The following is a 56837-nucleotide window of genomic DNA, read 5'->3' as shown; positions in this document are numbered from 1 at the left end:
GTCGGGGTCAGCACCAGCCGGTCACGCACCGACTCCGGATCCAGCCCGAGCATGTCGAGCCACCGCCGCGCGGTCTCCACGACCTGCGCGTCGGAGGGGTACGTCGTGGGGTCGGTCGCCGGCACCACCCCGAGGGCGACGGCCTCACCGTCCTCGAGGGCCGCCGCCAGGACGTCGTGGCCGGCCGGTGAGAGGAGCGCCAGGTCGGCCGACAGGCCGCGCGCACCGGCGCCCCGCACCAGCTCCCACGGCACGTCGGCCGCGCAGCTGTGGACCCACGGCTCGGCTCCCGCCGCCGCGGCGGCCTCGAGCACGGCCGCCAGCGTGGCGGAGAGCTCGGGGCGGTCCACGGATCGGTGCCGGCCGTACCCCGAGGCGGTGGGCACCCTCCCGTCGAGGACGGCCGCCAGGGCCGGCTCGTCGACCTGCACCACCAGCCGGTCGGCGCCCCCGACCCGCCGGCGTACGTCGGCCACGTGGGCGCCGAGGCCCTCGGCCAACGCCTGCGCCACCTCCCGGCGGGCGCCGTGGTCGGCCAGCAGCCGGTCGCCGCGCGGTCGCTCGACCGTCGCCGCCACCGTCCACGGCCCGGCGACCTGGATCTTGAACGGTCCGGTGTAGCCCTGGGCAGCCTCCTCGAGCCGATCGAGGTCCTGAGCCAGCAGCGACCGGGCTCTCCGGTGGTCGACGCCGGGAGCGTCGGTGAGCCGCCAGCCGGCCGGCTGCAGGTCGAAGCCCAGGTCGGCGACCACCGCGAGCGCCCGCCCGGTCATCGACGCCGCCGGGCCACGGCCGGGCACCTCCGGCAGGTGCGGCACCCCACGGTCGCCGACGAGCGCGTCCAGCACCAGCCGGATCGCGTCGTCGAAGTCGGCCGCGTCGAGCCCGGGCATCGAGCCCACTCCGGTCGCCAGCACCCGTCCATCCTGCCCGTTGCGGGCCGCATCACCACCGGCGGGCGACTCTGCGGGATGGCGACGTGGTGGGAATCACCCCTCCGGGCGGAAACATCACGGCGCTCCCAGACGTCCAACCACCTGTGCCCCCCGCCTCACCTGACCGACCTGCACCCGACCGCACGAGCGAGACCCCGATGACCGGCCCCACCCCGACGACCAGCCCGACAACCAGCCCGACAACGAGCCCGACGACCAGCCCGAGCGCCGGAGCGACCCGCGGCCCGGTGACCGGCGACACCCCCGTGACCTCCGTTCCGGTCGGCCTCGGCCTGAGTGCCGCCCAGGTGGCGGGCTCGGCGCTGGCCGCCGTGTCCGGCGCGTTCCTGGCCTCCTGGATGGGCGTGACCGGGACCCTCGTCGGGGTCGCCGTGGGCAGTGTCGTCGGGACCGTCGGCAGCGCGTCGTACACCTACTCGCTGCGACGTGGTCACGCACTCGTCCTCGCCCGCCCCGGACAGCCCACCGCCCCGACGGAGGCAGCCTCGGCGCCGCCCCGGCGAGCGCCCCGAGCGACCCGAGCGGCCCGGGTCCGACCGGCACTCCCCTGGCGCCGGCTGGCGCTGGCCACCGTGGTCGTGGCGCTGCTCGGGCTGGGCACCGTGACCGCGATCGAGGCCGTCACCGGGCGCCCGGTCGCCTCGATGGCTGGTGACGGCAGCGGCTCGGGCACCACGATCGGCACGGTCTTCGGTCAGACCTCCTCCGGCTCGACCGACGTCTCCGGCACCGGTGACGAGGACTCCGGCTCGACCGGGAGCACCGGTTCGACGACCGAGCCGACCGACCAGCCCACCGACCAGCCGACCGTGGACCCGTCCGCGGACCCGTCGGCCGACCCGTCCGCCGACCCCAGCGACCAGGCCACGGAGCCCACCGAGAGCGCCTCGCCGAGCCAGACCACGTCCCCGACCCCCACTCCGTGACGGGGACCGCCGGGCGCGGGCGTCACCCGCGAGCGGTGGCGCTGATGGTCGCCGATCCCACGACGCGGGTGCCGTCGTAGATCACCGCGGCCTGGCCGGGGGCGATCCCTTCGGCCGGGTCGAGCAGCTCGATCTCCACCCTGCCACCCGCGACGGGCTCGGCCTCCGCCGCCGGGCCCGCGTGGACGACCACCCGTGCCCGGTGCTCGGCACCGTGGGCACGCAGCTGGACGGTGGCGTCGAGCCGCCCCGAGGGCGGGTTCCCGCACCAGCGTGGCCGGACACCGGTGAGCCGGTCGACCGCGAGCAGGTCGCGCGACCCCACCGTGACGGTGCCCGACACCGGCTCGATGTCGAGCACGAACCGAGGTCGACCGTCGGCAGCCGGTCGGCCGAGCCGCAGCCCGCGCCGCTGACCGACGGTGAACCCATAGCTCCCCTGATGCCGTCCCAGCAGCTCGCCGCTCTCGGCATCGACGATGGCGCCGTCGTGGCGGACCCGGTCGCCGAGCTTCTCGCGCAGCCAGCCCGCGGTGTCTCCGTCGGCGACGAAGCAGATGTCGTGGCTGTCGGGCTTGTCGGCCACCAGCAGGCCGCGCGACGCCGCCTCGCGGCGTACGTCGTCCTTGCACGAACCGCCGAGCGGGAACAACGAGTGGCGCAGCTGGTCCTGGGTGAGCACACCGAGCACGTAGGACTGGTCCTTGGCGGCGTCGACCGAGCGGTGCAGCTCGATGCCGTCGGCGCCGTCGCGCAGCACGGCGTAGTGCCCGGTCGCCACGGCGTCGAAGCCGAGGCCGAGGGCGCGGTCGAGGACGGCGGCGAACTTGATCCGCTCGTTGCAGCGCAGGCAGGGGTTGGGGGTGCGGCCGGCGGCGTACTCCGCCATGAAGTCCTCGACGACGTCCTCGTGGAACCGCTCGGAGAGGTCCCAGACGTAGAACGGGATGCCGATCACGTCGGCGGCCCGGCGGGCGTCGTTGGCATCCTCGATGGTGCAGCAGCCGCGCGCACCGGACCGGTACGACGCCGGGTTGCGCGAGAGCGCCAGGTGGATGCCGGTGACGTCGTGACCGGCGTCGACGGCGCGGGCCGCCGCGACCGCGGAGTCGACCCCGCCGGACATCGCGGCGAGCACCTTCATCCGGTGGCCCCGGCGGAGGGCCCGGCGAGCTCGGTCGCGACCAGGGAGCCTCCGGCCCGATCCGCCGGCTCGCGCCCGTCGGCCTTCCTCGGCGACCCGGCGCCCCGGGCCCGCTCCACCACCGGCCCGATCGCCTCCACCAGCGCCGCGACGTCGGCGGTGGTGCTGGTGTGGCCGAGGGAGAACCGCAGCGAGGAGCGGGCGAACTCGTCGCTGCAGCCCATCGCCAGCAGCACGTGGGACGGCTGCGCCACTCCGGCCGAGCAGGCCGAGCCCGTCGAGCACTCGATCCCCCGGGCGTCGAGCAGCATCAGCAGCGAGTCGCCCTGGCAGCCCGGGAACTTGAGGTGGGCGTTGCCGGGCAGCCGGTGCACGGGGTCGCCGTTGTAGATCGCGTCGGGCACCGCGGCCCGGACGCCGCGGACCAGCTCGTCGCGCAGCTCGCTGATCCGGGCGGCCTGCTCGACCTGGTGCTTGACGGAGTGCTCCACGGCGGCCGCGAAGCCGGCGATGGCCGGGGTGTCGAGGGTGCCGCTGCGCACGTCGCGCTCATGGCCACCGCCGTGCAGCAGCGGGGTGACGTCGAGCTCGCGTCGCGCCACCAGCGCCCCGACACCGAACGGCCCTCCCACCTTGTGCCCCGCCACGGCGAGCGCGTCCACCCCGAGCGCAGCGAAGTCGACGGGGATCTTGCCGACGGCCTGCACGGCGTCGGTGTGCACCGGGATGCCGTGCGGCGCCGCGACCGCCACGACCTCCTCCACCGGCTGGATGGTGCCCACCTCGTTGTTGGCGCGCATCACCGAGATCAGCGCGACCGACCCCGGGTCGCGCTCGACCGAGGCACGGAGCGCATCGAGGTCGAGGCGGCCCAGCCGGTCGACGGGAAGCAGCTCCACCTCGGCGCCCTGCTGCTCGGCGAGCCACTCGAGCGGGTCGAGCACGCCGTGGTGCTCCACGGCGCTGGACAGGATCCGGGTGCGGGCCGGGTCGGCCGCCCGCCGCGACCAGAAGATGCCCTTGAGCGCCAGGTTGTCGGACTCGGTGCCGCCCGAGGTGAACACGATCTCACTGGGACGGCAGTTGAGGGCCTGGGCGATCCGCTCTCGCGACTCCTCGACGACCCGCCGGGCGCGGCGGCCGGACGCGTGCAGGGAGCTCGGGTTGCCGACGTCGCCGAGGTGTGCGGTGATCGCCTCGATCGCCACCGGCAGCATCGGCGTCGTGGCGGCGTGGTCGAGGTAGACGGGAGTCGGACGGTCGGACATGTCTGGACAAGCGTACGACGCGCGCCCCGCGCCGGCTCCGCAGCCGGCCCTGTTCAGCCCGATCCGGCGTTCGCGGCCGTCGCGACGTCGGCCACCACTCCGAGGTGGTCGCTCCCGTCCAGCACCACCGTCTCGGTCCGCGTCGCGACGAGGCCGGGCCGCAGCAGCACGTGGTCGATCTGCACCAGCGGCGGCACCGGCAACCCGAGCAGCCGGTAGGCGCCGGTCCTCGGCCAGGTCGGCTGCCACCCGGCGTTCGTCATCTCCGCGGCGTCCCGGAAGCCCGCGTCGGCGAGCCGCTGCAGCGGCCGGTGGTCGGCCGTGGCGTTGAGGTCGCCGACGACCAGGTCGGCCTCGCCGGCGGCCGTCAGGATGGTCGCGTGGTCGTCGGCCCAGGCCGTCGGGTCGACCGGGGAGCTCGCGTGCACCGCCAGCAGCCGCCACGGGCCGTCAGGCGTGTCGACGGTGACCCGCCAACAGCCCAGCCGGGTGGGCAGCTGCTCGATGTCGCGCAGCGGGTAGCGCGAGAACACCATCGTCCCGCTGAGCTCGACGCTGGTCGTCCCCGCGCGATAGGGCCAGGTGTCCGCGATGCCGAAGTTGTCCATCACCCCGAGCTCCTTGGGCCGCACCTCCTCGAGCACCAGGACGTCGGCCTCCTCGACCCGGCCGGCCCGGACCACGCGGCCGCCACCCACCTGACCGTGCCAGACGTTCGCGGTGAGGACCCGGACCGGCGTGGCGTCGGCAGCGGCGGTCGGTCGGTCGCCGACGAGCTGCGGCGCCAGCCACGATGCATGCAGCGCGAGGAGACCGAGCACCGCCGCGACGGCCACCCAGCTCGCGGCGCGCCGGGTGCGGACGGCGTACCCGACGAGCAGCGCGAGGGCCACGGCGTACATCGGGAGGGCGTACGGCGTGAACGCGACCGCCCACACCGCGGGCCCCCAGCCCGGCTGCCACAGCCGGAGCGTGGTGAGCGTGAGCGCCGGCACCAGGAGCGCCGCCGTGACCAGCATCAGAACGGCGGACCGCACGGAGGTCCGCACCGAGGTCCGCAGCCGCACGCGAGAAGGCTAGAGCAGCACTCCTAGAGGAGGACCAGGTCGTCGCGGTGGATGACCTCCCGCTCGTAGGCGGCGCCCAGCTCCCGCTTGAGGTCGCGTGAGGATCGGCCCAGCAGTGCGGGCAGCTCGGCCGCGTCGAAGTTGACCAGCCCGCGGGCCACCGGGGCCCCCTGCGGGTCGACGAGGTCGACCGGGTCGCCGGCGACGAAGCTCCCCTCGACGCCGGTGATCCCGGCGGCCAGCAACGAGGCGCGACGCTCGACCACGGCGCGCACGGCGCCGTCATCGAGCACCCGCCGGCCCCGCGGCTCGGTCGCGTGGGCGAGCCAGAGCAGGCGGGTGGGACGACGGCGCCCGGTGGCGTGGAACAGCGTTCCGACGGCCGCCCCCTCCAGTGCCTCGGCGGCCCGGTCGGCCGAGGTGAGCACCACCGGGATGCCGGCGCCGGTGGCGATCCGGGCGGCGTCGATCTTGGTGTGCATCCCGCCGGTGCCGACGCCGGCGGCCCCGGACTTGCCGACCCGGACATGCGACAGGTCGGCGTCGGAGGCGACGTCGGAGACCAGGGTGGCGGCACCCCGGCCCGGGTCACCGTCGTAGAGACCGTCGACGTCGCTGAGCAGCACCAGCAGGTCGGCACGCACCAGGTGGGCGACCAGGGCGGCGAGCCGGTCGTTGTCGCCGAAGCGGATCTCGGTGGTGGCCACGGTGTCGTTCTCGTTGACGATCGGCAGCACGCCCAGCTCGAGCAGCTTGGCGAAGGTCTGGAACGCGTTGCGGTAGTGCGAGCGCCGGGTGACGTCGTCGACGGTGAGCAGCACCTGGCCGGCGATGATGTCGTGCCGGGCCAGCTCCTCGGTGTAGCGGTGCACCAGCAGCCCCTGACCGACCGACGCGGCCGCCTGCTGGGCCGGCAGCGCGCGGGGACGCCGTGGCATCCGCAGGGGTGCCAGCCCCGCGGCGATGGCGCCCGAGGACACCAGCACCACCTCGGCACCCCGCGCGCGGCAGCCGGCCAGGACGTCGACGAGCCGGCTCACCCGGGCCGGGTCGATGCCGCCCGCCGCGGTGGTGAGCGAGGACGAGCCGACCTTGACCACGACCCGCCTCGCCTCGGCGACGTCACGGCGGGGCATCAGCGGTCCTCGGTGGGGAGGCCGGGGTCGTCCTCGGCCCAGTCCTGCGCGTCGGGGTCGTCGGCCGAGCCGATCTCGTAGGCCATCGGTCCGGACGCGCGGTCCACCCGCCGCGCGACATCGGCCCGGGCCTCGCCCTCCGCCCGGTCCGGCATCGCCTCGTCGATCGCCCGCCGCCGGCGCGCGGCGGGACGGGACTCGTCGAAGCGCACGTCGGACCCGCGGCGCCCGAGCGCCTCCGCGCCGGCCATCGTGCCCGGCTTGAAGTCGAAGACCACCGCGTCGTCGGGGCTGCCGATCAGCACGGTGTCGCCCTCGGCGGCGCCCAGCTCGAGCAGCCGCTCCTCGACGCCGAGCCGGTTGAGCCGGTCGGCGAGGAAGCCGACGGCCTCGTCGTTGGAGAAGTCGGTCTGCCGGACCCAGCGCTCGGGCTTCTCACCGCGCACCCGCCAGCCCTCGCCGGTCTCGGCCACGCTGAACTCGTCGGCACCGTCGACCGAGGGCGGCCGGATCACGATCCGCTGCGGCTCCACGACCGGGCGCGCCCGGCGCGCCTCCTCGACGACGGCGGCCATCGCGAAGGTCAGCTCCCGCAGCCCGCGGCCGGACGCCGCGGAGACGGGGTAGACACGCAGCCCGCGCTCCTCGATCTCCTCGGTCACCATCGCCGCGATCTCGGCCCCGTCCGGTACGTCGACCTTGTTGAGGGCCACCAGCCGGGGACGGTCCTCGAGCCCGCCGTAGCGGGACAGCTCGCCCTCGATCACGTCGAGGTCGTCGACGGGGTTGCGGCCCGGCTCCATGGTCGCGGTGTCGACGACGTGGACCAGGGCCGCGCAGCGCTCGATGTGGCGCAGGAAGTCGTGACCCAGCCCGCGGCCCTCGGCCGCCCCCTCGATCAGGCCGGGCACGTCGGCCACCGTGAAGGTGGTGTCGCCGGCCGTGACGACGCCGAGGTTGGGCACCAGCGTCGTGAACGGGTAGTCCGCGATCTTGGGCCGGGCGCGCGACATCGCGGCGATCAGCGAGGACTTGCCCGCCGACGGGAAGCCGACCAGCCCGATGTCGGCGACCACCTTGAGCTCGAGGTGGATCTCCAGCTCGTCACCGGGCTCGCCGAGCAGCGCGAAGCCCGGCGCCTTGCGCTTGGAGCTCGCCAACGCGGCGTTGCCCAGGCCGCCGCGACCCCCCTGGGCCACGACCAGCTCGGTGCCCGGGCCGACCAGGTCGGCCAGCAGCCCGCCCCGGCCGTCGGTGACGACGGTGCCGTCGGGCACGGGCAGCACCAGGTCGGCGCCGTGGGCGCCGTTGCGATGGCCGCCGGCGCCGTGGCCACCGTGCTCGGCACGCCGGCGCGGGCTGTGGTGGTAGTCGAGCAGGGTGGTGACGTCGGGGTCGACGCGCAGGATCACCGAGCCGCCGGGACCGCCGTTGCCGCCGTCGGGGCCACCCAGCGGCTTGAACTTCTCACGGTGCACCGACGCCACGCCGTTGCCGCCGCGACCGGCGCCGACGTGCAGCGTCACCCGGTCGACGAACGTGGGGACGGCCATCGGTGCTCCCGGGGCTGCGAGGGTGGACGGGTTCGGGAATGACGAAGGGCGCTCCTGGTCAGGAGCGCCCCACGTGCTGGATCAGGTGTGCCGATCGGGTGGAGTGCTCACTCCCCGGCCGGGACGATGTTGACGACCCGACGGCCGCGCTTGACGCCGAACTCGACGTTGCCGGGCACCAGCGCGAACAGGGTGTCGTCGCCGCCACGGCCGACTCCGGTGCCGGGGTGGAAGTGCGTGCCGCGCTGCCGGACGATGATCTCACCGGCGTTGACCAGCTGGCCGCCGTAGCGCTTGACGCCGAGGCGCTGGGAGTTGGAGTCGCGACCGTTCTTGGTCGACGCCGCGCCCTTCTTGTGTGCCATGACTCAGTCCTTCGTGGTGCGCTGGAGCGGAGGCTCGCTCACAGGGGGTGGCCGGTGAGCGGTGCTCACAGGGAGATGTCGGTGACCTTGACCTGGGTGTACTTCTGGCGGTGACCCTGGCGCTTCTTGTAGCCGGTCTTGTTCTTGTACTTCTGGATCACGATCTTGGGGCCCTTGGTGCCACCGAGGACCTCGGCGGTCACGGCGGCCTTGTCGAGGCCCGAGGCGGTGACCTTCTCGCCGTCGACGACCATGACCACGGGCAGGGTCAGCGTGTCGCCGACGGCCGCGGCGACCTGGTCGATCTCGATGACGTCGCCGACGGCCACCTTCTGCTGCTTGCTGCCACTGCGCACGATGGCGTACACCGCGACTCACTCTCCTCGAACGTCAGGTCGAAAGCTTCGGGTTCGGCCCGGTCGCGCACGCCGGACCCGGGTGGGGGAACGACGGGGGCTGCGCAGACGCGCCGAAGGGTGTGCGGACACACCGACGGACCATGGTACGCGGCGGGCGGCCCCCCGGGCAAAACGACGGCCCCGCGGCGCTGCCGGAGCGGGTCGGCGTACCCGGGCGGTGGCAGAAGAAGGTGGGCGGCGCCGCCGTGACGGCGGGCCGCCCACCCCTTCCTACCCCCCACGGTGGGGTGTCAGGAGGCGGTGATCGTCCAGGAGAACGGCTTCATCGGGTTGCCGTACTGGTCGGTGATGTCGGACGTCAGCCGCAGCACGTACTTCTTGCCCTTCACCAGGTTGGCGTCGGGGTTCAGGGTCGCGACCTTCTTGGTGGAGTCCAGCCACACGTTCGTGGCGAGCGGGTTGCTGCCGCCGGACGCGGTGATGGTGAACGACGCCTCGTCGACGTTCATGACCTGCTCGTTGAACGTCACCTTGAAGCTGGCGCTCTTCGACACCGTGCCGCGCGGTGAGTAGCCGCTGACCTTGGGGCCGGTCGAGTCGGTCCGGAACCCGCGCCAGGCGGAGTAGCCGAGCGGCTTGCCGGCCGTGTCGAGGGCGACCGCACGCCACTCCCAGCTGCCGGTCGGCAGCTTCGAGGTCGGGGCGTAGGCCGTGGCCACGGTCACCGCGCGCTGCGCCACCAGCTTGGTGTTGGCGTTGCGACGGTCCCAGCGGTACTTCGCGGCGCCGGCGACGCCGGTCCAGGTGAAGACCGCCTCGTCGGCCTGCAGGAACGCGTCGTCGGCGGGGCTGACCAGGTCGGGGGCGTCGCCGACCACGGTGAACTCGCCACCGGTGTTGAGCAGCGTCCACCGGCCGACGTTGCCCGCGGCGTCGATCGGGCGCACCCGCCAGACGTAGGGCTTGCTCGACATCTCGAGCGGGTAGGACGGCACCAGCGTCGGCACCGTGGACCGCAGCTTGCTGATCCGCACCGGAGAGTCGGCGTTCTTGTAGAGCTCGACGTCGTAGGACACGACCGCCGGCTGCGCGGCCCAGACCAGCGGCGCGGTGCCGGGCACCGAGGCGCCGTCGACGGGCGAGAGCAGCGACACGCGCGGCATCTGCTTGGTGAACGACTGGGTGGCGCTCCAGGGCAGGGAGTTGCCGGCGGTGTCGATCGCCCGCACCCGCCAGTAGTAGGTGCCGGGCGCGTAGAGCTCGGTCGGCGAGGTGAACTGCGTCTGGCTCACCGTGTCGTCGCTCAGCCTGGAGGTGGAGGTGAAGCTGCTGTCCGTGGCCACCTGCACGCGGTACTGCCTGGCCTCGACGCCCGGCGGCACGGACTGGACACCGGTGCTCTCCACGATCGGGAAGGCGGTCGGGTCCTGGCTCGTGTCGGCGTAGTCACGCCAGGTCAGGGTGACGGTGTTGTCGGTCACCGTGTCACCGTCGGCGGGCGTCAGCGGCTCGACGGGCTTGGACGTCTTCGTGAACGCCTGGGTGGCGCCGGAGAGCGAGGTGCAGTCGTTGCTGGCCCGGCAGGCGCGCACCGCCCAGTAGTAGGACCCGCTGCCGGTGGTGTCGGCCAACGCCAGCGTCGGGGCGTCGAGGGTGCCGTCGACCAGCTTGGGGTAGCCGCTCATCAGGTTGCTCAGGGCGGCGTCCTTGGCCAGGTAGACCTGGTAGTAGACCGCGTCCGCGTCCGGGCGCCAGTTCAGCACCGGGGTCTGCCGCAGGTCGGGGCAGTCCTGGGGCAGCGACTTGCCGCACGAGGTGCTGCTGGAGCCGGCCGCCTCACCGGTCATCGCGACCCGCTGGCCGGTGGGCTGGCTCAGCGAGGTGATCGAGAAGGAGCCGTAGGACGACGAGGTGCCCAGCGAGTTGCTGTCGACGTCGTACGCCGTCACCCGCCACTGGTAGCTGCCCGGCGACCAGGTGGACGAGTCGTCCTCACCGGCCGGGTAGGTGAACGTGTCGGGCAGGACGCTCCAGCTCGAGCCGCCGGTCGGGCGGACCGCCACCCGGTAGGACGTGGCGTCCACGACCGGGGTCCAGGTGAGCGTCGGGAAGCGCGGGCCGGTCTGGGCGCCGACCGTGGGGTCGGGGGTCGACCCGGTCGCCGTGGCCTGCGTGGTGACCGCGAAGGTGGGCTGCTCGCCCGAGGAGTACGACGACCCGACCTGGCCGCCGCGGCTGACCGTCTGGACCTGCCAGCGATAGCTGCCGGTCGCCAGCTCGCTGCGCGGGGTGTAGGAGGTGGCGCGCGTGGTGGCCGTGGTGGTGCCCTGGCCGCTGAGCCCGGTGATCGTGACGCGGTACTGCGCGGCGCCCGGCACCTGCTCCCACCGGAAGGTCGGCACCGACGTCGAGCCGGACAGCGGCGAGCTCATCACGGGCCGGGTCGGACGGTAGCTGAACGACCGCACCGTGGCACCGGTCGAGGACTGGGCACCCGAGCCGCCGACGGGCGAGGGGCCGTCGGAGCCGAGGACCCGCCAGTAGTAGGTGCCGCTGGCGTTGGGCATGCAGTCACCGGCGCCGGACGGCGTGTAGGTGGTGTGCGTGGTCGTGCAGGTGTCGTAGATCGACGAGAACGACGAGCTGGTGCTCAGCTGCAGCGTGTAGGAGTCAGCCAGGTGGGCCGGAGTCCACTGGAAGAACAGCGGCTCGGTCACAGTGGAGCCGTTGGCGGGCAGCTGCTGGCCGGCCTGGGCGGTGAAGGTCCGGGTGAAGCGCCACACGTCGAGCGACTGCCAGATCGGGCCGGTGCCCGTGACGTCGTAGGGACGGACCCGCCAGTAGTAGGTCCCCTTGGCGAAGCCGGCCGGCGGCGCATAGCTGTTGGCCCGGAGCCTCGTCGCCGAGACCAGGGTCGTGGAGAACGTGCTGCTGGTCGAGACCTGCAGGTCGTAGTACGCCGCACCGGGCACCGGCTCCCAGGTGAGCACCGGGTCGTCCACCGAGGAGTTGTTCGCCGGGGCGACCAGCTGCGCCTTGGGGAGCAGGCCGAAGAAGAAGGTGCGGTCGGAGGACCACGCGGAGAAGACCGTGTTGGTGTACTGCGCGCGCACCCGCCAGTGGTACGTCGTGTGCAGCAGGTTGCGGGCGATCACCGAGGTGTTGCGGGTCGTCAGCGAGCGCACGACCTGGGTGAAGCCGGCGTCGTTCGCGATCTGCACGTCATAGGACTTGGCCCCGTCGGCAGAGGCCCACGAGAGAGTGGCGGCCTCGGTCGGCTGCGGGTAGACGGTGCCGTTGGCGGGCGAGAGACCCGTGGGTGCCGGCAGGGCGGCGCGGGTGAGGCTCGCCTGGGACCAGGGGCCGGTCGTCGTCCCGGCCTTGGCCGCGACCCGCCAGTAGACCGGGCCGGGCGGCAGCGCCACCGAGGGGACCGCGGCGTGGTTCACCGTGGTCACCGACCAGACCAGGCTGCTGAAGTCGCTGGCGGAGGAGACCTGCACGGAGTACTTGTCGGCGCCGTCGACCTTGTCCCACGACAGCGTCGGGTTCGCCGAGACGGTCCCCCCGGTCGGCGAGAGGTTGCTCGGTGCCGGCAAGGTCACGGCCGAGGCAGGGGTGCCGAGACCCACCACCGTCAGGACCAGCGCGAGCAGCGCGGCGACGGGGAAGCCGAGACGGGTGGATCGGGAGACGACGGACACGAGGTTCCTCCAGCAGGCGACGTGGATTGCTACGCCACCGTAAGAAACGCTCGACCACCCGCGAGGCCGAACTAGTCCCTAACCCCCCGTTCGGGCCATCAGATCGGTCCGGTCGGGACGCGAGGGGGTCTGATCGGGCCCCCTCGGGTCACCTGACGGCCCGACCGTCCGGGCTCAGCGCTTGCGGCCGCCCTTGCGCTTGATCGGCACGTGCTCGACCGTCAGCGGCTCCTCGGCGTCCGGGTCCTCGGGGTCGACGGCGGCGGGCTCCAGGTCGGCGGTGCCGGGCTCGACCACGCCGTCGATCGCGGGGGACCCCACGTCGCCGGCCGGGGAGAGCGGCGGCGGGCCGGCCGGGCGGCTCGCGCTGCGGCGGCGGGACCGGGTCACCACGACCGGTGCCGCGGGCTCCTCCGGAGCGCTGTCCGGGGTGTCCTCGGCGGGCGACGGCTCCTCGGGAGCGGTCTGCGCGGTCGCCGGCTCCGGTACGTCGCCCGGTCCGCCGGTCTCCTCGGCGCCGGTCTCCTCGGCGCCGGTCTCCTCGGCGCCCGTCTCCTCGGCGCCCGACTCCGGCGACTCGTCCGGGGACGCGGCGGCGGGCTCGGCCGCCGGCTCCGTCGGCTCCCTCGACTCCGTCGACTCCGCGGTCGGGTCGGTGGCCGGCTCCTGGGCGGGTGCGGCCCCCTCGCCACTCTCGGTCGTCGGCTCGGTCTCGTCCGCGGGGCGAGCGTGCGCGGCCACGTCGGCCGGCGACGGCACCGCCTTCGCGGTCGACTCGCCGCCACCGGAGCGGTTGCGCCCCCGGCTGCGGCGGCCTCGGCGCGGCTCGTCGTCGCCACTCCTCGGCTCGACCGGGAGGGTGTGCACGACGAGACCGCGGCCGTGGCAGTGGTCGCAGGTCTGGCTGAAGGCCTCCAGCAGCCCGGTGCCGATGCGCTTGCGGGTCATCTGCACCAGCCCGAGCGAGGTCACCTCGGCGACCTGGTGTCGGGTGCGGTCGCGACCCAGGCACTCCACCAGCCGGCGCAGCACCAGGTCGCGGTTGGACTCCAGCACCATGTCGATGAAGTCGATGACGATGATGCCGCCGATGTCGCGCAGCCGGAGCTGCCGGACGATCTCCTCGGCCGCCTCCAGGTTGTTCTTGGTGACCGTCTCCTCGAGGTTGCCCCCGGAGCCGGTGAACTTGCCGGTGTTGACGTCGACCACCGTCATCGCCTCGGTGCGGTCGATGATCAGCGACCCTCCCGAGGGCAGCCAGACCTTGCGGTCGAGACCCTTGGAGATCTGCTCGTCGATCCGGTAGGCCGCGAACACGTCGCCGCCGTTCTCGGTGCGGTGGTAGCGCTCGAGCCGCGTCTCGAGGTCGGGCGCGACATGGGCGACGTAGCCCTGGACGGTGTCCCAGGCGTCGTCGCCCTCGATGACCAGCTTGGCGAAGTCCTCGGTGAACAGGTCGCGGACGACCTTCAGGGTCAGGTCGGGCTCGCCGTAGAGAAGCTGCGGGGCGCTGCCCTTGGCCTTCTTCTCGATGTCCTCCCAGCGCGCCTTGAGGCGCTCCACGTCGCGGGTGAGCTCCTCCTCGGAGGCGCCCTCGGCGGCGGTGCGCACGATGACGCCGGCGGTGTCGGGGACGATCTCCTTGAGCAGCGACTTGAGCCGGTTGCGCTCGGTGTCGGGAAGCTTGCGCGAGATGCCGCTGGTGGTGCCGTCCGGGACGTAGACCAGGAACCGGCCCGCCAGGCTCACCTGGCTGGTCAACCGAGCACCCTTGTGGCCGACCGGGTCCTTCGTCACCTGGACCAGCACGCTCTGACCGGAGGACAGCACCGACTCGATCTTGCGCGGCTGGCCCTCCGGGTGGCCGAGAGCGCTCCAGTTGACCTCGCCGGCGTAGAGCACGGCGTTGCGGCCCTTGCCGATGTCGATGAACGCCGCCTCCATCGAGGGAAGCACGTTCTGGACCCGGCCGAGGTAGACGTTGCCGATCAGCGAGGTCTGCGACTCGCGGGCGACGTAGTGCTCGACGAGCACCTTGTCCTCGAGGACCGCGATCTGGGTCAGGTCCTCGCGCTGCCGGATGACCATCACCCGCTCGACCGACTCGCGGCGGGCCAGGAACTCCGCCTCGCTGACGATCGGCGCACGACGGCGGCCGGCCTCTCGGCCCTCGCGCCGCCGCTGCTTCTTGGCCTCCAGGCGGGTCGACCCGGAGACCGCGGTGATCTGGTCCTCGGCGCTGCGGGTCTTGCGGACCCGGGTGACGGTGTTGGCGGGGTCGTCGGCGGACTCGCCGGGGTCCTCACCGGCCCGGCGGCGCCGTCGCCGCCGGCGGGTCGCCCCGTCGGACTCGCCCTCGTCGTCAGCCGCGGCCTCGCCGGCCCCGGTCTCGCCGCCGGTCTCGGCGGTGTCCGACGCCTCGCCGCTCTTGCGGCGCCGGCGGCCACCCCGACGGCGCCGGCGACGGCCACCGCCGCCTTCCTCGGCCTCGCCCTCGGAGTCGGTGGGACGCGCGTCGGTGCTGGCCTGGGCCGCGCTGTCGGAGGCAGCGGCGTCGGTCTCGGCGGCGGCCGCGGCCTTCTTGGCCGACGTACGCCGGCGCGACGGGGTCTCCGGTGCCTGGAACAGCGGCACGACCGCGTCGCCCGAGCCGTCCTGGGCGTCTGCCGACGCCGCGGTTGCCTGGTCGTCCGCGGCGGCGGCCTTCTTCTTGGTCGCCTGCTTCTTCTTGGCGGACTTCTTGGCGGCGGACTTCTTCGGCCCCGACCCGGCGGCGTCCGCCTCGGCGCCACTCGCCGAGTCTGCGGCCTTCTCGGCACCGGTCTTCTCGGCACCGGCCTTCTCGGGAGATGCCTTCTTCGCGGCCTTCTTGCTGGCCTTCTTGGCCGGGGCGGCCGCCGGCTCGTCGGCCGCCGGCTCGTCGGCCGCGGGGGCCGAGGCGGCAGTCGCCTTGGCAGCGCGCTTGCGGGCGGGCTTGGCCGCCGGCTCGTCGGCGGCGCCGGCCTCCGTGGACCGCGGGGCGCCGTCCTGCTCGGCCGACGCGGCCTTCTTGGCCCGCGAGGGGCGTCGCCGTGCGGCGGGCTTCTCCTCGCCCGAGGACGTCGCGTCCTGCGCGGTCTCCTGCTGCTGAGTGTCGTTGCCCTGGTCGTCGACCATGGTGCTCCTCTGACCCGGACGCCCAGCGTCGGGTCGTGTCGGCGCGACCGCCCGGGAAGGGTGTCACGCAAAGCCTTCGGTGGACGACGACACCCTCCGCGATGCGTCACCGAGCGCAGAGCCCTCACCTGCCGCGGTCGCTGGGCCCGGCGTTCCGAGGAACGCCAGCCGGGTCGCTGTCACCGACTCCGAACTGGGCCGCGTCGCGGTCTGGTGACGACCTGTGCCCGCCGTGCCCACCCGTGCGAGCACGGATGTGGCGAGAACGTCGTCGAGCTGGCCCCCTGAGGGAGATGTGACCGAAGCCGCACACCAGCCGACGTGAGTATGGCACACCGCGACTCCCCCGGCGCCATCGCCGCTCCCGGCCGACCGGTGCGCGGGCTCAGCCGAGCGGGTCGCCGATCGATCCGGTGGCGTCGTCCCAGGTGCCCTGCTCCAGCCTGGTCAGGCGCGGCGGAGCACTGTCGGGAAGGTCTCCGACGCGCCGCAGCCCGCTGAGCACGTCGTCGGGGCGGACCGCCGGCTCCTGATGACGCAGCCAGACCTCCAGGATCAGTCCCTCGCCGCGCCCCGGCGCGTCATCGGCAGGCTCGTCGGCAGGCCCTGCCTCGACCAGGCGCAGCACCGCCCCTCGAGCGTCGAACTCGCGGATCCCCTTCTTGGTCATCCGGGACACCTGCACCTCCGGAGCCGCCAGGAACGCCTCCACGGCCCGGCGGCCGGCGTCGGCGTCGACCCCGAGCTCCACGCGCCAGCGGCTGGCCTGGAGCCGGTCGGCCAGGGCGCCGCCGGGCGACTCGACCACGAGGAGCGGGTCGAAGCCGTCGGGCAGCACCGCCCGCAGTCGGTCGAGCGCCTCGGCCGGGTCGACCCGCTCGGCCAGCCCGATCTCGAGGTACTCGGCCTCGCTGGCCGCCCCGGTCGGCGCGGCGCCGGCGTAGGAGATCCGGGGGTGCGGGTTGAAGCCCGAGGAGTAGGCCATCGGCAGTCGGGCACGCACCAGGGCCCGCTCGAAGGCCCGGGAGAAGTCGCGGTGGCTGGCGAACCGCAGCCGGCCGCGCTTGGCGTAGCGCAACCGGAGGCGCTGCACCGGCGGCGCCTGCTGCTCGGGCTGCGGACGGCTCACCGGGCTGCTCCTGACGCCCTCTGGGCGTGGTCTCGGGCGATCTTCATGGCAGGGGAAGGGTAGACGGTGCTGATCCGCACGCCATCGAGCCAGGCGGTGAGCCGCCTCGCCTCGGTCGCGAGCGCGGCCCGTCCCTCGGCGGGGACGTCCTCCAGCAGCTCGACGATGACGACACCGTCGGGGTCCTGCACCCAACAGCCGACGACCCGTCCGTCCCACCAGGCGGTGGTGCCGGCGTTGCCGTTGCGGTCGAAGAGCGCCGGCGCGTGCGGGCCCAGGAAGAAGTCTCGCGTCTTCCAGCCCATCACCGTCGGGTCGAGCACGGGGAGCAGCGCTGCCCAGGGCTCCGCAGGCCGCAGCTCGTCGTGGTGCTCGGGCAGCAGCCAGCCGGTCGCGCCGTCGCCGAGGGCGACCTCCTCCGCACCGACATCGGCCAGGGCGTGGTCGACCGCCGTGACCGTGGAGCCGAGCCACCACTGGAGGTCGGTGCGGGTCCCGGGACCGAAGGTCGTCAGCCAGCGGCGCACCAGCTCGGCATAGCCCTCCCGGGCGGGTAGCGGCTCGGTCTCCTCACCGAGCCAGACCTCGGCCCGGGTCCACCGCGGCCGGGACGCCCGCCAGTGGCCCTCGTTGCGACCGCGCACGATGGCTCCCTCGACGCCGAGCTGGGTGAGCACCCGGGGGCCGACCGGCGTCGGGCCGCCGTAGGGCTTGCCGGGCGAGACGACCAGGGTGCCCTGCAGCTCGGGCAGGCGCTCTCGGAGCGCCTGCGCCGCGAGACCCTCGGCCTCGCGATCGAGCTCGGCCAGCACCGCCCGGCGCGCCGCGTCGAGCCAGGCGTGCCCGTCGGCCGCGATCCCGGCCGCCTCGACCTCCTTGACCAGTCGCGCGGACAGCTGCCCGGCCACCCGGGCACTGGCGCTGCCCCGGGCCGCGGCCAGGAGGTCGCGCGGGAAGACGAAGAGGGTGCGGCGCATCGCGAGCTGCTTGACCAGCGAGCGGTCGTCGTAGAGTGCCCGGTCGACGTCGTCGGCGGCGAGCCCCGGCACCCGGGCCCACAGCGCCAGGTGCACCGTGGCCGGCTCGGTCGCGTGCAGCACCGTCATCGCTCGGGTGGCGGCCACCGGGTCGGTCGCCTGGTGGCCGGGCAGCAGCGCGTGCCGACGAGCCAACCGACCCCGGCGTTCGGCCTCATCCACGCTGCGCACCGGCCTATCATGACCGCCACGGCCGACAGCGGCCGTGGACGGCCGGGTCAGCGCCGGTCGAGAACGAGGGAGCCGAGGGTGACCGAGGGCGAGCACACCGGGCCCGAGCCGGGCGCGCCCCCGTCGGCCTACCCTCCGCCCGGCTCCCCGCCGGCCGGCGTCACGCCGCCCGGCTACTCCCACCCGGGTCCGGCCGCGCCCCCTCCCGGCGGGCCCTATCCCGCGCCGTACGCCGGCTACCCGGCCCCTCCCCAGCCGCCGCGGCGCGGCTGGTCCACCGGCGCGATCGTCGGCCTGGTGCTCGGCCTGGTCCTCGGCATCCCCGCGCTGGTCGTCGCGGTCACCTTCGTCTTCGGTGCGCAGATCCGGAGCGTGTTCGAGGACACCGCAACGCCCGAGCGAGGGCCCGACGGCCAGGTCACCGGCGCCCGGCAGATCCCGACGACCGACGTCCGCCCCGGCGACTGCCTCGTCGACTCCGGCTTCGGCTCCCCCGACGCCGGCGCCACGGCCGCCGCCGACGGCACCGACCCGGTGGTCAAGGTCACCGTCGTGCCCTGCTCGGAGCCCCACGAGGTCGAGACCTACTACACCAGCGAGCTCACCGAGGACTCCTATCCCGGCGTCCAGCAGATCACCCGCGAGATCGAGGCGATCTGTCGCGACCAGTTCCAGCCCTTCGTCGGGGTCGCCCTGGACGACTCCGAGCTCTACGCGTCGTACTACTACCCGCTCGAGAAGACGTGGGTCAACGACAAGGGCTACGCCTGTGTGGTCTCCGAGGCCAGCATGGACACCACGGGCTCCCTGGAGGACGCCCGCCGGTGACCGGGTCCGCCCTCACACCACGCTGAGCGGCAGCAGCTTCTTGCCGGTGGGGCCGATCTGGATCTCGGTGCCCATCTCGGGGCAGACGCCGCAGTCGTAGCACGGCGTCCACCGGCAGTCCTCGACCTCGGCGTCGGGGTCGAGGGCGTCCTCCCAGTCCGACCAGAGCCAGTCCTTGTCGAGACCGGAGTCGAGGTGGTCCCAGGGGAGCACCTCGTCGTAGTCGCGCTCGCGGGTGGTGAACCAGTCGAGGTCGACGCCGTCGAGGGCGGCCTCGCAGGCCGCCGCCCAGCGGTCGTAGGAGAAGTGCTCGCTCCAGCCGTCGAAGCGGCCGCCGTCGCGCCAGACCCGCTCGATCACGGCGCCGACCCGTCGGTCGCCGCGGGAGAGCAGGCCCTCGATGATGCCGGGCCTGCCGTCGTGGTAGCGGAAGCCGATCGCGCGGCCGTAGCGCTTGTCGGCGCGGACCGTCTCGCGCAGCTTGCGGAGCCGCTCGTCGGTGGTCTCGTGGTCCAGCTGGGCGGCCCACTGGAACGGCGTGTGCGGCTTGGGCACGAAGCCGCCGATCGAGACCGTGCAGCGGATGTCGTTGCGTCCGGACACCTCGCGGCCGGTCGCGATCACCTTGGTCGCCAGGTCGGCGATCGCCAGCACGTCGTCGTCGGTCTCGGTGGGGAGCCCGCACATGAAGTAGAGCTTCACCTGCCGCCACCCGTGGGAGTACGCCGCCGCGACGGTGCGGATCAGGTCCTCCTCCGACACCATCTTGTTGATCACCTTGCGCATCCGCTCCGACCCGCCCTCGGGTGCGAACGTCAGTCCGGAGCGCCGGCCGTTGCGGGAGAACTCGTTGGCCAGGGTGATGTTGAACGCGTCGACCCGGGTCGACGGCAGCGAGAGCGACACGTTGCTGCCGTCGTAGCGGTCGGCCAGGCCGGTGGCGATGTCGCCGATCTCGGTGTGGTCGGCCGACGAGAGCGACAGCAGCCCGACCTCCTCGAAGCCGCTGCGCCGCAGGCCGGTCTCGACCATGTCGCCGATGGTCTCGATCGACCTCTCGCGGACCGGCCGGGTGATCATCCCGGCCTGGCAGAAGCGGCAGCCGCGGGTGCAGCCGCGGAAGATCTCGACGGAGAACCGCTCGTGGACGGTCTCGGCGAGCGGCACCAGCGGGTTCTTCGGGTAGGGCCACGCGTCGAGGTCCATCAGCGTGTGCTTGCGGACCCGGAACGGGATGCCCGGCCGGTTGGGCACCACGGCCTCGAGCTGGCCGTCGGCGGCGTAGGTGACGTCGTAGAACTGCGGGACGTAGACGCCGCCGCTGACCGCCAGCCGGCGCAGAAGCTCCAGCCGTCCGCCCGGGCGGTCCTCGGCCTTCCACTCGCGGATCACCTCGGAGACCGCGAGCACGACCTCCTCGCCGTCACCGAGGACGGCCGCGTCGAGGAAGTCCGCGATCGGCTCGGGGTTGAACGCCGAGTGACCGCCGGCGAGCACGATCGGGTCGTCGTCGCCACGGTCGACCGCGCGCAGCGGGATGCCGGCCAGGTCGAGCGCGGTCAGCAGGTTGGTGTAGCCCAGCTCGGTGGAGAAGCTGACGCCCAGCACGTCGAACGCGCCGACCGGCCGGTGCCCGTCGACGGTGAACTGCGGGACCCCGGCCTCCCGCATGGTGCGCTCCATGTCCGGCCACACGGCATAGGTCCGCTCGGCGACGATCCAGTCGCGCTCGTTGAGCACCTCGTAGAGGATCTGCACGCCCTGGTTGGGCAGCCCGACCTCGTAGGCGTCGGGGTACATCAGCGCCCAGCGCACCGTCGGCCCGTCGGGCGCGGCGTCCCAGTCCTACACGGTGGCGTTGAGCTCGCCGCCGACGTACTGGATCGGCTTCTGGACCGTCGGGAGCAGAGGCTCCAGCAACGGGAAGACCGACGCGACCGACTCCGACACACCACACCTCAGACCGGGGAAGACAACGCCGACCAGCGTACGACGACTCGTGCCTCCCCGGCGATTCCCGCCGGACCGACGGCCCTCAGCCGACCGGTCCGGCCGCCTCCGCGGCTCGCTCGGCCGACGCGGACCGGGCGCGCAGCTCGACCTTCGGCATCAGCAGGAGCACCAGGAAGGCCAACACCGAGACGCCGGCGGCGAACAGGAACACCGTGTCCATGGAGTCGGAGAAGCCGGCCTGGAACGGATGGGCGAAGACCGGGTTCATCTGGGTGATCACGGAGGAGTCGTTCTGCACCTGGGCGAGGATCCCGCCGCTGCTCGTCGGGTCGCTGACCGCCGCCACGACGGCCTGGTTGACCGGGTCGGCCATCACCGTGGGGTCGTGGGCGGCCTGCTGCCACGCCGGGGTCTGCACCGCCTCCTGCAGGCGCGCCGCGATGTCACCGCCGAGGTTGTTGAACAGGATCGACAGGAACACCGCCACCCCGAGGGTGCCGCCGATCTGCCGGAAGAACGTGGCGGCGCTGGTGGCGACCCCGATCTCCCGCGGCGGCACGGCGTTCTGCACGATGACGGTGAGCGGCTGCATGGTGTTGCCCAGGCCGTAGCCGAACACGAACATGAACGTCATCACGACCAGGTTCGAGGTGTCGGCGGTGACCCGCGACAACAGGAACAGCCCGATGGTGGCGAAGGCGGAGCCGATGATCGGGAAGATCCGGATCTTGCCGGTGCGCGAGGTGACGATGCCCGAGCTGGTGGCGGCGATCATGATGCCCAGCACCATCGGCAGCATCATGAAGCCCGACCTCATCGGCGAGGCGCCGTGGACGATCTGCATGTACTGCGGCAGCACGGTGATGCCGCCGAACATCGCCGCGCCGATCACCACGCTGGCCGCCACCACGACCGCGGCACTGCGGATCCGGAACAGCCGCAGCGGGATCAGCGCGTCGTCGCCCATCCATCGCTCGACGAGGACGAAGGCCAGCAGCCCCACGAGGCCGACGGCGTAGAGCGTGAGCGACCGGCCCGACGTCCAGCCCCAGTCGCGACCCTGCTCGGCCACGGTGAGCAGCGGCACCAGCCCGACCACGAGCGCCGAGGCGCCCCACCAGTCGATCCGCGACTCCTGCCGCTGGTGGCGCAGGTGCAGGGTGCGCGAGACCACGAGCAGGGCGGCGATGCCGATGGGCACGTTGACGAGGAACACCCAGCGCCAGCCGGTGATGCCGAGGATCGAGTCGGCCTGGGCGAACAGGCCGCCGATGACCGGCCCCAGCACGCTGGAGGTGGCGAAGACGGCCATGAAGTAGCCGGTGTACTTCGCTCGCTCCCGCGGCGAGACGATGTCGCCGATGATCGCGAGCACCAGGGTGAACAGGCCGCCGGCGCCCAGCCCCTGGAAGGCACGGAAGGCCGCCAGCATGTACATCGACGTCGCGAACGAACAGGCGGCCGAGCCGACGATGAACACCGCGATCGCGAACGTGAACAGCTTCTTGCGGCCGTAGATGTCGCCGAGCTTGCCGTAGATCGGCGTCGTGATCGTCGAGGTGATGAGGTAGGCCGTGGTGGCCCACGCCTGGATCGACAGGCCGTTGAGGTCGTCGGCGATGGTCCGGATCGCCGTGCCCACGATCGACTGGTCGAGCGCGGCCAGGAACATGCCGAGCATCAGTCCGGACAGGATGGTGAGGATCTGGCGGTGGGTGTACTCCCCCGTGTCCGGGGCGTCCGTGGCCGGCCCCGGCGTCGCTTCTGCGGTCACGCCGGAAGCGTAGTCCGGGGTTCGCGGGTGGGACCCTGGCCGGGCCTGCGGTGGACTGTGCTGCCGGCGTGGCCGGCGTCAGCCGAGGAGACGTGCCGCCGCGGTGGACCGCAGGTGGATGTTCTGCAGCAGTCCCACGGCCAGCAGGCAGGCGAACAGCGACGAGCCGCCGTAGGACACGAACGGCAGCGGCACCCCGGTGACCGGCATGATGCCCAGGCACATCCCGATGTTCTGGAACGCCTGGAATCCGAACCAGCTGGCGATCCCCGTCGCCGCGACCCGGCCGAACACGTCGTCGGAGGCCGCTGCGATGGCGAGCGCCCGCCAGACCACGACACCGAGCAGCAGCACCAGCACGCCGGCGCCGACCAGGCCCAGCACCTCCCCGGCAACCGTGAACACGAAGTCGGTGTGCTGCTCCGGCACGAAGCCGGACCGGGTCTGCGACCCCGAGAACAGTCCCTGGCCGAAGAGCCCGCCGTTGCCGATGGCGATCCGCGCCTGCTCGGTGTTGTAGCCCGCTCCGCGCGGGTCCAGGCTGGGGTCGGTGAAGGCCAGGAACCGGTCGACCTGGTAGGGCTGCAGCACCCCGGACAGCGCGGCGAACAAGACCGCCGCCAGGCCACCACCCGCCACCAGGGCCAGCCACCGGCGCCCCGCGCCCGCGGCGGTCAGCACCCCGAGCACCGTGACGGCGAGCACCAGCAACGTGCCGAGGTCGGGCTGCAGCAGGATCAACCCGGCGGGTACGCCGGCCACGGCGAGCATCGCCGCCACCTCCCACGCGCCCGCGCGGTGGCGCCGCCCCGCGCGGGCCACCTCGCTGGCGACCAGCGCCATCGCCACCACGACGGTGAGCTTGGCCAGCTCCGAGGGCTGCAGGGACAGCGGCCCGACCGACAGCCACGACCGGGAGCCGTTGATGGTGTCGCCCGCCACCAGCACCCACACCAGCCCGCCGAGCGAGGCGAGGTAGGCGACCGGGGTCAGCCGGCGCACCCAGCGATGGTCGACGGCCGCCACCACGACCATCAGGGCCAGGCCCAGGGCGACGTTGACCAGCTGTCGGGAGAGGAAGGCCCGCGGGTCGCCCCCGGTGAGCGCCTCGCGCGCGGAGGTGGCCGACCAGACCAGCACGACTCCGGAGGTGAGCAGCGCGGTCACCGCGCCGAGCAGCACCCAGTCGAGGCCGGCCTCCCGGGTGCGTGCCCAGCTCGAGGGCGCCCTCGACGCCGGCCTGGGGTGGCCGGTGCGGTCGGTGGCCGACGCAGCGGGCGGCGGGAGCAGGGAGAGGGTCATCGCGACCTCCTGGGGGGTAGCACTGCGCCGTCGCGGGTGAAGGTCGGCAGCCGACGCGGCGGGACCACGCCGGGGATCGCCGCGTCGGCGGCGTCGACGGTGTCGCCGCGGACGCCGTACAACGACTCCCAGATCTTGCGGACGGCCGGGCCGGAGGTGCCCGAGCCGGTGCCGCCCTGGCTGACCATCATGACGACGACGTAGTTCTCGTCGTAGGACGCGACCCACGAGGTCGACTGCTTGCCGTGCACCTCCGCGGAGCCGGTCTTGGAGCGGATGTGCACCTGGTCGAGGGGGAAGCCGGTCATCCGCCAGGCCATGGTGCCGACCTTGGCGGTGCCCAGCAGCGCCTGGTCGACATAGCGCATCGTGGCCTTGGTGGCGGGCACGTGACCGGCGACCTTCGGAGCGATCCGGCGGACCAGATGACCCTGGGGGTCGACGATGGCCTTGCCGACCCGGGGCTCGTAGAGGGTGCCGCCGTTGCTGAGCGCGGCGTAGGCGCGGGCGAGCTGCAGCGGCGTGACGAGCGTGTCGCCCTGGCCGATGGAGAAGTTCACCGCGTCACCGGCCCGGTAGTACCACCCCTCGAGGCAGAACTCGTGGGCGAACAGCCGCAGGTAGGCCGACGCGTCACCGGGGTCCTTGTCGATCCCGCAGTAGTAGTCCTTCATCGCGCGGTAGTAGCGCTTCTTCCAGTGCCGGTCGGCGATCCGCCCGGCCGCCTCACCCGGCAGGTCGATGCCGGTCTTCTCGCCGAACCCGAACGCCTTGGCGCCGTCGACCAGCGGGTCGGGCGCGTTGACGTCCGTCGCATCGGCGCCGCCGGCCTGCCAGTAGTGCAGCCCGACGCGGTAGAAGAACGTGTCGCACGAGAGCTGCAGCGCCTGGTCGAAGCCGAGCGAGCCGTAGGAGGCGGACTCGTAGTTCTTGAACCACCGGTTGCCGACCTGCAGCCCCGAGGAGCAGTTGAGCCGGCTGGCCGGCGTGTAGCCGTGGTCGAGCGCGGCCACGCTCATGATCGGCTTCCAGGTGGAGCCCGGGGCGAACTGGCCCTGGGTCGCCCGGCCGAGCAGCGGGTTGCCGCTGTCGGCGGCGTAGAGCCGGTGCAGCTGGTCGTTGCTGATGCCACCGACCCACTCGGCCGGGTCGTACGTCGGCTGGCTGGCCATCGCGACGACCCGCCCGGTGTCGGCCTCCATCACCACGACCGCGCCGGAGTCGGCGACGTAGTTGCGGCCGGTCACCGGATCGTGGGTCTGGCGGGCGGTGCGGATGGTGCGGGCGAGCTGGCGCTCGGCGACCGCCTGCACCTTGGCATCCAGCGAGGTGACCAGGGTGTCGCCCGGCCGGGCGTCGACGACACCGGCGTCGCTGAGCACCCGGCCCTGGGCGTCCACCGCGACGCTGCGGTGCCCCGGGACGCCGCGCAGCCACCGGTCATAGCTCTGCTCGACACCCGCGCGGCCCACGACCGAGGCGCCGTTGAGGGTGTCGTCGTCGCGCTCGGTCGCGGCGGCGAGCTCGTCGGCCGTCACCGGGCTGAGGTAGCCGAGCACGTGGGCGAGGTTGACGCCGTAGGGCCCGGGATAGGCACGCAGGCTCTGCTGCTCGGCCAGCACCGACGGGTAGTCCTCGGGCTGCTCGAGCACCCGCAGCGCGACGTCCTGCGGCACGTCCTCGGCCACCGGCACCGGCTGGTAGGGCGAGCCGTTCCAGCACAGCCGCGCCCGCGCTCCGTCGCTGCCGCAGTCGACCAGACGCGCCTGGATCCTCCGCTCCGGTACGCCGACCGCGGCGGCGACCCGGCGCAGCACCAGCTGCTGCCCCCGCGGCGAGAGCTGGCCGAGCGTGGTGCGGTCGACCGAGACCACCCACGCGGTGCGGTTGGCGACCAGCGGCCGGCCCTGGGAGTCGACGATCAGCCCGCGCTCGGGCTGTTGCACGATGTCACGCACGGACTGCGAGGCGGCCCGGGCCTGGTAGGAGCCGCCCTCGACCACCTGGAGGTAGTAGAGCCGGCCGAGCAGCGTGGCCACCAGCGAGAACGCGAGGGCCTGGATCACCAGGACGCGCAGCCGGGTCCGCCGGGCGGCGGTCGCGGGGGTCGGTGGCTCCGGGCGCGGCCCGGTCATCGGGCGCCGCCCAGCACCGCGACCGGGACCGGGTGCACGACCAGCGGTCGGAGCAGCAGCGGCACCAGCAGGAGCCCGGCGACGGCGTCCAGGCCGACGGCGACACCGACACCGCGCAGCAGCTCGGGGACGGCCCAGCCGAGGTCGCCGTACAGCAGCCCGGTGAGGGCGAAGACCGAGGTCGCCACGAACGATGCCGCGGCGGTCACCAGGAGGACTCGGAGCAGCGCCTCGGCACGCGCGCGTCGGGTGGGGCGGGACGGTGCCGCGTGCTCGGGCTGGTGTGCCGCGAACAGGCCGGCCAGGAAGCCCGCGACCGCCAGCGCCAGTGCCCAGCGGCCCGCCAGGTGGTCGGCGGGCGGCGTCAGGTCGAGCGCCAGGCCGACCGCGAAGCCGGTCATCGATCCCGCGGTCTCCCCCGCGGACAGCCCGACGGCAACGACGACCAGCAGGCACAGGTTGGGCAGCGTGGTGCCGCCGCTCAACAGCGGCAGCACGGTGGTCTGCAGGACCAGGGCAGCCACGGCCATCAGCGCGGCCACCACACCACGAGCAGCCGTCATCGCAGACCTCCGGCCCGCACCAGCGCGCGGTCGCTCTGCGTGTCGGGGGCGACCACGACCCCGACCAGGTCGAGGGAGCTGAAGTCGACGAACGGCCGGATCACCGCGCGGCGAGACGTCTCGCGCAGACTGTCGTAGACCTTGGTGACCTGGCCGACCGGCACGCCGGAGACGTACGGCGCCCCGCCGCTGCTGCCCCAGGTGACGACCACGTCACCCCGGCGCGGGAGGGTCGAGGCATCGACGAGCTCGAGGTCGAGGCGACCGCTCTCCCCCACCACACCACGACCGCGCAGGAACCCCAGCTCCATGCTGTCCCCGATCCGGCCGCCCACGACGGAGTCGGCATCCATCACCAGCAGCACCGTCGCGGTCGTCGGCGTCACCCGGGTCACCCGGCCCACCAGACCGTCGCCGCTGACCACGGTGAGGTCCGTCGTCACGCCGGCGCGCGAACCCGCGTCGATCGTGATCGTCCGGGCGAACGACTGCTGGGGGCCCCAGCCGATCACCCGCGCCGGCACCAGCACCCGTGCCGTCTCACCGGCCAGCGCCGTCAGCCGGTCGTACTCCGCGAGCCGGTTGCGGTCGTAGCCGCTGGTCTCCAGCCGACCGCGCAGGTCGGAGTTCTCGGCCTGGAGGGTGGCGACATCGTGCTGGAGCTCGGCCCGGGCGCGGAACCACTCGGGAACCGCGGCGACCGGGCGGGTCGCCGTGGCGGCGCCGTCCTGCAGCGGCCCGAGGGCCTCGCCGGCGACCGTGCGCACCGGGTCGAGCAGGCCGGACTGGTGGTCCAGGGTCATCAGGGTGACCGCGGTCAGTGCCAGCGCGAGCAGCGTCGTCCGCGGGTTGCCGCCTCGCGCCCTCCCGAAGGGTCGTCGCAGCCGGCCGAGCGTGGGTCCGAGCGCGTGCCGCAGCCGGGACCGCCGCTGCGGTCCTCCGGCCGTCCCCCGAGGCACGTCGGTCATCCCGCTCTCCGGCGCTCCGGCACGAGCAGCGGCTGGAGCGCGGCGTACTGCTCCACACACCGGGCGGCACCGGTGACGACGCAGGCGCGCGGGTCGGCGGCGACATGGACGGGGACGCCGAGGTCGTCCTGCAGTCGCTCGTCGAGACCGGCCAGCAGCGCGGTTCCGCCGGTCAGCACCACCCCGTGGTCCCGGACGTCACGGGCCAGCCGCTGCGGCGCCTGGTCGAGCGTCGCTCGCACCACGTCCACGATGGAGCGCAGGGAGCCCTCCAGCGCCGAGCGGACGCCGCCGGCACCGACGACGACGCGTCGCTCCGCACCCGTGTCGAGGTCGCGGCCGACCACCTCGGCGTACTGCTCGGTGGGGCGGAGGTACGCCGAACCGAGGGTGCGCTTGACCGCCTCCGCCGTGGCGTCGTCGACGACCAGGCGGTGCTCGCCGGCCAGCCAGGCGGCGACATCGCGGTCGAGCGCGGCGCCGGCGGTGCGGATCGAGCGCGCGGCCGCGACACTGCCCACCGAGATGAGAGCCACCTCGGTCGTCCCACAGCCGAGGTCGACCACCATGGTCGCGGTCGCCTCGTGCACCGGCAGCCCGGCCCCGATCGCCGCCGCCATCGGCTCCTCGATCACCTCGACCTGGCGGGCGCCGGCCTGGAAGCCGACCTCGCGGACCACCCGCTGCTCGACGGCGGTGACACCACTCGGCATCGCCACCACCATCCGCGGCCGGGTCAGCGCCCGTCCCCTCGCCGCGGTCGCGAAGCGGTGCAGCATCTGCTCGGCGGCGTCGAAGTCGGCGACCACGCCGTCGTGGACGGGCGCCACCAGGTGGGCCCCGACCTTCCCCGCGAAGCGGGCCGCCTGCCGACCCGCCGCCAACAGCTCTCCGGCGTCGTCCAGTGCGATGAGCGACGGCTCGTCGATGACGACGCCGCGTCCGCGGGCGTAGACCAGCGTGCTTGCGGTGCCGAGGTCGACGGCCAGGTCTCGGCCGAGGACCGTGCCGCGGGTGGTTCCAACCATGCGCGCGCCCTCGCTGGTGGTCCGGGGAAGGCGGGACGGCGCACCAGCTCGCCGGCCCACGCCCAGCGTAGGAACTCCACGCTGCCGATCCGGGCGCGACACGCGGTCGGTCGGCGGACGTGGCGTTAAGGTTCGCTCGTGTCCGCCGTCGACGAGATCCTCGCCTCGCTGCCCCTCGACCAGCTCGCCGCCTCGCTCGGTGAGAGCCCGGCCGCCGTCGAGCAGGCGGCCGCTGTCGCCCTCCCCGCCCTGCTGGGCGGGCTCGAGGCCAACGCGAAGGACCCCGCCGGCGAGGCCTCGCTGGCGCGTGCGCTCGCCCAGCACGACGGCAGCCTCGCCAGCGGCACCGTCGACCTCGGACAGGTCGACGTCGCCGACGGGGACAAGATCGCCCGGCACATCTTCGGCGCGCAGCACGACCAGGTGGTCCGCCAGCTCGGTGGCGTCGGCGGCTCGTCGGGCCTGGTGTCCAAGCTGCTGCCGATCCTGGCCCCGATCGTCCTCTCCTACCTCGCCAAGCAGGCCGGAGCGAAGGACGGGGCGCTCGGGGGCGGCGTGCTGGGCGGGATCCTGTCGCAGATCCTCACCGGTGCCGCCCAGGGTTCGGGCTCCTCGCGCTCGCCGGGCACGACCTGGGCTCGATCCTCGGCGACCTGCTCGGTGGGCTGTTGGGCGGCGGGCGTCGCTGAGCCGCGGGTGACGTTGCGTCCGCAAGCGAGCCGACTGCGCGTCTCGTCCGCGCGTCTCGAGTGATCCGCGGTTCGCACTCGGAGCCGGGCGGTCCTGCCCGGTTGAACGGACGCGGCTCCCCGGCCTATCTGCGGCGGTGGTAGCGGAGGTCTCCGTTGGGGAGACGTTCGGTGGTGTGGTCGGTGTGGTGGGCGCGGTGGTGATGGTGGTGGCAGAGGAGGACACCGTCGGCGAGGTCGGTCTTCCCGCCGTGGGTCCAGGGTGGTGTGGTGGGCTTCGCACCAGGCGCCGGGGATCGTGCAGCCCTCGGCGCGGCACTCGCGGTCGCGCAACCGGAGGGCTTTGCGTTGGGCGGGGGTGAACAGCCGTCGGGTCCTCCCGAGGTCGAGGATCTCGGAGGCGCCGCCGAGGACAGCGGGGAGGATTCCGGCAGTGCAGGCCAGCCGTCGGGCGTGGGCCGCGGTGATCTGCCCCTCGGTGGCGTCCTCACCGGGTAGGTGGGAGCCGCCCAGGTCGGCGGTGGCCAGGTCGGTGAGCATTGCCTGGTAGGGGATGGTGACCACCACGGTGGTGGCATCGCCGCCATGAAGGGGAGCCGGGTCGGGTCGAGCGTCTCCAGGAGCTGGCAGAAGGCCTGCCCGAGGCGGCGGGGGTAGGCCGGAGTCACCCATGCGTCGCGGTCTCCTGTGGGCCGCTCCCGTGTCTTGCGAGGGTTGGTGAAGGCCTCCAGGTAGGTCGCCAGCCGGGTGGCGACCGCGTCGGGGAGGAGCCCGGTGAGGCGGGTGGTGCCGTCTCCGACCCGGCGCAGGGAGAGCCGGGTGCGGCGGTGGGCGTCGGCCTCGAGGGCGGCCAGCCGACGGGCCTCGGTCTCCTCGACGACCCCAGGCGCCACCACCTCGAGGATGCGGCGGCCGAGCCGGGCCAGCTGGCGGGGTCCGAACCGGGTGGCATGCTCGACCAGGGCGGTTTCGGCGGCCACCAGGACGTCGGTGGGAAGGTCCTCGCGGGGAGCTCGTCCAGGGCGCGGGCGATCACCCGGGCCTGGTCGACGGACACGCCGCCCTCGCGCATCGCGGCGGCCAGGGCGGCGTAGCGCCGGTCCAACGCGGTCGCGAGGCGCAGGTCGGCGCGGGCATCCTCGGGACGCATCAAGGTGTGCACGCTCAGCCACTCCGCCACGTCGTGCGCCGCGGTGCTCTTCGCGACCTCGGAGGCGACGGCCATCACCCGTAGCCGCAGCTCGACCACCCGGGCCTCCAACGCACTCAGCTCGCGCAGCGCCTCGTCCATCTCGGCGGTGGTCATGAACACCGGGTTGGCCCCGACAGCCCGGGTCGGCGCCGCACCGATGTCGGCGGCCGCCGCGAGGATCGGGTGTCTCGACTCGACAGGGTGGACCGACATCCGGCGCCTCCTCCGTGACGACGCCTGACCGGCTGTCGTCGCTCCTGGAGGCCCACCCGGTGGGCTATCACGTCACCCTCGCGACTCGCACCGCCACGCCCGGGATGGCGCAGCACCCACGGGCTGGCCCGGAACGCTCGATGCGTGCCAGTCACCCTAGCACGCGACGCCCTTTATTCAAACACCAGTTCGCACAGCACACCCACCTGCTCGACCAGCCGCCGACCGGCCGCTCGACCAGCGGTCAGCGCCAATCCGGTGGACGCCGTCCACGGGCCGGCCGGATACTCCGGACATGCCGGACCCCTCCCCGCAGCAGCACGTCGACGGCCGGGTGCAGGCCTACTACGGCGGCGAGTTCGACGAGAGCGACCGCCTCGTCGGGCGCTCGGGTCAGGGTGTCCTCGAGTTCGAGCGGACGCAGCAGCTCGTGACGGCACGGGTCTCCCCCGGTTCCCGGATCCTCGACATCGGTGGGGCCGCCGGGGTCCACGCGGCGGCCCTGGCCGGCCGGGGCCACCGGGTCCTGCTCATCGACCCGGTGCCCCGCCACGTGGCCACCGCCAGGGCCATCGGGACGTTCGCCGTCGCGCGGGGAGATGCCCGCGCCCTCCCGGTCGCCGACCACGACTTCGACGCCGCGCTCCTGCTCGGGCCGCTCTACCACCTCGTCGAGCGCGACGACCGGCAGCGGGCGTGGCGAGAGGCGATCCGGGCCGTGCGACCCGGCGGCTGGGTCTTCGGTGCCGGCGTCTCGCGCCTGTCGGCTCTCGCCTGGGTGACCGTGATCGAGCCGTCGATCGCGCGGGCCGCCACCGGGCGGCGTACCCCACGCTCGCCGATGCCCGAACGATGGCGCCGGATGGTCGAGGACGGCACCGGCGAGCTCGGCCCGTCCGGCTTCCCGGGCGGGCACTTCCACCTGTCCGACGACCTCGAGCAGGAGGCGGTCGAGGCGGGACTGACCGAGGTCCAGGTGCTCGGCCTCGAAGGGCCGGGGGCCCAGGCGCTCGACATCAGCCGCTCACACGATCCCGAGCTGCTCGACGCCGCTCGGAGGCTCGCCGCCGCCTACGAGTCGCAGCCGGGGCTCCGCGACCTCAGCCCGCACCTGTTGGCGTTCGGACGTACGCCGGCCGGTTGAGCATCGCCGTCTCGCGACGGTGGGTCAGTCGGCCAGGTCGGGGAACCACAGCGCGATCTCGCGGGCGGCGGAGTCCGGGGAGTCCGAGCCGTGCACGAGGTTCTCGCGGTTGGAGAGCGACAGGTCGCCGCGGATCGAGCCGGGGGCGGCCTTGCGGCCGTCGGTGGCACCGTTGAGCGCGCGGACGACCTCGATCGCCTCGTCACCCTCCAGCACCAGCGCCATCAGGGGGCCGCTGGTGACGAAGGCCCGCAGCGGCGGGTAGAAGTCGCGCTCGACGTGCTCGTGGTAGTGCGCGTCGGCCTGGTCGCCGTCGATGTGGCGCAGCTCGAGGGCGACCAGCCGCAGCCCCTTGGCCTCGTAGCGACCGAGGATCTCCCCCGCGAGGCCGCGCCGGAGGGCGTCGGGCTTGAGCAGGACCAGGGTGCGCTGGGCGGCCGGGGTCGTCATGGGGCGCAGCCTAGCCATCCGCCGACGGGACCGGCGGATCGAGGTCAGGCGTCGCGCTCGTGGGCGGCGTACGCCGCGGCGCGCTCGCGCTCGATCTTGCGCCCCAGGAAGTACGCCGTCCCCCACAGGAACGCGAACAGGGTGCCCAGGAAGAACATCAGCGGCGCCAGGAAGCCCAGCCCGATGGCTCCCAGCTGGATCACCCAGCCGGCGGCATAGCCCGCCTCGGAGCGGAGCAGGCCGGCCACCACCAGGCAGGCCACCGCGAGCCCCAGACCCACGAGCAGCGCGGTGCCCGTCGAGATGTCGCCGACACCGATCATCACCGGCGTCGACAGCGCGATCGTGATCGCCTCCAGGCTCAGCACGGCCGCGCACATCCCACGTCGCGGCGACCGGGTCGCGGCCGGCTCCGGGGCCGGGGTGCTCTCGCTGCTCATCGCGACCTCGACAGCATCGCCCGCGCCTCGCCGACGGTGACCACCGAGCCGGTGACCAGCACGGCGCCGGACCCCAGGGCGGCGCCGTCGCGCTCCCCCGCCTCGGCCATCGCGGCCGCCCGGTCGAGCGCGTCGTCGAGCCGTGGCTCGACGGTGACCCGGTCGTCGCCGAACACCGCCCGAGCAGACACGGCCAGCGCCTCGGCCGACAGCGACCGCTCGAAGGAGTTCTGGGTGCACACCAGATGGGTCAGGTGCGGCTCGAAGGCCGCCAGCACGCCCTCGTAGTCCTTGTCGGCCATCACCCCCATCACGCCGACCAGCGGGTCGAACGCGAAAGAGTCCTCCAGGGCGGCGGCCGTCGCCTCCGCACCATGCGGGTTGTGCGCGGCGTCGAGGATCACGGTCGGGCTGCGTCGCACCACCTCGAGCCGGCCCGGGGAGGTGACCTGGGCGAACGTCGACCGGACCAGGTCCTCGTCGAGCGCCTGGTCGGAGAGGAAGCCCTCGACGGCCGCCAGCGCCACCGCGGCGTTCTGGGCCTGGTGCGCGCCGTAGAGCGGCAGGAAGACGTCGTCGTACCTCCCGTGCAGGCCCTGCAGCGAGAGCAGCTGCCCGCCCACCGCCGGCACCCGGCTCACCACGCCGAACTCCAGGCCCTCGCGGGCCACGGTGGCGCCCACCTCGTGGGCCCGCGCGAGCAGCACCTCGGCCACCTCGACCGACTGCTGGGCCAGCACCGCGACCGACCCCTGCTTGATGATCCCGGCCTTCTCGACCGCGATGGCGACCGGGTCGGCGCCGAGGTAGCGCTCGTGGTCGACCGCGATCGGGAGCACCGCCGCGACGGCCGCGTCGGCCACGTTGGTGGCGTCCCACGCCCCGCCCATGCCGACCTCGACGACCGCGGCGTCGACGGGTGCGTCGGCGAAGGCGGCGTAGGCCATCCCGACGATGGTCTCGAAGAACGACAGCGGGTAGGGCTGGGCCGCATCGACCAGGTGGGTGTACGGCGCCACGTCGTTGAACGCCCGCACGAACTCCTCATCGGTCAGCGGCGACCCGTCCAGGCAGATCCGCTCGCTCATCCGCTCCAGGTGCGGGGAGGTGAACCGCCCGGTGCGCAGGTCGAGCGCCCGCAGCAGGGAGTCGACCATCCGTGAGGTCGAGGTCTTGCCGTTGGTGCCGGTCAGGTGCACCACCGGATAGGCCCGCTGCGGGTCACCCAGCAGCTCGGTGAAGGCGCGGATCCGGTCCAGCGAGGGCTCCAGCCGGGTCTCCGGCCAGCGCGACAGCAGCGCGTCCTCGGCCTCGGCGAAGGTCTCGGCTGGCCGGGCGGCGACCGGGCCGGCCGGCCCGGGGTCGACGTCGTCGGTGAAGGGGTTGCTCATCGCGCCCCGAGTCTAGGGGCACCGGCCAGGTCCGACCGTCAGGTGCTCGCCGAGTCCGCGCCGGCGAACTCCTGGAACGCGGCCAGCGCCCGGGGACCATAGACGGTCGCCGGCCCTCCGGCCATCAGGATGCTCACGCCGATCGCCTCGGCGACCTGCTCCGCCGTCGCCCCGGCCCGATGCGCGCCGCGGGCGTGCGAGGCGATGCAACCGTCGCACTGCTGCACGACGCTGATCGCCAGCGCCATCAGCTCCTTGGTCCGCGTGTCCAGCTCCCCGTCGGCGAGGGCGGCGTGGTGCGTCGCCGCGAACCCCTCGTAGACGGCCGGAATGCGTCGCCTGAGCTCACGCACCGGGAGCCGCAGGTCGGCCAGCACGTCAGGGCCGTGGTTGCCCATGGGCATCTCCTTCGATCGGTTCCCTCATCGGGGATACCCCCAAGGGTATGCCACCCGGTTCTCCGAAAACGCATCGAGGGTGGCCCTGCCGGTCCTACGATCACAGAGCCGTCCGCCCGGACCCCCGGGCCGCGACGAGGACGGCCCCGAACCGGGTCGGCGTCGCGCCCTGCGGAGAGTGATGAAGCACACGGGTCGATCTGCCGTGGCCCTGCTGCTGCTGGTCAGCGGCTACGTGGCCGCGCTGCTGCTTGCCCTCGTCGCCGTGGTCGGGCTGCTTCGCCTGGTCCTCTCCGGGGCGACCACCGCCACCGTCGCCAGCGTCGTCGTGCCCTTCGTCGGGCTGGTCGTGCTGACCCTGCTCGCAGGCCGGGCCCGGGCCGCCCGCGAGGCGGAGCTGCCCGAGGGCATCGCGCTGGCGCAGACCGCCCAGCCGCGCCTGTGGGCGGACGTCCAGTCCGTCGCGGACCGTGTCGACAGCCGGGCACCCGACGAGATCTGGGTGACCGACCGGGTCTGCGCCGAGCTGGTCGAGGACAGCACGTTCCTGGGGCTGCGCCCCGGCCGCCGGACCCTGGTGCTCGGCATCCCCCTCATGCTCGGGCTCTCTGCGGAACAGCTCCGCTGGGCGGTCGCCCACGAGCTCGCCCACGACAGCCAGCGTCAACCGGGGCTGCGCACGATGGCTCACCGCGGTGTGGCGTCGGTGCGCCGCCTGCGCGGCCACCTCGGCGACGGCCTGCTCGACCGCCTGCTCGCGACCGTGGGCCGCGCCGTCGAGGAGCTGGCGCTGCCGGCCCTGCACGCCCAGGAGCTCGCCGCCGACAGGATCGCCGCCGACCTGGTCGGGAGCCGCACCGCCGTGGCCGCGCTGAAGGAGCTCGGGCCCCTCGACGAGGCCTGGCTGGAGTTCGGCGAGCAGTACGTGCTGCCCGGCGTGCTCGTGGGTCAGCGACCCACCGGCCTCTTCGGCGGCTTCGTGGACTTCCTCGACGACGACGACCGGCAGACCTGGATGGCGGCGTACGACGAGCGGCATCCGACCGGGCCCACGGCGCCCGCCGGACACCCGCGTCTGGACCTCCGGGTCACCGCGCTCAAGGAGCTGCAGAACAGCCGCCGCCTGGACTTCTCCGGCGCTGCCGAGGACATCCTCGACCGGCGCGACGTCGTCTTCGAGGCCCTCGAGGGTGCGGTGACGGCCGACAGCCCGCTCGAGCCCGGCGTGTTCGAGCGGGTCGTGCCACGGGGTACGGCGGTCCGCGTGGGCCAGCAGGTCGAGGCGCTCGGCGCCGTCGCCCGGCAGCTGGACCTCTGGCCGCTCGAGGAGTCCGTGCTGCTGCAGGTCGTCCGCGCCGGCCGGGAGTCCCCCCTGATGCGGGCCCTGGCCCCCGACGCCGACGGCGACGAGCTCGACGTGCTCGCCGGGCGGCTGGTGGCCGACCTGGCCGCGCACCGGCTGGTGGAGGCCGGTCGCGCGTCGTACGCCATGTCCTGGTCGGCGGCCCCGGCGCTGCGCGACCGTGCCGGACGGACCCTGGACCCATGGAGTGTGGCCGCCCGCGCGACCGGGTCCGCCGAGGGCGTCGCCGAGCTCAAGGAGTGGCTCGCCGAGCAGCAGGTGCGGCTGAGCCGCCAGGCCGCGCCGGCCCCGACACCGGCGACTCCGGTCGTTGCCAAGCCCGAGCCGACCCCGATGCGGCAGCCGCAGAGCAGCCCGGCGCCCGAGGCCGCCCCGTCCGGCCCCCTCACGGAGCCGGCCGAGGCCGACGAGGCCGACGAGGCCGCCGTCAGCACACCCGTCGAGCCGGTCGCCGCAGCGGCCGCCGACCCGGCGCCGCGCAGGGCCACTCCTCGCGACCTGATGGCGCCGCTGCTGCGCCGCATCTCCGGCCAGCCCACTCCCGACGAGCCGGCGCCGGGCCAGGCCGCCCTGGAGCCCGACTCGCAGTCCCTGGCCGCCGTCGAGGCGATCGTCCGGGACCGCTGGGAGGACTCCCGCGCGCCCGTCGTGTCGGAGCTGCCGCACGTCGAGCGGCCGACCGTGGGTCGGTCCACCGCGGCACCGGAGACCGAGGCGACGCACGAGGGAACCGCCGGCGACGCCGACGAGGAGGCCGCCACCGAGGAGGCCACCGCGGCCGTCGCCGACGACGCTCCGGTGCGCACCCAGCGGGAGGCGCTGAAGGCGCGGCTGAAGGAGATCGACCGGCTGCACCGCGCCAAGGAGGCCGAGCGGGCCGCCGCCGCGGCCGGGGAGGGCTCCCGGCCGGTGCGCTCGCACACACCGAGCCGAACGCCGAGCCGGACGCCGAGCCGAGCCTCGCCCAGGAGCCCGAGGCCGACGAGGTCCGTGAGCCTCTCGAGCGCCAGTCCCCGCCCGAGGCCGACCACGACGACGGCAGCGACCACGCCGACGACGACGACCATGACGAGATGGAGCCCCCGGCCCCGCCCCCGGTGATCAACCCCGACCTGGTCGCCGCCATCGTCGCGCTCGGCGGCGCGGCCCCCGCGGCCCCCGCGTCCCCGAGCCCGCCGACGAACCCGACAACGCACCCGGCGCGGCGCCCGAGGACCGGCCCGACGCCGGGGGCCGTGGCGCACCGACGCCCGAGCCGGCGGCGGCCGCCGGGCCGGCCGCCGGGACCCCGGCGCCCGACCAGCCGCTGCCCGCGGCCGCGTTCGCGGCCGGGCCGGTGGCCGAGGACCTCACCGGTGTGCTCGCGGCGGCCGCCCCGATCGCCGGCTCCGCCCGCGGGACCCTGGTCGTCTCCCCCGTCGGCATCTCGCTGCGCCGCCCCAGCGTCTCCGAGATGGTGCGGCTGGCCAAGCAGGGAGCGGCGCGCGGCGCCGAGCTGCTGAGCCGGGCCAGCGGGCTCAGCCTGCACGACCTCACCTCACACCGGCGTACCGACACCCTGTCCTGGTCCGACATCACCTGGGCGGAGTTCTCGGGGCTGTCGGAGGACCAGGAGTCCTCACGGTCTATGTGGGCACCCGCCCCGCGCAGCGCGTCGAGTTCCTCAGCAACACCGAGATCCAGGGCGACCTGCTCGGGGTCCTCGAGCGGCTGCTGGGCCCGCGGCTGCGGGTCAGCTGACCTCCGCCGTCGCGTCGCCGGCGACGACGTACTCCGCCATGTCGACGACGCGGCGGTAGCCGAGCCGCTCGTAGAGCGCGTTCGACGTCGGGTTGGCCTGGTCGGTGAACAGACAGACCCGCACCCCCTGCTCGAGCAGCCGGGCGGAGACCAGGGCCACCGCGGCGGCGGCGTAGCCGCGCCCGCGGTGCTCGCGCGGCGTGAAGACGGGACCGACCCGGGAGACCCCGAACGACGGCTCGGACGCATCGGTCAGGTGCACCACCCGGCCGCCTCGTCCTCCCAGAGCCAGACCGTGCCACGCTCGACCCGACGCGCGACCGTCTCGGCGTCGAAGTGCTCGGCCCGGGTCGGTGGTCGGCCGGCCTGGGCGTCGGCCTCGGCCATGAAGCCCTGGAACCATGCGGTGACCAGGTCACGGTCCCCCGCGGCGGCTTGCCGGAGCCGACCGGGCGGGAGCGTGGGCATCTGCAGCTCACCCAGCTCGAACAGCCGGGTGTGCACCTCGATCTCGGCGGGGGCACCGGTCAGCCGGGTCCACGCCGCGGCGGTCAGGTCGACCGCCGGCCGGGCCCCGTTGACCCCGCCCAACGACTCCCCTCGCGCGTGCAGTGCGCGGGCCAGCTCGGTGGCCGCCGCGTCGGGCATCGGCATCAGGTAGACGGGGTACGGCGCGAACGGGGCGGTCCGCATCGCCATGCCCGCGACGTCCCCCGACGGGTCCCGCACCACCAGCCACCACGGCCGGAAGGGCCCGGGGAAGCTCGCCCCGGCCGCCCGCTCCTCGCGCATCCGCTCGCTCACCCCGGCGACCACGGTGCCGAGCACCGGGTCGGCAGCCAACGCCGTTCCGGCGACCTCCAGGAACGCTGCCGGGTCGTCGAAGAACTCGAGCACGGGAGTGGGGTCGGCCATGCGGCACCGTACCCACGGGCAACCGCCAGGGGTAACTCGTTTTCGGCCTCGCCGAGCGCGCCCCTAGGATTTCGCCCATGACCGACACCCAGCAGCCGCCCCTGTCCACGCCGACGAGCCTCCCCCGGCCCGTCGTCGTACCGGACAAGCCGGCGCTGGAGGGGCTGGAGGAGAAGTGGTCGGCGGTCTGGAAGGCCGACGACACCTACCGCTTCGACCGGTCCCAGCCTCGCGAGCGGGTCTATGCGATCGACACGCCGCCGCCGACCGTCTCCGGCTCGCTCCACGTCGGGCACATCTACTCCTACACCCACACCGACCTGGTCGCCCGCTACCAGCGGATGCGCGGCAAGGCCGTGTTCTACCCCATGGGCTGGGACGACAACGGGCTGCCCACCGAGCGCCGGGTGCAGAACTACTACGGCGTCCGCTGCGACCCGTCGCTGCCGCACGACCCCGACTTCACGCCACCCGAGAAGCCCGACCCGAAGCGTCAGGTGCCGATCGACCGGCCCAGCTTCATCGGGCTCTGCGAGGCCCTGGTCGAGGAGGACGAGCAGGTCTTCGAGTCGCTGTGGCGCACCCTCGGGCTCTCGTGCGACTGGAAGGAGAGCTACACCACGATCGGACCGAAGTCGCAGCAGGTCAGCCAGACGGCCTTCCTGCGCAACTTCGCGCGCGGCGAGGCCTACCTCGCGGACGCGCCGACGATGTGGGACGTGACCTACCAGACCGCGGTGGCCCAGGCCGAGATGGAGGCGCGGGACTACCCCGGCCACTACCACCGGGTGGCCTTCCACCGTCCCGACGGCACTCCGGTCCACATCGAGACCACCCGGCCGGAGCTGATCCCGGCCTGCGTCGCGCTGATCGCGCACCCCGACGACGAGCGCTACCAGCACCTGTTCGGGTCGACGGTGACCTCGCCCGTGTTCGGCGTCGAGCTGCCGGTGGTCGCCCACCCGGCCGCGGAGGCCGACAAGGGCGCCGGCATCGCGATGTGCTGCACCTTCGGCGACCTGACCGACGTGCTCTGGTGGCGCGAGCTGCAGCTGCCGATGCGGGTGCTGATCGGCCGCGACGGCCGGCTGCACCGGGAGACGCCCGAGTGGCTGGCGAGCGAGCCCGCCGCGGCGGCGTACGCCGACCTGGCCGGCAAGACGACCTTCTCGGCCCGCGAGGCCATGGTCGGCCTGCTGCGGGAGTCCGGCGACCTCGACGGCGAGCCGACGCCCACCCAGCGCAAGGCCAACTTCTACGAGAACGGCGACAAGCCGCTGGAGATCGTCGCCACCCGCCAGTGGTACATCCGCAACGGCGGACGTGACGCCGAGCTGCGCCGCGAGCTGGTCGAGCGCGGCGACGAGATCACCTGGATCCCGGCCCACATGCGGCACCGCTACGACAACTGGGTCGGCGGTCTCAACGGCGACTGGCTGATCTCCCGCCAGCGCTTCTTCGGCATCCCGTTCCCGGTGTGGTACCCGCTCGACGGTGACGGCGAGCCGGACTACGACCACCCCCTGCTGCCCACCGAGGCCGAGCTGCCGCTCGACCCGTCGACCGACGCCCCGCGGGGCTACGACGAGGACCAGCGGGGCAAGCCCGGTGGCTTCATCGGCGACCCCGACGTGATGGACACCTGGGCCACCTCCTCGCTCACCCCGCAGATCGCGGGCGGCTGGCTGACCGACGACGACCTGTGGCAGCGGGTCTACCCCTATGACCTGTGCACCCACGCGCACGACATCATCCGCACCTGGCTGTTCTCGCGGGTGGTGCGCTCCCACTTCGAGGAGCACCGGGCCCCCTGGACGCACGCGATGATCTCCGGCTTCATCGTCGACCCCGACCGCAAGAAGATGTCGAAGTCGAAGGGCAACGCGGTGGTGCCCACCGAGATCCTCGACAGGTACGGCGCCGACGCCTGCCGCTGGCGGGCCGCGATCGGCCGCCCGGGCCTCGACAGCCCCTTCGACGAGGCGCAGATGAAGGTCGGCCGACGGCTGGCGATGAAGGTGCTCAACGCGTCCAAGTTCGTGCTGGGCGGCGTCGGTGCCCACGACCCCGACCCGGCACTGGTCACCGAGCCGATCGACCGGGCCCTGCTGGCGCGGCTGCTCGACACGGCCCGGCAGGCGACGGACGCCTTCGAGGCCTACGACTACACCACCGCGCTGGAGGTCAGCGAGCGGTTCTTCTGGCACTTCTGCGACGACTACCTCGAGCTCGTCAAGGAGCGGGCCTACGCCGACGAGCCGAGCCCCGCTCGCGAGTCGGCGCGGGGAGCCCTGGCCGTCGCCCTGCACACCGTGCTCCGGCTGTTCGCGCCGTTCCTGCCCTACGTCACCGAGGAGGTCTGGTCGTGGTGGCAGGAGGGCTCGATCCACCACGAGCGCTGGCCGGAGCCCGAGGTGGCGGGTGACACGGTGGGGGACGCGGCGATGCTCGACGCGGTCGCGGCCGCGCTGGCGGGCATCCGCGGAGCCAAGTCGACGGCGAAGGTGTCGATGCGCGCCGAGGTGTCCCGTGCGGAGGTCCGCGGCCCGAGCGCCGCGCTCGAGGCCGTGCGCGCGGCGACCGACGACCTGCGCAAGGTCGGCAAGATCACCGGCGAGCTGGTGTTGACCGTCGACGACTCACTCACGGAGCCCGAGGTCACCGCCGAGCTGGCGCCCGCACCTGCCTAGGCGCGCTGGCCCCCGCGTCGACCGCGCGCGGCGTCAGCCGCGGTCGGGGTGGCCGCCTCGGGCGTGGTCGGCGGGCTCGGCGGCGCGGTGCTCGTGGGCGGCGCCGAGGTCGTGACCCCGGCGGTGGCCCTCGTGGGAGCGACCCTCATCGGAGCGTCCGTCGTGGCGGGGTCCGCGGCCCTGCTTGCCCGAGTCGGTGGCGGCCGGTGTGGCCACGGGCGTCCCCGGGCCGGCGCCCTCGCCACCGTGGTCCGGGGCGTGCCCGGGGTGCTGGGCGGCGCCGCCGTCGGAGCCGGTGCCGCCGCTCCCGGCAGTGACCGGGTGATCGTTCGCCCCGGTGGAGGCAGCGTGGCCGTTGCGACGGTCGTCGGACCCGTGCTCGTCGGAGGACGCGGCCCGATCGGCGCGCTGACCCGCCCCCGTGCCACCGGAGGTCGGCCGGGAGGCCTGGTCACCGTCGGTGCCGGCCGAGCGCCGCGAGGCTCCGGGATCGGTGGCGGTGGCGACGGACCCATGGTCGTCGCGACGCAGCTGCTCGGCCCCCGGCACCAGCCGCCAGGCCTGCGCGGCCGCGACCGAGGGCACCGGGTCCCGCAGCAGGTCGACCGCGCTGCTGCGCGCCGCGTTGACGACGAGCACAGCGCAGGCCACCGCCACGATGACGAAGGCCATCATCGGCTTCTTGTGGTCGCGGCTCACGGACCCTTCACCCCCAGGTACCCCGGCTCGAGTCGGCCCCATGCTGACTCGTCACCGTGAGAGTCCATGGTGCGGGTGCTTCTCGACCGATTCCAAACGACGCCACGAGATTTCACCGAAGATGACCCGAACGGACTACCCGCCCACCCGAAGTGACTAGACGGGGTGCGCCGAGACCTGGAGCACCGAGCTCAGGCGGACTTCTTCTTCTTGTCCTCGGCGGCCCGCGGGACCAGCGTCGGGGCGACCTCGTCGGACACCACCTCGCCGGTGACGATCACCTTGCCGATGTCGGCGCGCGACGGGACGTCGTACATGACGTGGAGCAGGACCTCTTCGATGATCGCCCGCAGCCCGCGCGCTCCGGTCTGCCGCTCCATGGCCTTGTCGGCGATGGCGAGGACGGCGTCGGAGGTGAACTCGAGCTCGACGTCGTCGAGCTCGAAGAGCTTCTGGTACTGCTTGACGAGGGCGTTGCGCGGCTCGGTGAGGATCTGCACCAGCGCCTCGCGGTCGAGCTTGCTGACGCTCGCAATCAGCGGCAGCCGGCCGATGAACTCCGGGATCAGGCCGAACTTGGTGAGGTCCTCCGGCCGCACCTGCAGCAGCAGGTCCTCCGCCTCGCGCTGCTCGGCCCCACGCACCTCCGCGGTGAAGCCGAGCGTCTTCTTGCCGACCCGCTGCTCGACGATGTGCTCGAGCCCCGCGAACGCGCCACCGACGACGAAGAGGATGTTGGTGGTGTCGATCTGGATGAACTCCTGGTGGGGGTGCTTGCGCCCGCCCTGCGGCGGCACCGAGGCACTGGTGCCCTCCAGGATCTTGAGCAACGCCTGCTGGACGCCCTCGCCGGACACGTCACGGGTGATCGAGGGGTTCTCCGCCTTGCGGGCCACCTTGTCGATCTCGTCGATGTAGATGATGCCGGTCTCGGCCTTCTTGACGTCGTAGTCGGCGGCCTGGATCAGCTTGAGCAGGATGTTCTCGACGTCCTCGCCGACGTAGCCGGCCTCGGTGAGAGCCGTGGCGTCGGCGATCGCGAACGGGACGTTGAGCATCCGGGCAAGGGTCTGGGCGAGGTAGGTCTTGCCGCAGCCGGTGGGTCCGATCAGCAGGATGTTGGACTTGGCGACCTCGACGGCATCCTCCTTGGAGTGCTTGCCGCCCACCGGCTGCAGACCCGCCTGGACCCGCTTGTAGTGGTTGTAGACCGCCACGGCGAGCGACTTCTTGGCCTGCTCCTGGCCGATGACGTAGTCGTTGAGGAACTCGAAGATCTCACGCGGCTTGGGCAGCTCCTCGAGGCTGACCTCGGCGCCCTCGTTGAGCTCCTCCTCGATGATCTCGTTGCACAGGTCGATGCACTCGTCGCAGATGTAGACGCCGGGACCGGCGATCAGCTTCTTGACCTGCTTCTGGCTCTTGCCGCAGAAGGAGCACTTGAGGAGGTCGCCTCCGTCACCGATGCGTGCCACGTGCGTCCCTTTCGGATCGTGCGGTTCGGGCTCAGCGGCGCTGCGAGCCGCGGAAACTCTCTGACGGTACCCTCTGCCGGCCCCCCGTGGGGGGCCAAGCAGCGGGCGCGTGTCGCCTCATGCGGAGATGGTCCTGCTCGGACGGCTCGGCATGGCCCGCTCAGCTGAGCGCCGGAGCGCCCTTGCGGGACTCCAGGACGGCGTCGATCAGGCCGTACTCGATCGCGGCCTCGGCGGTGAGGATCTTGTCGCGCTCGATGTCGCGGCTGACCTCGTCGATGGACCGGCCGCTGTGGTCGGCGATCATCTGCTCGAGGAGCTCGCGCATCCGCAGGATCTCGTTGGCCTGGATCTCGATGTCGGAGGTCTGGCCGAAGGTGCCCTCGGTGTAGGGCTGGTGGATCAGGATCCGGCTGTTGGGCAGCGCCAGCCGCTTGCCGGGTGTGCCGGCCGCCAGCAGGATCGCCGCGGCCGAGGCGGCCTGGCCCAGGCAGACGGTCTGGATGTCGGGCTTGATGAACCGCATCGTGTCGTAGATCGCGGTGAGCGCCGTGAACGAGCCACCGGGGCTGTTGATGTAGATCTGGACGTCCTGGTCGGGGTTCATCGACTCCAGACAGAGCAGCTGCGCCATCACGGCGTTGGCCACGTCGTCGGAGATCGGGGTGCCGAGGAAGATGATCCGGTCCTCGAAGAGCTTGGCGTAGGGGTCGATCCGGCGGAAGCCGTACGACGTGCGCTCCTCCCACTGCGGGATGTAGTAGTTCATGGAAGTCGTCGTCCTCTGCCTCAGTCGTTGGAGTGGGCCGGCCGGCCCTCGTCGGCGGCCTCGCGGGCGCTGGTGATCACCTGGTCGACCAGGCCGTACTCGAGTGCCTGCTCGGCGGTGAACCATCGGTCACGGTCGGCGTCGGCCTCGACCTGGTCGAGCGGCTGGCCGGTGTGCTCGGCGATGAGCTCGAGCAGCACCTTCTTGATGTGCAGCGACTGCTGGGCCTGGATCTTGATGTCGGAGGCCGAGCCACCCATGCCGGACGACGGCTGGTGCATCATGATCCGCGCATGGGGCAGGGCGTAGCGCTTGCCCTTGGTGCCGGCGCAGAGCAGGAACTGCCCCATGGACGCCGCCAGGCCCATGCCGACGGTCGCCACGTCGTTGGGGATGTAGTTCATCGTGTCGTAGATCGCCATGCCGGCGTCGACGGAGCCACCCGGGCTGTTGATGTGGAGGAAGATGTCGGCCTCGGGGTCCTCCGCCGAGAGCAGCAGCAGCTGGGCACAGATCGCGTTGGCGTTCTGGTCACGCACCTCCGAGCCGAGGAAGACGATCCGCTCGCGGAGCAACCGCTGGTAGATGTGGTCGTCGAGGCCGTAGGTCGGGACGCCGCCGTTCATCTGGGGACCGTCCGCCCTGGGCCCGGCGGGGCGGGCGTTGTCGATGTCGAGGTTCACGTGAGCGACCCTAGCCGCAACCAGCCGCCGAACCACGGGTTCGTCCGGCCTGTTCGCCGACAGCGGAACGCCGACCGGACCGGCCGCGCCGAGGGCTACTGGTGGCAGCTGGCGCCCGCGCACCCCGTCAACGACGACAGGTCGCGGCGCAGCTCGCGGAGCCGTTGGAAGGTCGCGCCGCTGACCGTCTGGCCGCGACCGAGCAGGTTGCGCAGCTGGTAGGGGTCGCGGTGGAGGTCGTAGAGCTCCTCCTGGCCGTCGGCGTAGAGCACGTAGGTGTAGCCGTCGGCCGAGCGGACCCCGCGGTAGGGCGTGGCGTGGAAGTCGAGCTGCTCGAGCAGCCGGGGGTCGCGGGGCTCTCCGAGGTCCATCCGGCCGCGCGCCAGCGGCCCTCCGACGAACGTCGAGATCTTGCGCTCGAGCAGCAGCGTGCGCCGCAGCTGCCCGCCCGGCGGCGACGCCGAGAGCCAGGGGGCGAAGGACACCCCGTCCACGAAGGAGGGGGCTCGGCCGCCGGCCAGGTCGACGATCGTCGGCGCCAGGTCGATGTTGGAGGTCAGCTGGGCGGAGGTGCCGCCCTCGGGCACGCCCGGGCCCCGGACGAACAGCGGCAGCCGGATGTCGGACTCGTAGGGGGTGTACTTCCCAGGGGGCATCCGGTGCTGCCCGAGGTGGTAGCCGTTGTCGGACGTCACGAAGATGTAGGTGTTGTCGAGCTGGCCGTTGGCGGACAGCGCCGCCACGACGTCGGCCACCATGTCGTCGACGCCGCGCACCGAGGCGGCGCGCTTGCGGTAGATCTTGTCGAGGCGCTTCTTGTCCTTGGCGGTCAGCGGGTGCAGCTTCGACAGCGGCGAGGGCTTGTCGGAGATCGACTTCTCGTCGAAGTCCTTGGTGCGGGGCACCTTGAGCCGGTCGCGCTTGAGGAAGTCGCGGTAGCGCGGCGGCGGCTTGTAGGGCGAGTGCGGGGCGTAGGGGGCCAGGTAGAGGAAGAACGGCGAGTCGGCGCCGGCCTGCTGGTCGAGGAACTGCACCGCCCGATCGGCCAGCACGTCGGTGAGGTAGTCGCGGTTGGCAGACCCGTAGGAGCGCTCGACCCCGTTGTCGTTCATCACGTAGTTGAACTCGGAGTACGGCGTCCCGCCGACGGGCGAGAACCAGTCGTCCCAGCCCACGGGGATGTCGAGCCGACCGACCCCTTGCCCGGCGTAGGGTCCGCTGCCCTCGACGGAGGGGTAGCCGTTGAGGTACTTGCCCTCCATCGACGTGGTGTAGCCGAGCTGGTCGAGCCAGACCGGCAGGTCGTTGGTGTCCAGCCCCTCCTGGTGGTAGCGCAGGAAGCCGCCCTCCGGCGGCACGTTGTTCTCCACATGCGTGTTCTGGGCGTACTGCCCACGCAGCAACGAGGAGCGCGCCACGCAGCACAGCGACGTGTTGACGACGTAGTTGCTGAACGACAGGCCACGCTGCCGGACCAGCTTGCGGGTCTGCGGCATGAACCGGTTGAGCGACAGGTCCTGGTCGTCGGTGAGGACGAGCACGACGTTGGGCCGCGCGGGCGGCGCCGCGGCCGGGATCGGCGCGGCGGCCGACCCGGACGCCTGCGACGTCGCGACCGCGGTGGTCGCCGCCAGCAGCGCCGCGACGGCTGCTGCGGTCCATCTCCCGCGCACGGTGGTGTGCCCCTTCGCTCCGGGCGCCCGGTCGGTGGCGCCCCGTGCACGGTACGTCATGGGGTCCCCCGAGGTCGGCAGATCGCGCTCAGTCGTCGTCGGACGGGGCGTCAGCGGACTCGGCGTCGCCGGACTCGCCTGCGGCCTCGGTCGCCTCGTCTCCGGCCTCGTCGGCCTCGGCCTCCGGGTCACCGAGGGTGCCGTCGGGGCGCAGGTTGGCCAGCTCCACGCGCTCGCCCGAGGCGTCGGTCACGGTGGCGGACTCCACGACGGCGGCCAGCGCCTTGCCGCGGAGGATCTCCTGGACCAGCTCGGGGATGTGGTTGTGCTCGAACATGTGGTTGGCGAAGGACTGCGGGTCCTGGCCCGACTGCTGGGCCCGCCGCACCAGGTGGTCGGAGAGCTCGGCCTGGTCGACGCCGTACTGCTCCTTCTTGGCGATCTCGTCGAGCACGAACTGGGCGGCGACGGCGTCGCGGACCCGCCGCTCGAGGTCGGCCTCGAACTCCTCGACGGTCTGGCCCTCGTTGTCGAGGTAGGTGTCCATGGTCATGCCGGCATAGGCGAGCTGCTGCTCGATGCTCTCCCGGCGGGCGTTGAGCTCGTCGGCGACCAACGTGTCGGGCAGCGGCACGTCGATCTTGTCGAGCAGCACCTCGAGGACGGCGTCGCGCGCGGCGGCCGCCTGCTCGAGCCGCTTGCCGCGGGACAGCCGCTCGCGGACGTCGGCCATCAGCTCGTCGACGGTGTCGAACTCGCTGGCCAGCTGCGCGAAGTCGTCGTCGAGCTCGGGCAGCTCCTGCTCCTGGACCTGGGAGACGGTGACCTCGACGTCGACGTCCTCGCCCACCAGGTCACCACCGACCAGCTGGGAGGTGAACGTCGTGGTGTCGCCGGCGCCCAGGCCGGTCAGCGCCTCGTCGAGGCCCTCGAGCATGCCGCCGCGCCCGACCTGGTAGGACATCCCGGACAGCTCGGCGCCCTCGACCAGCTCCCCGTCCTTGGTGGCCTTGAGGTCGATCACCACGAAGTCGCCGTCGGCGGCGGCGCGCTCGACGTCCTGGAGGGTGCCGAACCGCTCGCGCAGCGACGCGACCTGCTCCTCCACGTCGGCGTCGGTCACGACCGCGTCCTCGACCGTGGCCTCGAGGCCGTCGTAGTCGGGCAGGGTGATCTCGGGCCGGACGTCGACCTCGGCGACGAACTCCAGGGTCTCGTTGTCGGCGAACTTGGTGACCTCGATGTCGGGCTGGGCCAACGGCTGCAGGTCGTTGGCCTGCAGCGCCTCGACGTACTTCTTCGGCACCACGTCGTTGATCGCCTGGTCGAGGACCGCACCGCGCCCGACCTGGCGGTCGATCACCATCGCCGGCACCTTGCCGCGGCGGAAGCCGGGCACGTTGATCTGGCCGGCGATCTGCTTGTAGGCGGCGTCGAGACTGGGCTTCAGCTCCTCGAAAGGCACCTCGACGGTCAGCTTGGCCCGGGTCGGGCTCATCGTCTCGACGGCGCTCTTCACAGGTGGTCTCCGATCATGCTGGGCGGCCGCGGGCCGGTCCGGCCGCGGCGGGTCAGGGGTGGGTCAGGGGTGGGTCCGTCTCGTCGGGGCGACTGGACTCGAACCTGCGATCTCCTGCTCCCAAAGCAGGCGCGCTAGCCACTACGCTACGCCCCGCCAAGCAGGCGTCTCGGCCCGCTTGAGAGCGGATGACGGGAATCGAACCCGCGTAGCCAGTTTGGAAGACTGGGGCTCTACCATTGAGCTACATCCGCGCGCGGTCATGGGCGCGCGAGAACGCCCGCACCGCGGGTGTCATGGTGCCACACCGGGCGGCCTGCACCCCAAACCGCGATAGGTCCGTGGTCGTCGCTCCGGCGCTGGTCAGCGCCGGTGGATGAGCAGCAGCGCCCGGTCGTCGTGACGGGACCCGAGGCTGTCGATCAGCCGCTTGGCTCCGTGCACGAAGTTGCCGCGCAGCTCCCGCTCGGCGGAGCCGACCAGCCGGTCGATGCCCAGCCCGATGTCGCGGGTCGGCGTCTCGACCATGCCGTCGGTGTAGAGCAGCACCACGTCGCCGGGCCGCATGATCGCCCGGGTGCCGGTGAACTCCGCGCCCGGGATGAGGCCGAGCACCGGACCCTCGGTGTCGTGCACCGACCACCGGCCGGAGCCGGCGGACAGCTGCACGGCCGGTGGGTGACCTGCGGTCCAGACCTTGATGTCGCCGGAGGTCAGGTTGAGCGAGAGGTGGATCGCGGTCGCGAACCCCTCGGACCAGTCCTGCTGGAGCAGGAAGTCGTTGGCGGCCGGCAGGAAGTCCTCCGGGTGCAGCGCCCCCAGCAGACCGCCGAACGCTCCGGACAGCAGCAGCGAGCGGGTGCCGGCCTCGTCGCCCTTGCCGGAGACGTCGACCACGACCACGTCGAAGCGGTCGCCGTTGTGGGGACGCGCGGCCACCACGAAGTCGCCGGCGAACGGCGTGCCGTCGGCCGAGCGGAGCGCGGTCTCGACGTACCAGTCGCGGGGCAGGTCGGGCAGCTGCCCCTGCCGGCTGATCCGGTCGCGCAGGTCGACGAGCATCGACTCGCCCCGCGCCCCCGCCACCCCGAGCCGGGTCCGCCGGAACGACGACAGCAGGATGATCAGCCCGAGCACGAAGACGACGAGGATCTCCACGACGACGTAGGCGGTGATCTCGGGCTGGCGGGGGGACACGATGGCCAGCCCGGCCAGCGTGATGACCACGAACCACGGCAGCTGCCGCGGGCCGAGCACGATGTTGCCGATCAGCAGCGGCACCGCGAGCACCGAGATGGGGAGCATGGTGGGCCAGATGCCGGCGACCATCGCCACCACGGCGCTGGCGACGACCAGCGAGAGGAACAGCCGGTTGTCACCCGAGCGCATGAAACGCGTGAAGGCGGCTCGGGCACGACGCACTCGCGTGTTCCCGGCCGCCGGTGCGATCGCGCGCTCGACGCTCATCTTGTCCATGTCCCTCGGGGCAATGGGGGGTTGAACTTCACTGTACGGCGCGGGAACGGAACCTGCGCTGACATTGGCCACACCAGAACAAGTTCCTGCCCGCCATCGGGGAAGTGCGCACGAGGGTGCCGCACACCAGGCAGGGCTGTCCAGACCGTCGATAGACGTAGACCTCGCCCCCGTGGTCGTCCTCGCGGGCCGGGCGACCCATCGCCTCAGGGGTGTGCTCGGGCCGGACGGTGTCGATCCGCCCGAGCCGGACGCCGTCGGCCATCAGCCCGACCAGGTCCTCCCAGATCGCCAGGAACCGAGAGCGGCGCAGCGTGCGGCCCGGGCGGAACGGGTCGATCCGCTGCCGGAAGAGGACCTCGGCGCGGTAGACGTTGCCGACGCCCGCGATCACGTCCTGCTGCATCAACAGCTCGCCGATCGGCCGGGCCGACCGGTGCACCCGCTCCCAGGCGCGCGTGGGGTCGGCGTCGGGCCGCAGCGGGTCGGGTCCCAGGCCGGCCAGCACCTCGTCTCGGCGGGCGCCGGTGACCAGGTCGCAGCGGGTGGCGCCCCGCAGGTCGGCGTACGACCACCGGCCGGGGCCGGTCCGCGCCACCAGCCGGAGCCGCACCTGCCCCACCGGCGGCGGGACCTCGGCGGCTCCCTCGGTCACGGCGAAGCCGCCGATCAGGCCCAGATGCACGTGCACGACGTGGTCGTGCTCGAACTCGACGAACAGGTGCTTGCCGGCCGCGTCGGCGGCGAGCAGGCGGGTGCCGTCGAGGACCGCCGCCTCCGTCCCGAACCGGCCCTGGGGTGACGACGCGGACACCGTCGCGCCCGCGAAGGCGGCGGTGAGGTCGTCGGCCAGGCGACGGAGCGTGTGCCCCTCAGGCATCGCCGCCGGGACGCTGTGCGGAGGCGGGCAGCGCCGGCAGCTCACCGGTCTGTTCGTAGACCGCCAGCTGGCCGATCCTGCGGACGTGCCGCTCATCACCGCTGAACGGCGTGGCCAGGAAGACCTCGACGAAGTGGAGCATGTCCTCGATCGGATGCAGCCGACCGCCGACCGACACCACGTTGGCGTCGTTGTGCTGGCGGGCCAGCTCCGCCGTCTCCACGGACCAGACGAGTGCCGAGCGGACCCCGCGCACCTTGTTGGCGGCCATCTGCTCGCCGTTGCCGGAGCCGCCGACGACCACGCCGAGCGCCTCGACCCCGGCCTCCTGGTCGGCGACGACGCCCTCGGCGGCCCGCAGACAGAAGACGGGGTAGTCGTCGAGGGCGTCGTAGACGAACGGGCCGTGGTCGACGGGTTCGTGGCCGTGGTCGGTGAGCCAGGCGACGAGGCGGTCCTTGAGCTCGAGGCCGGCGTGGTCGGATCCGACGTGAACGCGCATGCGGCGATCCTCTCAGGGTCGGTGTCAGGTGCCGTGGTGGAGTCGGAGGAACGCCGCCACCTGGCGGAGCACGGGCTCCGCGGCGTCGAGGTCGGGCGACCGCCAGAAGCCGTGCACCTGGCCGAGCTGCCGGCTGGCCACGACCTCGACCCCGGCCTCCGCGGCGCGGCGGGCGAGCTCCTCGCCCTCGTCGCGCAACGGGTCGTGCTCCGCGGTCACGACCATGGTCGGCGGCAGGCTGCCGATCTCGGTGGAGAGCAGCGGCGCCAGGTCGGGGTCCTCGAGGTCGCCGGGCCGCCCGGCGTACTGCTGCCAGTACCACGCCGCGGCCGCCGGCTCGAAGCCTCCGTGCTCGGGCTCGGCGTAGGACGGGAACGAGCACGTCGGGTCGAGGAACGGGTAGATCAGCCCGAGCGCCCGGAACCGGCCGGGATGACGCAGCGCCGCCCCGAGCGCCAGGTTGCCACCGGCGCTGTCGCCATGGAGGTACGCCGGCCCGTCCAGGGCGGCCTCGGCCGCGTGCTCGTCGAGCCAGGCCACCACGGCGTCCACGTCCTCGACGGCGGCCGGGAACCGGTGCTCGGGGGCGAGCCGGTAGTCCACGCTCAGCACCGCGATGCCGGCCGCGTCGGCGAGCCGGCGACAGGGAGCGTCGTGGACCTCCACGTCGTGGAACACGAAGCCGCCTCCGTGGAGGTGCACGATCACCCCGGGCAGCGCACCCGCGGGTCGGTAGAGGCGGCACGGCACTCCCCCGGCGTCGAGGTCACGGACGCCGTCGAGCTCCGGGCCGGGCGTCGCGGCGGCCAGCCGGCGCGCCTCCGACCGGGACGCGGCGATGTCGAACTCGGGGTCGTAGATCGGCATCGCTGCCGCGGCTCGTTCGACGTCGGCCCGCACCTGTGGATAGAGCGCCACCGCCGTCACCGGCCCCTCGACGCGTCGACCTCCGTCATGGCGGCGACCCTACCCGGCCCGCTGGCTAGGATCGCCGCCATGGCCGAGCCCGGTGACGAGGCGACGAGCACCTCCGCCTCCGCGGTCGGGTGGCTCGTCCTGACCGGCGTGTTCCTGGCGGAGCTGGCCGCGCTGGCCGGGCTGTTCGTCTGGGGGCTGGACGCCTCGGGATGGCTGGTCGGCCTCGGCGCGGCCGCGCTGGCCGCCGTGGCCTGGGGGCTGTTCGCGGCGCCGAAGGCGCGCTTCCCGCACCCGGTCGCGCGGCTGCTGGTCAAGCTGCTCGTCTTCGGCTCCGCGGTGCTGGGACTGTGGGTGGCGGGTCACACCGGCTGGGCGGTCGCGCTGGCCGTCCTCGCGCTGGCGGTGCACGCACTCGCGCTGCTCCCCGGCGTCCGCGCGGTCGACCCGCGCGGCTTCTGACCTCGCCGGTGTCCCCGCGCCCGGCGCGGCGGGGCTGGGTCGCCGACCTAGGATCACGCCATGGCCTGCAGACGACGAGCCGGGCTCACGGCGCTGCTGCTGGCCACGGCCCTCGGCGGTTGCGGCCTGGTGCCTTCCGCCCCCAGCGACCCGACACCGTCGGCGTCGCCCACGCAGCAGTCGGGCACCAGCACCTCCGACTACGACCCGACGCCGGAGGACTTCTCGGCGATCGAACAGGCCATGCGGGTGCGAGCGCGCGCGGTGCGAGACGGTGACCGGGACGCCTTCCTGTCGGTCGTGGACACCTCGGACCCCGACTTCGTGGAGTCGGAGGGCGTGCTGTTCGACAACCTCTCGAAGCTCCCGGTGAGCCACTACTCGCTGCATGCCGACGAGGTCTATCTGACGCCGGCGACGCTCTCCGACGCACCGGACCGCTTGGCGCCGCAGACCGTCGAGGAGGTGCAGATCACGGGGTCGACTCGCGCCCGGCGGCCTATCCGGTGCGGCTGACCTGGGTGAAGCGCGGCGACCAGTGGCTGCTGGGCGCCGAGGGCTCGCGCACGTCGGCCACCCGGTCGCGGCCGGCGGACAGCCGGCCCTGGCTCGGCGGACCGGTCGTCGTACGCTCCGAGGGCGGGACGATCGTGGTCGTCGACGCCGACCAGCAGGCGCAGGCCCGGCCGCTGCTGGAGGCGGTGCGCCGGGGCATCCGCGTCGACGCCGAGGTGCTCGACATGGCCCCGCGCTACGACGTCCTGGTCGACGCGACGAGCAACGGCGACGCCACCAAGATGAACAGCCTCGACGACCAGGAGGCGGCCGCCGTCACCTTCACGGTCTTCTCCCGACCCACCGACCACCGGCCGGCCAGACTGGCCGGGACCCGGATCCAGGCCAACCCCGACCATGTGGGCTACCTCCTCGACGACACCGAGGTGCTGCGCCACGAGCTCGTCCACTTCCTGACCGTCCACGACGGTCCGCAGCCGCGCTGGGTCGGCGAGGGCCTCGCGGTCTACGTCTCGCGAGCGCCCGCCGGCCCCGGCGACCTGAGGTACCCCACGGCGACGTACGACGACATGATGAAGGTCGCCGCGCTGGGCCCGCCGGCGTCCGGGAGCTTCGGCCTGGACCCGCAGGTCGACTATCTGCTGGCCTGGTGCTCGGTGACCTATCTCGTGGACCTGCACGACGTCGCGACGTTCCGCACGTTCTCCCGCGCGTTCCAGCCCGAGCGCGGTCGCCCCTTCCCCGACCTGCAGGTGCCCGACCTGCTCGACCGGTTCTACGGGATCACCTCCGAGCAGCTCGACCGGGGCACCGCCCAGGTCTGTCGCTCGGTCCAGCACGGCTAGGCATCGACGCATGGACGAAGGCGTCGTGGAGCGGGTGCTGCGGGCGGTCGAACAGGTCCCGCGCGGCCGGGTGGTGGCCTACGGCGATCTCGCCGAGCTCGTCGGCATCGGTCCGCGCCAGGTCGGACGGGTGATGTCGCTGTACGGCAGCAACGTCACCTGGTGGCGGGTCACCAACGCCTCCGGCGACCTGCCCGCGAGCCTCGCCGACGAGGCGCGCGCCCGCTGGGCCGACGAGGGGGTCACCTGGAAGCCCAACGGCGTCGGCTGCCGGATCACCAAGCATCGCGCCGACCTCGCCCGGCTCGCCGACGACTACGAGCGGGCGGTGGCCGACCTCGGGTGACCCGGCGCGGCCCTCCCCTGGCGTCGGGTCCGTAGCATCGGCCCGGTGAGCAGTCGCCGGACCACCCTGGGCCTCTGGCTGGCTGCCGGCCTCCTGCTCGCCGTGAGCGGCTGGCTGCTGATGGACAACCCCACGGTGGACATCGCCGCCGCAGACGTCGGAGGCCACGGCCCCGCCGGAGCCGTCGGCTGCTCGATCGCGCCCTACGACGCGGGGTTCTACGGGAACGACGATCCCCCGGGCGGCGAGCACTCCACGGCGTACGCCGACGAGGTGGCGGCCAGCTGCTACGCCGCGAACCTCACACGGTTCCGCCTCGCCGGTGCCGCCGGGGTGGGGGCCCTGGCCCTCGCGGTGGCCGCCGTCGTCAGCCTGGCCCGGCCTCGGCCCGACCGCCGTCGGTAGCTCCTCGGATGCTCCTCCCGCGGTGGTTCCCGCGGTCCGGACCCGCCGTGATCGGGACCTGACTAGGGCGTCGTCAACAGTCCTCGGGCCACGCGCTTGGCGAGGTCCACGCCCTCGTCAGGCGAGGCGTCCGGCGCCATCGCCGCGAATCTCTGAACCAGGACGACGAGCACTCGGTCGTCGACATGCACCACCAGATCGGCATCCTGGCGACCGTCGATCTCTGCGGCGGCTGTCAGCCCGGGTAGTCCCGTCACCGTGACCGCAGTCGTGGTCGTCCGTGCCGCCGGCGAGCCGAAGCGGACGATGTCGTCCAGCAGGTCACCATGGTCGCTCCACACCTCGACCTGAACGACCAGACCCGCATCGGGGTTCGCCGCGAAACAGGCGTCATCACGACCGGGATGCGGGCATCACCTCTGCCGGCTGGGCCCATGGCCGGCCCTGCGAGGCCGGAACGAGCTCCGCGCACAGGTCACCCCGCCCCACCGGACCCGGCGAACCGACCTCGGGCCCACCGTCGTCGTCCTGAGACGAACATGCCGCCAGCGACGCGAGGCTCATCAGGGCGATCAGGACCGAGCAGGCCCGACGAACGCGCAGACCTCCGCTCCCTGGATGTGGTCGTGGGTCCCTCGCATTGTCCACGGTCCTCGGGCGTGCCGATGACCCCCGCCGGCGGCCCGAGTACGGCGGGGTGTCGGGGCGGGGTGGCTACTGGTCGGGTGGGTCGGGGTCGCCTCGACCAGGTCGATGAGGTGGCCGTCCGGGCCGGGGGTCGGGGGTGACGTCGCGGGTGCCGGTGTGGTCGACGAGCAGGCGGTAGCCGTGCGGGGTCGACCAGAGATAGGTCCCGGGTTCGATCACGGCGTAGCGCCACGGGGTGTGGGTCTTCAACCGATGATGGCTCCGGCAGAGTGGGGGCGATGTTGCAGCCGCAGGTCGGCCCCCGGTCGGGTCGGCCTCGTCGAACGGGACCACGTGGTCGTGGTCGCAGCCCGGGCTGGTCTGGTGCACCACGGGAACACACAGTGGCCGTCGCGGTGGTCGACCAGGGTCTTGAGGCGGTCGGGGACCTCGTACTGATCCACCCGGACATGGCCCGGCCAGGTCGAGGACCGGCTTGACGTCACCGTCGCGTCGGGGTGGCCACACCACGCCCGGATCTTGTCGGCGTCGATCGGGGTGCGGGTGTTCTCACACCGCCCCGGCCACCGGCCTCGCCGGTGAGCGCCTGCTCGGAGAGGTGCACGAACAACGTCACCGGCCGGACGCGCGTCGGACGGCCCGCGCCGTGCCCGACTGGGTGGCCGAGCCGGTCGGGTCGTCGTAGGAGAGGGCGAGCTGGGCGCGGACATCTCGCCGAGCGCGGTGGCCCGCCGGGCATCCAGGGACTCGGTCGACCCGGCGAGCTTCAGCTGCTCGGCACCGGCAGCGAGCGCCTGGTCGAGGTGGAGGGCGTCGGCCAGGTCCAGCTCACCCGTGACGGCGACGGTGCCGGTGAAGGACACCTGATCGGTGTGCACCTGCACGTGGCGCGTGTCCGCCACCTCGGGGTGGGGGTTCTCCGGGTCCTCCCGCTCCACCCCCTCACACCTGACACGGGCTTCGAGGATGAGGTGGTCGAGCTGACGGGCCGAGACCCGCCCCGCCACGATCGCGACCTGACGATCCACGAACCCCGCCGCAGCCGGGAGAGCGGAAGGGTGGCATCGGCGACCAAGGTCGCCCGCCACGCCGGCACCGCACCCGCCTGCACGGCCTTCCAGAGGTTCGGCAGCCGGTAGCACAGCTCAACGCCCGCCCGACCAACCGCCGCCCGGCGTCGGTGGTCAGCCCCAGCGCGGTGGCGAACTCCGCCACCGCGAACTCCGCAATGTCCGGGCACCCTCACCCGCCAACGGCACGCACCTGCCGGCCTCCCACCAGTACGCCGCATCCCCCGTGTCCGTCGGCTCGTGCAGCGCCGCCCACTCCACCGCCGCCACCAGCTTCGCCGCCGCAGCCGCCTGCTCGGCACGCATCGCCGCCCGGCCGTCGCCAACACCCGATCCGGAGACCCCGGGACCGGGACCTCCGCGAACGCGCTGGCTGACTGGCTCATGGGTCAAGCCAACCAGGAGCCACCGACAATCACGCCTGCTCAGACCCTGTTTGTCCCACCTCGTGAGACAACAATCGAAGAAATCTCGATCGGCCGTCGAGCCCCCCGACCGCCTGCGATGGGGCGGGTCTCAACCGCCCCGCAGCACCGAGCTCCAGCGGAGCCCGAAGCGGACCGGACGCCGCCAATCCGACGGCACCAGCAGCAGACCTCCGGCCCTCGCTGCCCAGGACCGCAACCACCAGCAGCCCGCAAGCCGCCGCACCGCCAGCACCGACAGCCGCCAGCCACGACCGTCGTCAGCCACCCAGCCGCGCCAGCTCCTCCTCGACGACCGACGGGTCGAGCTTGGTGAAGATCGGGGTCGGCTTGGCCACCGGGGCTCCGACGAGCACGGGACGCGACTCCCACCGTGGCGTGG

Annotated in this window: 50 protein-coding genes, 2 tRNA genes and 2 pseudogenes (1 of these 54 cut by a window edge); 11 read left to right on the top strand and 43 right to left on the bottom strand. The window is 73.2% G+C overall.

The annotated features are described in order from the left end of the window. Window positions 1-917, bottom strand: partial view of a methionine synthase gene (locus R2740_RS14290; protein ID WP_371303358.1) — the 5' portion only. Its footprint begins 82 nt before the window's first position; 917 of the gene's 999 nt are visible here — the first part of the coding sequence; it begins with the start codon at window positions 915-917; the stop codon falls past the left edge of the window. Window positions 918-1093: 176 nt separating this feature from the next. Here R2740_RS14290 and R2740_RS14285 point away from each other — a divergent pair, with 176 nt between their 5' ends. After that, entirely contained in the window at window positions 1094-1882 is a 789-nt protein-coding gene (locus tag R2740_RS14285) for a hypothetical protein (RefSeq protein ID WP_371303357.1), read from the top strand. Window positions 1883-1904: 22 nt separating this feature from the next. Here the strand turns inward: R2740_RS14285 and mnmA are convergent, their stop codons facing one another. The 11 genes from mnmA to R2740_RS14230 all read right to left on the bottom strand — a co-directional run bounded on the left by mnmA (window position 1905) and on the right by R2740_RS14230 (window position 17971). Then, window positions 1905-3026 carry a tRNA 2-thiouridine(34) synthase MnmA gene (gene mnmA, locus R2740_RS14280; RefSeq protein ID WP_371303356.1) on the bottom strand — a complete coding sequence of 374 codons (1122 nt, stop codon included), beginning with the start codon at window positions 3024-3026 and terminating at the stop codon, window positions 1905-1907. Beyond that, window positions 3023-4294, bottom strand: a complete 1272-nt coding sequence (locus R2740_RS14275) for a cysteine desulfurase family protein (RefSeq protein WP_371303355.1) — start codon at window positions 4292-4294, stop codon at window positions 3023-3025. Before R2740_RS14275 ends, mnmA begins: the two co-directional genes overlap by 4 nt. A 53-nt stretch (window positions 4295-4347) precedes the next feature. Beyond that, window positions 4348-5361 carry an endonuclease/exonuclease/phosphatase family protein gene (locus R2740_RS14270; RefSeq protein WP_371303354.1) on the bottom strand — a complete coding sequence of 338 codons (1014 nt, stop codon included), beginning with the start codon at window positions 5359-5361 and terminating at the stop codon, window positions 4348-4350. 23 nt (window positions 5362-5384) lie between these two features. Continuing rightward, a complete protein-coding gene (gene proB, locus R2740_RS14265; protein ID WP_371303353.1) occupies window positions 5385-6497 on the bottom strand; it encodes a glutamate 5-kinase in 1113 nt (370 codons plus the stop codon). After that, window positions 6497-8050, bottom strand: a complete 1554-nt coding sequence (gene obgE / locus R2740_RS14260; RefSeq protein WP_371303352.1) for a GTPase ObgE — start codon at window positions 8048-8050, stop codon at window positions 6497-6499. Before obgE ends, proB begins: the two co-directional genes overlap by 1 nt. Before the next feature lie 107 nt (window positions 8051-8157). Then, the gene (gene rpmA, locus R2740_RS14255; protein ID WP_371303351.1) at window positions 8158-8415 is read right to left on the bottom strand and encodes a 50S ribosomal protein L27; all 258 of its coding nucleotides are present in this window, start codon (window positions 8413-8415) and stop codon (window positions 8158-8160) included. A 65-nt stretch (window positions 8416-8480) separates the two neighbouring features. After that, window positions 8481-8783 (bottom strand): 50S ribosomal protein L21, encoded by a 303-nt coding sequence (gene rplU / locus R2740_RS14250; RefSeq protein WP_371303350.1) that lies wholly within the window; start codon window positions 8781-8783, stop codon window positions 8481-8483. Between the two features lie 281 nt (window positions 8784-9064). After that, complete coding sequence (locus tag R2740_RS14245) at window positions 9065-12478, bottom strand: Ig-like domain-containing protein (protein ID WP_371303349.1); 3414 nt, start codon at window positions 12476-12478, stop codon at window positions 9065-9067. A gap of 174 nt (window positions 12479-12652) precedes the next feature. Then, a complete protein-coding gene (locus tag R2740_RS14240) occupies window positions 12653-15634 on the bottom strand; it encodes an Rne/Rng family ribonuclease (RefSeq protein ID WP_371303348.1) in 2982 nt (993 codons plus the stop codon). A gap of 385 nt (window positions 15635-16019) precedes the next feature. Continuing rightward, a complete protein-coding gene (locus R2740_RS14235; protein WP_371303347.1) occupies window positions 16020-16763 on the bottom strand; it encodes a TIGR03936 family radical SAM-associated protein in 744 nt (247 codons plus the stop codon). Beyond that, window positions 16760-17971 (bottom strand): winged helix DNA-binding domain-containing protein, encoded by a 1212-nt coding sequence (locus R2740_RS14230; RefSeq protein WP_371303346.1) that lies wholly within the window; start codon window positions 17969-17971, stop codon window positions 16760-16762. The genes R2740_RS14235 and R2740_RS14230 overlap by 4 nt, the downstream gene beginning before the upstream one ends. A gap of 78 nt (window positions 17972-18049) precedes the next feature. Here R2740_RS14230 and R2740_RS14225 point away from each other — a divergent pair, with 78 nt between their 5' ends. Next, a complete protein-coding gene (locus R2740_RS14225; protein ID WP_371303345.1) occupies window positions 18050-18799 on the top strand; it encodes a septum formation family protein in 750 nt (249 codons plus the stop codon). Window positions 18800-18811: 12 nt separating this feature from the next. Here the strand turns inward: R2740_RS14225 and R2740_RS14220 are convergent. From R2740_RS14220 to R2740_RS14190, 7 genes and pseudogenes are all read right to left on the bottom strand, one after another. Continuing rightward, window positions 18812-20749, bottom strand: a pseudogene (locus R2740_RS14220) (TIGR03960 family B12-binding radical SAM protein). A gap of 85 nt (window positions 20750-20834) precedes the next feature. Next, a complete protein-coding gene (locus R2740_RS14215) occupies window positions 20835-22526 on the bottom strand; it encodes an MDR family MFS transporter (RefSeq protein WP_371303344.1) in 1692 nt (563 codons plus the stop codon). A 78-nt stretch (window positions 22527-22604) separates the two neighbouring features. Further along, window positions 22605-23828: a rod shape-determining protein RodA gene (gene rodA, locus R2740_RS14210; protein ID WP_371303343.1), complete on the bottom strand. Its 1224-nt coding sequence runs from the start codon at window positions 23826-23828 to the stop codon at window positions 22605-22607. Beyond that, the gene (gene mrdA, locus R2740_RS14205) at window positions 23825-25963 is read right to left on the bottom strand and encodes a penicillin-binding protein 2 (RefSeq protein WP_371303342.1); all 2139 of its coding nucleotides are present in this window, start codon (window positions 25961-25963) and stop codon (window positions 23825-23827) included. Before mrdA ends, rodA begins: the two co-directional genes overlap by 4 nt. Continuing rightward, entirely contained in the window at window positions 25960-26526 is a 567-nt protein-coding gene (locus R2740_RS14200; protein WP_371303341.1) for a rod shape-determining protein MreD, read from the bottom strand. The genes mrdA and R2740_RS14200 overlap by 4 nt, the downstream gene beginning before the upstream one ends. Further along, window positions 26523-27494, bottom strand: coding sequence for a rod shape-determining protein MreC (gene mreC / locus R2740_RS14195; RefSeq protein WP_371303340.1), 972 nt, complete (start codon window positions 27492-27494; stop codon window positions 26523-26525). The genes R2740_RS14200 and mreC overlap by 4 nt, the downstream gene beginning before the upstream one ends. Further along, window positions 27491-28522 carry a rod shape-determining protein gene (locus R2740_RS14190; protein WP_371303339.1) on the bottom strand — a complete coding sequence of 344 codons (1032 nt, stop codon included), beginning with the start codon at window positions 28520-28522 and terminating at the stop codon, window positions 27491-27493. The genes mreC and R2740_RS14190 overlap by 4 nt, the downstream gene beginning before the upstream one ends. 138 nt (window positions 28523-28660) lie before the next feature. Here R2740_RS14190 and R2740_RS14185 point away from each other — a divergent pair, with 138 nt between their 5' ends. Then, window positions 28661-29275 carry a DUF937 domain-containing protein gene (locus tag R2740_RS14185; RefSeq protein WP_371303338.1) on the top strand — a complete coding sequence of 205 codons (615 nt, stop codon included), beginning with the start codon at window positions 28661-28663 and terminating at the stop codon, window positions 29273-29275. A 272-nt stretch (window positions 29276-29547) separates the two neighbouring features. Here R2740_RS14185 and R2740_RS14180 read toward each other — a convergent pair. Together R2740_RS14180 and R2740_RS14175 are read right to left on the bottom strand one after the other, a co-directional pair. Beyond that, a pseudogene (locus R2740_RS14180) lies at window positions 29548-29883 on the bottom strand (DUF222 domain-containing protein); the annotation flags it as partial. Next, window positions 29876-30616 (bottom strand): DUF222 domain-containing protein, encoded by a 741-nt coding sequence (locus tag R2740_RS14175; protein WP_371303337.1) that lies wholly within the window; start codon window positions 30614-30616, stop codon window positions 29876-29878. The gene R2740_RS14175 and the pseudogene R2740_RS14180, both read right to left, overlap by 8 nt. Before the next feature lie 295 nt (window positions 30617-30911). Here R2740_RS14175 and R2740_RS14170 point away from each other — a divergent pair, with 295 nt between their 5' ends. After that, complete coding sequence (locus tag R2740_RS14170) at window positions 30912-31760, top strand: class I SAM-dependent methyltransferase (RefSeq protein ID WP_371303336.1); 849 nt, start codon at window positions 30912-30914, stop codon at window positions 31758-31760. A 24-nt stretch (window positions 31761-31784) separates the two neighbouring features. Here the strand turns inward: R2740_RS14170 and ndk are convergent, their stop codons facing one another. From ndk to R2740_RS14150, 4 genes are read right to left on the bottom strand one after another with little or no spacing between them, the layout of a single operon-like run. Further along, window positions 31785-32210, bottom strand: a complete 426-nt coding sequence (gene ndk / locus R2740_RS14165) for a nucleoside-diphosphate kinase (RefSeq protein ID WP_371303335.1) — start codon at window positions 32208-32210, stop codon at window positions 31785-31787. A 44-nt stretch (window positions 32211-32254) separates the two neighbouring features. Beyond that, complete coding sequence (locus R2740_RS14160) at window positions 32255-32650, bottom strand: DUF4233 domain-containing protein (protein WP_371303334.1); 396 nt, start codon at window positions 32648-32650, stop codon at window positions 32255-32257. Next, on the bottom strand, window positions 32647-34041 hold the full coding sequence (locus R2740_RS14155; protein WP_371303333.1) for a folylpolyglutamate synthase/dihydrofolate synthase family protein: 1395 nt from the start codon (window positions 34039-34041) through the stop codon (window positions 32647-32649). The genes R2740_RS14160 and R2740_RS14155 overlap by 4 nt, the downstream gene beginning before the upstream one ends. A 38-nt stretch (window positions 34042-34079) precedes the next feature. Then, entirely contained in the window at window positions 34080-34439 is a 360-nt protein-coding gene (locus R2740_RS14150; RefSeq protein ID WP_371303332.1) for a carboxymuconolactone decarboxylase family protein, read from the bottom strand. A 205-nt stretch (window positions 34440-34644) separates the two neighbouring features. Between R2740_RS14150 and R2740_RS14145 the strand changes: the two genes are divergently transcribed. Next, on the top strand, window positions 34645-36903 hold the full coding sequence (locus R2740_RS14145) for a M48 family metallopeptidase (protein WP_371303331.1): 2259 nt from the start codon (window positions 34645-34647) through the stop codon (window positions 36901-36903). 631 nt (window positions 36904-37534) lie between these two features. Here the strand turns inward: R2740_RS14145 and R2740_RS14140 are convergent. Both R2740_RS14140 and R2740_RS14135 read right to left on the bottom strand, forming a co-directional pair. Further along, window positions 37535-37807 (bottom strand): GNAT family N-acetyltransferase, encoded by a 273-nt coding sequence (locus R2740_RS14140; protein WP_371303330.1) that lies wholly within the window; start codon window positions 37805-37807, stop codon window positions 37535-37537. After that, window positions 37795-38457 carry a hypothetical protein gene (locus R2740_RS14135; RefSeq protein ID WP_371303329.1) on the bottom strand — a complete coding sequence of 221 codons (663 nt, stop codon included), beginning with the start codon at window positions 38455-38457 and terminating at the stop codon, window positions 37795-37797. Before R2740_RS14135 ends, R2740_RS14140 begins: the two co-directional genes overlap by 13 nt. 77 nt (window positions 38458-38534) lie before the next feature. Between R2740_RS14135 and valS the strand changes: the two genes are divergently transcribed. Next, window positions 38535-41147: a valine--tRNA ligase gene (valS, locus tag R2740_RS14130; protein WP_371303328.1), complete on the top strand. Its 2613-nt coding sequence runs from the start codon at window positions 38535-38537 to the stop codon at window positions 41145-41147. Window positions 41148-41180: 33 nt separating this feature from the next. On the opposite strand, the gene R2740_RS14125 is transcribed toward valS, so the two are convergent. From R2740_RS14125 to R2740_RS14070, 12 genes are all read right to left on the bottom strand, one after another. Next, entirely contained in the window at window positions 41181-41846 is a 666-nt protein-coding gene (locus tag R2740_RS14125; protein ID WP_371303327.1) for a hypothetical protein, read from the bottom strand. 191 nt (window positions 41847-42037) lie between these two features. Then, window positions 42038-43321: an ATP-dependent Clp protease ATP-binding subunit ClpX gene (gene clpX / locus R2740_RS14120; RefSeq protein WP_371303326.1), complete on the bottom strand. Its 1284-nt coding sequence runs from the start codon at window positions 43319-43321 to the stop codon at window positions 42038-42040. A 160-nt stretch (window positions 43322-43481) separates the two neighbouring features. Further along, window positions 43482-44114 carry an ATP-dependent Clp protease proteolytic subunit gene (locus R2740_RS14115; protein WP_371303403.1) on the bottom strand — a complete coding sequence of 211 codons (633 nt, stop codon included), beginning with the start codon at window positions 44112-44114 and terminating at the stop codon, window positions 43482-43484. After that, window positions 44111-44716, bottom strand: a complete 606-nt coding sequence (locus R2740_RS14110; protein WP_371303402.1) for an ATP-dependent Clp protease proteolytic subunit — start codon at window positions 44714-44716, stop codon at window positions 44111-44113. The genes R2740_RS14115 and R2740_RS14110 overlap by 4 nt, the downstream gene beginning before the upstream one ends. A 152-nt stretch (window positions 44717-44868) precedes the next feature. After that, window positions 44869-46506: a sulfatase gene (locus tag R2740_RS14105; RefSeq protein ID WP_371303325.1), complete on the bottom strand. Its 1638-nt coding sequence runs from the start codon at window positions 46504-46506 to the stop codon at window positions 44869-44871. A gap of 28 nt (window positions 46507-46534) precedes the next feature. Beyond that, entirely contained in the window at window positions 46535-47965 is a 1431-nt protein-coding gene (gene tig, locus R2740_RS14100; protein ID WP_371303324.1) for a trigger factor, read from the bottom strand. Between the two features lie 83 nt (window positions 47966-48048). Then, a tRNA-Pro gene (locus R2740_RS14095) sits at window positions 48049-48121 on the bottom strand. A gap of 27 nt (window positions 48122-48148) precedes the next feature. After that, a tRNA-Gly gene (locus R2740_RS14090) sits at window positions 48149-48219 on the bottom strand. 109 nt (window positions 48220-48328) lie between these two features. After that, on the bottom strand, window positions 48329-49354 hold the full coding sequence (locus R2740_RS14085) for a PP2C family protein-serine/threonine phosphatase (RefSeq protein ID WP_371303323.1): 1026 nt from the start codon (window positions 49352-49354) through the stop codon (window positions 48329-48331). Window positions 49355-49469: 115 nt separating this feature from the next. Next, window positions 49470-50321: an Fpg/Nei family DNA glycosylase gene (locus R2740_RS14080; RefSeq protein WP_371303322.1), complete on the bottom strand. Its 852-nt coding sequence runs from the start codon at window positions 50319-50321 to the stop codon at window positions 49470-49472. Beyond that, on the bottom strand, window positions 50314-50823 hold the full coding sequence (locus tag R2740_RS14075) for a ribose-5-phosphate isomerase (protein ID WP_371303321.1): 510 nt from the start codon (window positions 50821-50823) through the stop codon (window positions 50314-50316). The genes R2740_RS14080 and R2740_RS14075 overlap by 8 nt, the downstream gene beginning before the upstream one ends. 24 nt (window positions 50824-50847) lie before the next feature. Beyond that, entirely contained in the window at window positions 50848-51741 is an 894-nt protein-coding gene (locus R2740_RS14070; protein WP_371303320.1) for an alpha/beta hydrolase, read from the bottom strand. Window positions 51742-51819: 78 nt separating this feature from the next. Here R2740_RS14070 and R2740_RS14065 point away from each other — a divergent pair, with 78 nt between their 5' ends. The 5 genes from R2740_RS14065 to R2740_RS14045 are packed head-to-tail and all read left to right on the top strand — an operon-like array spanning window position 51820 to window position 54312. Beyond that, a complete protein-coding gene (locus R2740_RS14065) occupies window positions 51820-52200 on the top strand; it encodes a DUF2568 domain-containing protein (RefSeq protein ID WP_371303319.1) in 381 nt (126 codons plus the stop codon). A 60-nt stretch (window positions 52201-52260) separates the two neighbouring features. Beyond that, window positions 52261-52716 (top strand): hypothetical protein, encoded by a 456-nt coding sequence (locus R2740_RS14060; RefSeq protein WP_371303318.1) that lies wholly within the window; start codon window positions 52261-52263, stop codon window positions 52714-52716. Between the two features lie 5 nt (window positions 52717-52721). Continuing rightward, window positions 52722-53561: a hypothetical protein gene (locus R2740_RS14055; RefSeq protein WP_371303317.1), complete on the top strand. Its 840-nt coding sequence runs from the start codon at window positions 52722-52724 to the stop codon at window positions 53559-53561. Window positions 53562-53571: 10 nt separating this feature from the next. Then, entirely contained in the window at window positions 53572-53907 is a 336-nt protein-coding gene (locus tag R2740_RS14050; RefSeq protein WP_371303316.1) for an MGMT family protein, read from the top strand. A 45-nt stretch (window positions 53908-53952) separates the two neighbouring features. Then, the gene (locus R2740_RS14045; RefSeq protein WP_371303315.1) at window positions 53953-54312 is read left to right on the top strand and encodes a hypothetical protein; all 360 of its coding nucleotides are present in this window, start codon (window positions 53953-53955) and stop codon (window positions 54310-54312) included. A gap of 62 nt (window positions 54313-54374) precedes the next feature. On the opposite strand, the gene R2740_RS14040 is transcribed toward R2740_RS14045, so the two are convergent. The 4 genes from R2740_RS14040 to R2740_RS14025 all read right to left on the bottom strand — a co-directional run bounded on the left by R2740_RS14040 (window position 54375) and on the right by R2740_RS14025 (window position 56723). Further along, window positions 54375-54653 (bottom strand): hypothetical protein, encoded by a 279-nt coding sequence (locus R2740_RS14040; protein WP_371303314.1) that lies wholly within the window; start codon window positions 54651-54653, stop codon window positions 54375-54377. A 373-nt stretch (window positions 54654-55026) separates the two neighbouring features. After that, window positions 55027-55209 (bottom strand): hypothetical protein, encoded by a 183-nt coding sequence (locus R2740_RS14035; protein ID WP_371303313.1) that lies wholly within the window; start codon window positions 55207-55209, stop codon window positions 55027-55029. After that, window positions 55206-55898, bottom strand: coding sequence for a hypothetical protein (locus R2740_RS14030; protein ID WP_371303312.1), 693 nt, complete (start codon window positions 55896-55898; stop codon window positions 55206-55208). The genes R2740_RS14035 and R2740_RS14030 overlap by 4 nt, the downstream gene beginning before the upstream one ends. A gap of 648 nt (window positions 55899-56546) precedes the next feature. Further along, entirely contained in the window at window positions 56547-56723 is a 177-nt protein-coding gene (locus tag R2740_RS14025) for a hypothetical protein (protein WP_371303311.1), read from the bottom strand. Between the last annotated feature and the right edge of the window lie 114 nt (window positions 56724-56837).

Source organism: Nocardioides sp. (assembly GCF_041393715.1).
Lineage (GTDB): Bacteria > Actinomycetota > Actinomycetes > Propionibacteriales > Nocardioidaceae > Nocardioides.
The sequence above is the reverse complement of the archived record's forward strand: the minus strand, read 5'-3'. Positions and strand labels throughout refer to the sequence as shown.

What these genes read in the sequence shown, in the direction of transcription:
- R2740_RS14285 (WP_371303357.1), top strand. Translation starts at nt 1,094, where the DNA reads ATGACCGGCCCCACCCCGACGACCAGCCCGACAACCAGCCCGACAACG.
- mnmA (WP_371303356.1), bottom strand. Translation starts at nt 3,026, where the DNA reads ATGAAGGTGCTCGCCGCGATGTCCGGCGGGGTCGACTCCGCGGTCGCG.
- R2740_RS14275 (WP_371303355.1), bottom strand. Translation starts at nt 4,294, where the DNA reads ATGTCCGACCGTCCGACTCCCGTCTACCTCGACCACGCCGCCACGACG.
- proB (WP_371303353.1), bottom strand. Translation starts at nt 6,497, where the DNA reads ATGCCCCGCCGTGACGTCGCCGAGGCGAGGCGGGTCGTGGTCAAGGTC.
- obgE (WP_371303352.1), bottom strand. Translation starts at nt 8,050, where the DNA reads ATGGCCGTCCCCACGTTCGTCGACCGGGTGACGCTGCACGTCGGCGCC.
- rpmA (WP_371303351.1), bottom strand. Translation starts at nt 8,415, where the DNA reads ATGGCACACAAGAAGGGCGCGGCGTCGACCAAGAACGGTCGCGACTCC.
- R2740_RS14240 (WP_371303348.1), bottom strand. Translation starts at nt 15,634, where the DNA reads ATGGTCGACGACCAGGGCAACGACACTCAGCAGCAGGAGACCGCGCAG.
- rodA (WP_371303343.1), bottom strand. Translation starts at nt 23,828, where the DNA reads ATGACCCTCTCCCTGCTCCCGCCGCCCGCTGCGTCGGCCACCGACCGC.
- mrdA (WP_371303342.1), bottom strand. Translation starts at nt 25,963, where the DNA reads ATGACCGGGCCGCGCCCGGAGCCACCGACCCCCGCGACCGCCGCCCGG.
- R2740_RS14200 (WP_371303341.1), bottom strand. Translation starts at nt 26,526, where the DNA reads ATGACGGCTGCTCGTGGTGTGGTGGCCGCGCTGATGGCCGTGGCTGCC.
- mreC (WP_371303340.1), bottom strand. Translation starts at nt 27,494, where the DNA reads ATGACCGACGTGCCTCGGGGGACGGCCGGAGGACCGCAGCGGCGGTCC.
- R2740_RS14190 (WP_371303339.1), bottom strand. Translation starts at nt 28,522, where the DNA reads ATGGTTGGAACCACCCGCGGCACGGTCCTCGGCCGAGACCTGGCCGTC.
- R2740_RS14175 (WP_371303337.1), bottom strand. Translation starts at nt 30,616, where the DNA reads ATGTCGGTCCACCCTGTCGAGTCGAGACACCCGATCCTCGCGGCGGCC.
- R2740_RS14170 (WP_371303336.1), top strand. Translation starts at nt 30,912, where the DNA reads ATGCCGGACCCCTCCCCGCAGCAGCACGTCGACGGCCGGGTGCAGGCC.
- ndk (WP_371303335.1), bottom strand. Translation starts at nt 32,210, where the DNA reads ATGACGACCCCGGCCGCCCAGCGCACCCTGGTCCTGCTCAAGCCCGAC.
- R2740_RS14160 (WP_371303334.1), bottom strand. Translation starts at nt 32,650, where the DNA reads ATGAGCAGCGAGAGCACCCCGGCCCCGGAGCCGGCCGCGACCCGGTCG.
- R2740_RS14155 (WP_371303333.1), bottom strand. Translation starts at nt 34,041, where the DNA reads ATGAGCAACCCCTTCACCGACGACGTCGACCCCGGGCCGGCCGGCCCG.
- R2740_RS14150 (WP_371303332.1), bottom strand. Translation starts at nt 34,439, where the DNA reads ATGGGCAACCACGGCCCTGACGTGCTGGCCGACCTGCGGCTCCCGGTG.
- R2740_RS14135 (WP_371303329.1), bottom strand. Translation starts at nt 38,457, where the DNA reads ATGGCCGACCCCACTCCCGTGCTCGAGTTCTTCGACGACCCGGCAGCG.
- valS (WP_371303328.1), top strand. Translation starts at nt 38,535, where the DNA reads ATGACCGACACCCAGCAGCCGCCCCTGTCCACGCCGACGAGCCTCCCC.
- R2740_RS14110 (WP_371303402.1), bottom strand. Translation starts at nt 44,716, where the DNA reads ATGAACGGCGGCGTCCCGACCTACGGCCTCGACGACCACATCTACCAG.
- R2740_RS14105 (WP_371303325.1), bottom strand. Translation starts at nt 46,506, where the DNA reads ATGACGTACCGTGCACGGGGCGCCACCGACCGGGCGCCCGGAGCGAAG.
- R2740_RS14085 (WP_371303323.1), bottom strand. Translation starts at nt 49,354, where the DNA reads ATGCGCTCGGGTGACAACCGGCTGTTCCTCTCGCTGGTCGTCGCCAGC.
- R2740_RS14080 (WP_371303322.1), bottom strand. Translation starts at nt 50,321, where the DNA reads ATGCCTGAGGGGCACACGCTCCGTCGCCTGGCCGACGACCTCACCGCC.
- R2740_RS14075 (WP_371303321.1), bottom strand. Translation starts at nt 50,823, where the DNA reads ATGCGCGTTCACGTCGGATCCGACCACGCCGGCCTCGAGCTCAAGGAC.
- R2740_RS14065 (WP_371303319.1), top strand. Translation starts at nt 51,820, where the DNA reads ATGGCCGAGCCCGGTGACGAGGCGACGAGCACCTCCGCCTCCGCGGTC.
- R2740_RS14060 (WP_371303318.1), top strand. Translation starts at nt 52,261, where the DNA reads ATGGCCTGCAGACGACGAGCCGGGCTCACGGCGCTGCTGCTGGCCACG.
- R2740_RS14050 (WP_371303316.1), top strand. Translation starts at nt 53,572, where the DNA reads ATGGACGAAGGCGTCGTGGAGCGGGTGCTGCGGGCGGTCGAACAGGTC.